This window comes from Gluconobacter wancherniae NBRC 103581 (assembly GCF_007988885.1).
Lineage (GTDB): Bacteria > Pseudomonadota > Alphaproteobacteria > Acetobacterales > Acetobacteraceae > Gluconobacter > Gluconobacter wancherniae.
On sequence record NZ_BJUZ01000002.1, the window covers coordinates 115,048 to 172,718 of the forward strand.

Annotated in this window: 54 protein-coding genes (2 of these 54 only partly in view); 31 read left to right on the forward strand and 23 right to left on the reverse strand. The window is 56.0% G+C overall.

The features are described 5' to 3' along the window. The 16 genes from GWA01_RS07595 to GWA01_RS07675 form a co-directional block, all read left to right on the forward strand. Nucleotides 1-1,226: the 3' portion of a DUF4043 domain-containing protein gene (locus tag GWA01_RS07595; protein ID WP_146795814.1), read on the forward strand. It extends 154 nt beyond the left edge of the window; the window shows 1,226 of its 1,380 coding nt (coding positions 155-1,380); its start codon lies off the left edge, out of view; the stop codon is at nucleotides 1,224-1,226. A 59-nt stretch (nucleotides 1,227-1,285) separates the two neighbouring features. After that, nucleotides 1,286-1,687 (forward strand): hypothetical protein, encoded by a 402-nt coding sequence (locus GWA01_RS07600; RefSeq protein ID WP_146795818.1) that lies wholly within the window; start codon nucleotides 1,286-1,288, stop codon nucleotides 1,685-1,687. Nucleotides 1,688-1,696: 9 nt separating this feature from the next. Further along, complete coding sequence (locus GWA01_RS07605) at nucleotides 1,697-2,296, forward strand: hypothetical protein (protein ID WP_186819509.1); 600 nt, start codon at nucleotides 1,697-1,699, stop codon at nucleotides 2,294-2,296. Between the two features lie 12 nt (nucleotides 2,297-2,308). Further along, nucleotides 2,309-3,283, forward strand: coding sequence for a hypothetical protein (locus GWA01_RS07610; RefSeq protein WP_146795825.1), 975 nt, complete (start codon nucleotides 2,309-2,311; stop codon nucleotides 3,281-3,283). A 101-nt stretch (nucleotides 3,284-3,384) separates the two neighbouring features. Continuing rightward, nucleotides 3,385-4,869 (forward strand): phage tail sheath protein, encoded by a 1,485-nt coding sequence (locus GWA01_RS07615; protein WP_146795827.1) that lies wholly within the window; start codon nucleotides 3,385-3,387, stop codon nucleotides 4,867-4,869. A gap of 2 nt (nucleotides 4,870-4,871) precedes the next feature. Beyond that, nucleotides 4,872-5,297 carry a hypothetical protein gene (locus GWA01_RS07620; protein ID WP_146795830.1) on the forward strand — a complete coding sequence of 142 codons (426 nt, stop codon included), beginning with the start codon at nucleotides 4,872-4,874 and terminating at the stop codon, nucleotides 5,295-5,297. After that, on the forward strand, nucleotides 5,294-5,611 hold the full coding sequence (locus GWA01_RS07625; RefSeq protein ID WP_146795833.1) for a hypothetical protein: 318 nt from the start codon (nucleotides 5,294-5,296) through the stop codon (nucleotides 5,609-5,611). Before GWA01_RS07620 ends, GWA01_RS07625 begins: the two co-directional genes overlap by 4 nt. A gap of 202 nt (nucleotides 5,612-5,813) precedes the next feature. Then, on the forward strand, nucleotides 5,814-6,710 hold the full coding sequence (locus tag GWA01_RS07630; RefSeq protein ID WP_146795837.1) for a hypothetical protein: 897 nt from the start codon (nucleotides 5,814-5,816) through the stop codon (nucleotides 6,708-6,710). A 14-nt stretch (nucleotides 6,711-6,724) separates the two neighbouring features. Then, nucleotides 6,725-7,615 (forward strand): hypothetical protein, encoded by an 891-nt coding sequence (locus GWA01_RS07635; RefSeq protein WP_146795841.1) that lies wholly within the window; start codon nucleotides 6,725-6,727, stop codon nucleotides 7,613-7,615. A 231-nt stretch (nucleotides 7,616-7,846) separates the two neighbouring features. After that, complete coding sequence (locus GWA01_RS07645) at nucleotides 7,847-8,923, forward strand: hypothetical protein (RefSeq protein WP_146795847.1); 1,077 nt, start codon at nucleotides 7,847-7,849, stop codon at nucleotides 8,921-8,923. Then, the gene (locus tag GWA01_RS07650) at nucleotides 8,920-9,540 is read left to right on the forward strand and encodes a baseplate assembly protein (protein ID WP_146795850.1); all 621 of its coding nucleotides are present in this window, start codon (nucleotides 8,920-8,922) and stop codon (nucleotides 9,538-9,540) included. Before GWA01_RS07645 ends, GWA01_RS07650 begins: the two co-directional genes overlap by 4 nt. Beyond that, entirely contained in the window at nucleotides 9,537-9,896 is a 360-nt protein-coding gene (locus tag GWA01_RS07655; protein ID WP_146795853.1) for a phage tail protein, read from the forward strand. The genes GWA01_RS07650 and GWA01_RS07655 overlap by 4 nt, the downstream gene beginning before the upstream one ends. 42 nt (nucleotides 9,897-9,938) lie before the next feature. Then, nucleotides 9,939-11,078 (forward strand): baseplate J/gp47 family protein, encoded by a 1,140-nt coding sequence (locus tag GWA01_RS07660; protein ID WP_146795856.1) that lies wholly within the window; start codon nucleotides 9,939-9,941, stop codon nucleotides 11,076-11,078. Between the two features lie 38 nt (nucleotides 11,079-11,116). After that, on the forward strand, nucleotides 11,117-12,355 hold the full coding sequence (locus GWA01_RS07665) for a hypothetical protein (protein ID WP_146795859.1): 1,239 nt from the start codon (nucleotides 11,117-11,119) through the stop codon (nucleotides 12,353-12,355). Nucleotides 12,356-12,358: 3 nt separating this feature from the next. Then, entirely contained in the window at nucleotides 12,359-13,045 is a 687-nt protein-coding gene (locus GWA01_RS07670) for a hypothetical protein (RefSeq protein ID WP_146795863.1), read from the forward strand. Then, nucleotides 13,045-14,427 (forward strand): hypothetical protein, encoded by a 1,383-nt coding sequence (locus tag GWA01_RS07675; RefSeq protein WP_146795866.1) that lies wholly within the window; start codon nucleotides 13,045-13,047, stop codon nucleotides 14,425-14,427. The genes GWA01_RS07670 and GWA01_RS07675 overlap by 1 nt, the downstream gene beginning before the upstream one ends. Before the next feature lie 52 nt (nucleotides 14,428-14,479). Here the strand turns inward: GWA01_RS07675 and GWA01_RS07680 are convergent, their stop codons facing one another. The 9 genes from GWA01_RS07680 to GWA01_RS07720 form a co-directional block, all read right to left on the reverse strand. Continuing rightward, entirely contained in the window at nucleotides 14,480-15,799 is a 1,320-nt protein-coding gene (locus GWA01_RS07680; RefSeq protein ID WP_146795869.1) for a c-type cytochrome, read from the reverse strand. Then, complete coding sequence (locus GWA01_RS07685) at nucleotides 15,796-17,574, reverse strand: GMC family oxidoreductase (RefSeq protein WP_146795872.1); 1,779 nt, start codon at nucleotides 17,572-17,574, stop codon at nucleotides 15,796-15,798. The genes GWA01_RS07680 and GWA01_RS07685 overlap by 4 nt, the downstream gene beginning before the upstream one ends. 13 nt (nucleotides 17,575-17,587) lie before the next feature. Continuing rightward, the gene (locus GWA01_RS07690) at nucleotides 17,588-18,217 is read right to left on the reverse strand and encodes a gluconate 2-dehydrogenase subunit 3 family protein (RefSeq protein ID WP_371858441.1); all 630 of its coding nucleotides are present in this window, start codon (nucleotides 18,215-18,217) and stop codon (nucleotides 17,588-17,590) included. Nucleotides 18,218-18,432: 215 nt separating this feature from the next. Next, nucleotides 18,433-19,281, reverse strand: coding sequence for a superantigen-like protein SSL4 (locus GWA01_RS07695; protein ID WP_146795878.1), 849 nt, complete (start codon nucleotides 19,279-19,281; stop codon nucleotides 18,433-18,435). A gap of 5 nt (nucleotides 19,282-19,286) precedes the next feature. After that, the gene (locus GWA01_RS07700) at nucleotides 19,287-20,297 is read right to left on the reverse strand and encodes a hypothetical protein (protein ID WP_146795881.1); all 1,011 of its coding nucleotides are present in this window, start codon (nucleotides 20,295-20,297) and stop codon (nucleotides 19,287-19,289) included. Then, on the reverse strand, nucleotides 20,294-21,175 hold the full coding sequence (gene hslO / locus GWA01_RS07705) for an Hsp33 family molecular chaperone HslO (protein ID WP_146797622.1): 882 nt from the start codon (nucleotides 21,173-21,175) through the stop codon (nucleotides 20,294-20,296). The genes GWA01_RS07700 and hslO overlap by 4 nt, the downstream gene beginning before the upstream one ends. Before the next feature lie 47 nt (nucleotides 21,176-21,222). Next, nucleotides 21,223-22,194, reverse strand: coding sequence for an ornithine carbamoyltransferase (argF, locus tag GWA01_RS07710; protein WP_371858442.1), 972 nt, complete (start codon nucleotides 22,192-22,194; stop codon nucleotides 21,223-21,225). A 2-nt stretch (nucleotides 22,195-22,196) separates the two neighbouring features. Beyond that, on the reverse strand, nucleotides 22,197-23,399 hold the full coding sequence (locus tag GWA01_RS07715; RefSeq protein WP_146795887.1) for an aspartate aminotransferase family protein: 1,203 nt from the start codon (nucleotides 23,397-23,399) through the stop codon (nucleotides 22,197-22,199). Between the two features lie 177 nt (nucleotides 23,400-23,576). After that, nucleotides 23,577-25,142 carry a D-aminopeptidase gene (locus GWA01_RS07720; RefSeq protein ID WP_146795890.1) on the reverse strand — a complete coding sequence of 522 codons (1,566 nt, stop codon included), beginning with the start codon at nucleotides 25,140-25,142 and terminating at the stop codon, nucleotides 23,577-23,579. A 62-nt stretch (nucleotides 25,143-25,204) separates the two neighbouring features. Here GWA01_RS07720 and GWA01_RS07725 point away from each other — a divergent pair, with 62 nt between their 5' ends. The 12 genes from GWA01_RS07725 to dld all read left to right on the forward strand — a co-directional run bounded on the left by GWA01_RS07725 (nucleotide 25,205) and on the right by dld (nucleotide 37,378). After that, nucleotides 25,205-25,810 carry a regulatory protein RecX gene (locus GWA01_RS07725; protein WP_146795893.1) on the forward strand — a complete coding sequence of 202 codons (606 nt, stop codon included), beginning with the start codon at nucleotides 25,205-25,207 and terminating at the stop codon, nucleotides 25,808-25,810. A gap of 34 nt (nucleotides 25,811-25,844) precedes the next feature. Beyond that, nucleotides 25,845-26,345 carry a CHAP domain-containing protein gene (locus GWA01_RS07730; RefSeq protein WP_229316061.1) on the forward strand — a complete coding sequence of 167 codons (501 nt, stop codon included), beginning with the start codon at nucleotides 25,845-25,847 and terminating at the stop codon, nucleotides 26,343-26,345. 69 nt (nucleotides 26,346-26,414) lie between these two features. Then, on the forward strand, nucleotides 26,415-26,675 hold the full coding sequence (gene tatA / locus GWA01_RS07735; RefSeq protein WP_146795899.1) for a twin-arginine translocase TatA/TatE family subunit: 261 nt from the start codon (nucleotides 26,415-26,417) through the stop codon (nucleotides 26,673-26,675). Next, nucleotides 26,675-27,301, forward strand: coding sequence for a methylthioribulose 1-phosphate dehydratase (locus GWA01_RS07740; RefSeq protein WP_146795904.1), 627 nt, complete (start codon nucleotides 26,675-26,677; stop codon nucleotides 27,299-27,301). The genes tatA and GWA01_RS07740 overlap by 1 nt, the downstream gene beginning before the upstream one ends. 1 nt (nucleotide 27,302) lies before the next feature. Then, the gene (locus GWA01_RS07745; protein WP_146795910.1) at nucleotides 27,303-27,857 is read left to right on the forward strand and encodes a 1,2-dihydroxy-3-keto-5-methylthiopentene dioxygenase; all 555 of its coding nucleotides are present in this window, start codon (nucleotides 27,303-27,305) and stop codon (nucleotides 27,855-27,857) included. A gap of 35 nt (nucleotides 27,858-27,892) precedes the next feature. Further along, nucleotides 27,893-28,573: an acireductone synthase gene (gene mtnC / locus GWA01_RS07750; RefSeq protein WP_146795916.1), complete on the forward strand. Its 681-nt coding sequence runs from the start codon at nucleotides 27,893-27,895 to the stop codon at nucleotides 28,571-28,573. After that, nucleotides 28,570-29,493, forward strand: a complete 924-nt coding sequence (locus tag GWA01_RS07755; protein WP_146795922.1) for a bifunctional riboflavin kinase/FAD synthetase — start codon at nucleotides 28,570-28,572, stop codon at nucleotides 29,491-29,493. The genes mtnC and GWA01_RS07755 overlap by 4 nt, the downstream gene beginning before the upstream one ends. An 88-nt stretch (nucleotides 29,494-29,581) precedes the next feature. Further along, a complete protein-coding gene (gene ileS, locus GWA01_RS07760) occupies nucleotides 29,582-32,419 on the forward strand; it encodes an isoleucine--tRNA ligase (RefSeq protein WP_146795927.1) in 2,838 nt (945 codons plus the stop codon). After that, nucleotides 32,416-32,931 (forward strand): signal peptidase II, encoded by a 516-nt coding sequence (gene lspA, locus GWA01_RS07765; protein WP_146795933.1) that lies wholly within the window; start codon nucleotides 32,416-32,418, stop codon nucleotides 32,929-32,931. The genes ileS and lspA overlap by 4 nt, the downstream gene beginning before the upstream one ends. Before the next feature lie 57 nt (nucleotides 32,932-32,988). Then, the gene (locus GWA01_RS07770) at nucleotides 32,989-33,567 is read left to right on the forward strand and encodes a DUF3035 domain-containing protein (RefSeq protein WP_146795938.1); all 579 of its coding nucleotides are present in this window, start codon (nucleotides 32,989-32,991) and stop codon (nucleotides 33,565-33,567) included. Nucleotides 33,568-33,665: 98 nt separating this feature from the next. Beyond that, nucleotides 33,666-35,519 (forward strand): DNA mismatch repair endonuclease MutL, encoded by a 1,854-nt coding sequence (mutL, locus tag GWA01_RS07775; protein WP_146795944.1) that lies wholly within the window; start codon nucleotides 33,666-33,668, stop codon nucleotides 35,517-35,519. A gap of 119 nt (nucleotides 35,520-35,638) precedes the next feature. Next, entirely contained in the window at nucleotides 35,639-37,378 is a 1,740-nt protein-coding gene (gene dld / locus GWA01_RS07780) for a D-lactate dehydrogenase (protein ID WP_146795949.1), read from the forward strand. Between the two features lie 28 nt (nucleotides 37,379-37,406). On the opposite strand, the gene GWA01_RS07785 is transcribed toward dld, so the two are convergent. The 4 genes from GWA01_RS07785 to GWA01_RS07800 form a co-directional block, all read right to left on the reverse strand. Next, nucleotides 37,407-39,530 carry a TonB-dependent siderophore receptor gene (locus tag GWA01_RS07785; RefSeq protein ID WP_228118520.1) on the reverse strand — a complete coding sequence of 708 codons (2,124 nt, stop codon included), beginning with the start codon at nucleotides 39,528-39,530 and terminating at the stop codon, nucleotides 37,407-37,409. Between the two features lie 328 nt (nucleotides 39,531-39,858). After that, nucleotides 39,859-40,758, reverse strand: coding sequence for an EamA family transporter (locus GWA01_RS07790; protein ID WP_228118576.1), 900 nt, complete (start codon nucleotides 40,756-40,758; stop codon nucleotides 39,859-39,861). Then, nucleotides 40,755-42,767, reverse strand: a complete 2,013-nt coding sequence (parE, locus tag GWA01_RS07795; protein ID WP_146795958.1) for a DNA topoisomerase IV subunit B — start codon at nucleotides 42,765-42,767, stop codon at nucleotides 40,755-40,757. Before parE ends, GWA01_RS07790 begins: the two co-directional genes overlap by 4 nt. 69 nt (nucleotides 42,768-42,836) lie before the next feature. Beyond that, entirely contained in the window at nucleotides 42,837-43,409 is a 573-nt protein-coding gene (locus GWA01_RS07800) for a hypothetical protein (protein WP_228118519.1), read from the reverse strand. 312 nt (nucleotides 43,410-43,721) lie between these two features. Between GWA01_RS07800 and GWA01_RS07805 the strand changes: the two genes are divergently transcribed. Next, nucleotides 43,722-44,270, forward strand: a complete 549-nt coding sequence (locus tag GWA01_RS07805; protein ID WP_229316059.1) for a hypothetical protein — start codon at nucleotides 43,722-43,724, stop codon at nucleotides 44,268-44,270. Between the two features lie 139 nt (nucleotides 44,271-44,409). Here the strand turns inward: GWA01_RS07805 and GWA01_RS07810 are convergent, their stop codons facing one another. The 10 genes from GWA01_RS07810 to gltX form a co-directional block, all read right to left on the reverse strand. Further along, the gene (locus tag GWA01_RS07810) at nucleotides 44,410-45,558 is read right to left on the reverse strand and encodes an OmpA family protein (protein ID WP_146795961.1); all 1,149 of its coding nucleotides are present in this window, start codon (nucleotides 45,556-45,558) and stop codon (nucleotides 44,410-44,412) included. Nucleotides 45,559-45,705: 147 nt separating this feature from the next. Continuing rightward, nucleotides 45,706-46,047: a DUF1491 family protein gene (locus tag GWA01_RS07815; protein WP_146795965.1), complete on the reverse strand. Its 342-nt coding sequence runs from the start codon at nucleotides 46,045-46,047 to the stop codon at nucleotides 45,706-45,708. Between the two features lie 18 nt (nucleotides 46,048-46,065). Further along, nucleotides 46,066-47,757 (reverse strand): S41 family peptidase, encoded by a 1,692-nt coding sequence (locus tag GWA01_RS07820; RefSeq protein ID WP_146795968.1) that lies wholly within the window; start codon nucleotides 47,755-47,757, stop codon nucleotides 46,066-46,068. Continuing rightward, on the reverse strand, nucleotides 47,754-47,906 hold the full coding sequence (locus GWA01_RS13030; protein WP_186819510.1) for a hypothetical protein: 153 nt from the start codon (nucleotides 47,904-47,906) through the stop codon (nucleotides 47,754-47,756). The genes GWA01_RS07820 and GWA01_RS13030 overlap by 4 nt, the downstream gene beginning before the upstream one ends. Before the next feature lie 18 nt (nucleotides 47,907-47,924). Beyond that, nucleotides 47,925-50,636 (reverse strand): type I DNA topoisomerase, encoded by a 2,712-nt coding sequence (gene topA, locus GWA01_RS07825; RefSeq protein WP_146795971.1) that lies wholly within the window; start codon nucleotides 50,634-50,636, stop codon nucleotides 47,925-47,927. Between the two features lie 23 nt (nucleotides 50,637-50,659). Then, the gene (gene dprA / locus GWA01_RS07830) at nucleotides 50,660-51,856 is read right to left on the reverse strand and encodes a DNA-processing protein DprA (protein WP_369693726.1); all 1,197 of its coding nucleotides are present in this window, start codon (nucleotides 51,854-51,856) and stop codon (nucleotides 50,660-50,662) included. 59 nt (nucleotides 51,857-51,915) lie between these two features. After that, nucleotides 51,916-52,548: a glycerol-3-phosphate 1-O-acyltransferase PlsY gene (gene plsY, locus GWA01_RS07835; RefSeq protein WP_146795973.1), complete on the reverse strand. Its 633-nt coding sequence runs from the start codon at nucleotides 52,546-52,548 to the stop codon at nucleotides 51,916-51,918. After that, nucleotides 52,545-53,819: a dihydroorotase gene (locus GWA01_RS07840; protein ID WP_146795976.1), complete on the reverse strand. Its 1,275-nt coding sequence runs from the start codon at nucleotides 53,817-53,819 to the stop codon at nucleotides 52,545-52,547. Before GWA01_RS07840 ends, plsY begins: the two co-directional genes overlap by 4 nt. Beyond that, nucleotides 53,816-54,757, reverse strand: a complete 942-nt coding sequence (locus tag GWA01_RS07845; protein ID WP_229316070.1) for an aspartate carbamoyltransferase catalytic subunit — start codon at nucleotides 54,755-54,757, stop codon at nucleotides 53,816-53,818. Before GWA01_RS07845 ends, GWA01_RS07840 begins: the two co-directional genes overlap by 4 nt. Continuing rightward, complete coding sequence (gltX, locus tag GWA01_RS07850) at nucleotides 54,750-56,153, reverse strand: glutamate--tRNA ligase (protein WP_146795982.1); 1,404 nt, start codon at nucleotides 56,151-56,153, stop codon at nucleotides 54,750-54,752. Before gltX ends, GWA01_RS07845 begins: the two co-directional genes overlap by 8 nt. Nucleotides 56,154-56,441: 288 nt before the next feature. On the opposite strand from gltX, the gene GWA01_RS07855 reads away from it, so the two are divergent. Beyond that, entirely contained in the window at nucleotides 56,442-57,032 is a 591-nt protein-coding gene (locus GWA01_RS07855; RefSeq protein ID WP_146795985.1) for a cupin, read from the forward strand. Beyond that, nucleotides 57,029-57,671: the 5' portion of an NADPH-dependent F420 reductase gene (locus GWA01_RS07860; protein WP_146795989.1), read on the forward strand. Its footprint extends 80 nt past the window's final position; 643 of the gene's 723 nt are visible here — the first part of the coding sequence; its start codon is at nucleotides 57,029-57,031; its stop codon lies off the right edge, out of view. The genes GWA01_RS07855 and GWA01_RS07860 overlap by 4 nt, the downstream gene beginning before the upstream one ends.

Sequence of the window (57,671 nt, forward strand, 5' to 3'; positions counted from 1 at the left end):
AAACTCGCAAGAGTCTCAAGGCGCCTGTAACGACGCCAATGAACCCTACGACGAACACGAATTTTGACAATGGCATGTCTCCGAGTGGTTGGTCTGTTGAGCAGTATACGCTTTCTATCAATCAGTATGGCGACACGATTGATCTGAATATGGTGACGTCTGGTGTTGGTATCGCGTCCCAGTTTCTGGCGAATGCCAACACGAATGGTATTCAGGCCATGCAGTCTCTGGACCGACTGGCGCGCAACACGCTTTTTGGGGGTGCCCAGAATGGTGTTGGCGGTTACCTGGGTGGCAATACGCGGATTACGGTTGCTCTGGGCGCTGCGGGCGACACTATCTCTGTAGATGATATCCGTGGTTTTCAGAAGGTTATTGTGAACGGTCAGGTGGCGCCGGTCAGTTCTCTTAATGGGATGACGGTCACTGTGGGCTCTGATGCTTACACGCTGGTGACTGTGTCAGTGGACGGAACAAATGTGTCCACTGCCCCAGGTGGTATTTCGGGCTCTTTGCAGTTCTCGTCCAGTGTTTCTGTGTCAGATGGTGCAGCTGGGAATGCTGTTGTTGCGGCGACGGCTCCGATGGTGATTCGTCCTAATGGCCGTCTGACGACTGCGGCTCTTCAGACCGCGAGTGTCAACGGTTTGGCGGATACTCTGGGGATTCAGCAGGTTCTGGCGGGTGTTGCGACGCTTCGCCGCAATAACGTGCCGATGATTAACGGTGCATATCATTGTTATCTGGATGATTTGCAGTTGCTTTCATTGTTCCGGGATCCGGATTTTAAGCATCTTTATCGTGGTGCATATGGATCGGAAGAGTATCGTTCCGGACAGGTCATTGAATTGCTTGGTGTGCGTTTCATCCCGACCACGGAGGCTCCTCAGCAGGTTTCTCTGGGGGCGGGCTCAATTCATCGCGCGCTGCTGCTGGGGCAGGGGGCTATTATTGAGGGTGATTGCGCGCTGACAGGTCATTCGGATATTCCTGATGCCGAGCGTGCGCTTATCGAAATGGTGGATGGCGTGGCCATGGTGACGCGCGAGCCACTGGATCGTTTGCGTCAGATTATCGCGCAGTCCTGGTATTGGATTGGTGGTTTTGCGCTTCCGACAGATGTTACGGCGGACACAAACGTTATTCCTACGGCGACCAACAGTTATCTGAAGCGTGGTGTCGTGATCGAAAGCCTTGGGACGGATGCTCTGGGGCTTACGTTCTGAAGTCTCTGCGGGCTTTTGTGGGGGAACCTGCAGAGGCCTGTTTTCGGGGAGGAAGAATTATGTCTGGAACATTGGGCTTGTCTGCTTTGCCTCTGACGGAAGGGGAAAAGATGGATGCACGTCGTTTCTGCGGCTACCCGGCTGTTGGTTCCCGTGAAAACGGGCAGGAATCATGGCGTTTCTTCCAGGTTGAAGGGTCTCTGGAGTGGCGGCTGAATGGTCTTTCCGGTGCGGAACTTCAGCAGATCAGGTTGTATCTTTCGCAGCTCTACCCATTGGAATCTGCTGTCATTGGGGCTTCGGACAATCTGGATACAGAGCGTGCTGCGGCCTGGTATCATAATGGCCGGGAAGTGCAGGACAGAATGATGCTGTTCACGCTCTGGCGCCGCCGTCTATGCGCGTTTCTGGGTGTGACCGGCGGGCTGGAGTTACAGGACGGCAGGGCTATTGTGATCTGAGGAGATATCATGAACCAGGCAGCTATCAACGCGTGCGTTTGGCGTGCTTATGCCAAGGCGGCGGCTGTTCTTGGTGTTTCGGGTGAGCAGTATCGGCCGGTGGATGCATTGGCACCTATGGCGCAGCAGCATGCCCAGCCGATATTGTCATTTGACGTCAGTTCGGGTTTTTCGTTTTCCAAGCCATTAACGTGGGGGACGGCAACGGAGTATGTTCTGACAGATCTTGGTTCTGATACTGCTGTTGGCGATATTCTGGTGTGTCAGGGGCGCACTTATTTTGTTGTTTCGGCTGAACCCATGCGTCCCCCGGCCTGTATTTTGTGCAATCACAGGGTGACGGTTAGCGGTGTGACTGGGACGCAGGGAGATGTTGTTGAGGGTTGTCCTGCATCGATCCTGATGAAGGCAAAAGGTGAGAGCTCGGGTAGTGGAGTGCCGGGGGCATCACGGCCAGGGCAGTTCATGCTGTATCTCCCCTTGCTCCCCGGAGTTGTTCTTTCACCTTACATGACTGTGACGACAGATTTGGGGACGACTTATACTTTGAATGCCGTAGAGCATTCTGGGTTTGGGGTGCGTTGTACGATGTCCATGCAGCAGGTCTGACGAGGAGAATACATGGCTGACGCGTCGAGTGTTGGGCAGGCGTTGGCGTATGTCTGTGCTGGAATTATTTATCCGAATGGGCTGAATGCGGCTTCATTGACGGGGCGGCAGACAGTAGTTCGGCGAGGGTGGCTGTTGCCGAGTGATTTGTTCACTGCGCAGAATATCAGAAATGGAATTGATTTCGTAACGGTTACGCTTTCGTCACATGACAGTCGTGTATGTACTGAGCCTCTCGGCCGACCATGGAGAACGGGTGAGCAGATTGGCGCGACTGTATCTGTTGGTGTGGAGGGCGATGGCGTTCGTGTTGTATTGCCGTCTGGTATTGCAGCGACGGGTGTTATTGGAATTTGGAATAGTGCAGTTGGGATTTCGTCATGTGTAGCTTATGCCGCACGTCAGGACGATAATGCGTCCAAAATTGCAGCAGGTCTGGCAGATGTTTTTCCAGGGGCGGTTGTCGACGGGTCTTTGATCCGTGTTCCAGGTATTCAGCTTAATGGACGTGTGGTTGGTTATGGCCAATCATACCGGATTACGCGACGTCAGGGGCAGCGTTACAGGGTGTCGATCTGGACGGCTGATGCGACCGTTCGAGAAGCTCTGGGTGGGCAACTGGATGCGGCGCTTGCGGAGTTGAGCTGGCTTGCGACGCCTGATGGGGGGCAGGCACAGATCATGTTTTGTGGGGTCGAAGACGTCGATACCATGCAGAATCAGGCGCTGTATCGGCGTGATTATCTTTATGAGTTGATTTTTGACGCGATCCAAACGCAGTGGTCGCCCGGAATGCTGTCGGGTGGCGGCGAAATTCAGGGAGCAGGCTGGGTGTCGGGTTTTGGGACGAGTGAAGCCAGTATCGCGCAGCAGTCAGCAACGGAAGCGCTGGAAGCAATGGCGGCAGCGGTGTCGGCTCGACAGGGTGCACAAGCTTACCCTGGACTGAGCGTTGATCGTTTTGGAACCGTTATTTCGACAGTTTGAGAATAGTTGAACGTTTCAGCAATTATAAAGAATTTTTTGAAGAAAGGCGGCTTGATCCAACAGGATCGGCTGCCTTTTTCATTTTGGAGAAATGTTGGGGAATGTCTCTGATTTATCAAGCGGGTACGCTGAATACGACGGCACTTACCGTTCCTAATCTTTATGTGCAGATCGCCCAGCCGCAGTCTCTGACGCTTGCCGGGAGCTCATCTTCCATCATGGGTATTGTCGGTACTGCTGGTTGGGGGCCGGTGGGAATGCCAATGCCGGTTGGTAGTGTCGGCGAATATATGTCGTATTTTGGTGCCAAGCAGGACAATGCAACAGATGCAGGTTTGGCAGTAAATATTGCTGCCATGCAGGGAGCATCGTCTTTTATCGTTGTTCGGGTGACTGATGGTACGGATGTAGCGGCATCTGCTGTTCTGGATGGAGTGACACTCACCGCGGCTCATACTGGAACTGCTGGAAACGCTCTTACTGTTACGGTTTCGCCTATTGGCTCGGGCTTTGCGCTGGCAGTTTCACACGCGGTGCTGGGCGTCAGCACATATACTGGCGCTGACTGGAGCACGATTGCCAAGACAGTATCCTCTGATGCTGCTGCATTGGTGAAAATTGTGCTTCCATCAGAAGTTCCGGCGATCGCTGCGGGTTCCGTGACTTTGAGTGCTGGAACGGATGGTTCTGTCCCAGGGACGCAGGCGTTTATTGGTCAGGATGGTGAAGCCCGGACAGGTATGTATGCTCTGCGTGGACAGGGATGTTCGGTTGCGACGCTTCATGGACTGACAGATAGTATTTCTTTTGCGTCACAAGCTGCTTTTGGATCTAGCGAAGGGATTTACATGATCCTTTCCGGCCCTGCAGGTGAGCAGCTTAGCGCTGCAGTGGCTACAAAGAGCGGTATCGGGCTTGATTCTACCGCCGCGAAACTGATGTTTGGTGACTGGCTGTGGTGGAGTGATGATACCAACGGCATCATGCTGGTAAGCCCGCAGGCGTTTGCTGCAGGTATTTTGGTGGCACTTTCCCCTGAACAGTCCAGCCTCAACAAGCAACTCTCTGGTGTGGTGGGAAGTCAGAAAGCCGGGCTTGGAAGTAGTACCGCGGCGTATTCGACAGCAGATCTATCTACGCTGTTTACTGCGGGCATCGATGTTATCTGCAATCCTGCGCCAGGGGGAGCTTACTGGGCGGTGCGTTGTGGTCATAACACGTCGTCTCGTTCGGTCGTGAATGGTGACAATTATACGCGACTGACCAATTATATTGCTGCCTCTCTTGCGGGGGGCATGGGGACGTATGTGGGCAGTGTTATCAACGACACCTTGTTTGGTGATATCCGTGCGACATTGCTTGGTTTTCTGTCTTCGTTGCTCTCTCAGGGAATTCTGGGAGTTGTAAACGGCGTCTTGCCGTATAGCGTTGTCTGTGATTCTAGCAATAATTCACAGGCTCGGATTGCCCTTGGATATGTTCAGGCTGATATTGCGGTCCAGTATCAGGGGATCAATGAAAAATTCATTGTGAATCTGCAAGGGGGTACTTCTGTCAGCGTGTCTACTGCTCTGGGGAGTGTGTGATTATGGCAAATCCGTATAGCATTGGGCGCGATTGCCGGATTACGGTTCTTTGGAACGGTAGTCGAATTGATCTGCGTGATGTGACGTCTTTCTCCGCCGCTCAGGAGACCCAGGCTTTAAGAGCCAGTCCGTTAAATGGTGTGCCTGTTGAATTTAATATGCCCAATGGCTGGCGCGGTACTTTTCAGATTGCACGCGCAAATGCTGCATTGGATAATTTGATTGCGTCTGTTGAGGCGGCGTACTGGAATGCAGGAACTGTTGGAAGTGGCACTATCTATCAATATGTGCGCGAGCCGGATGGTACGACGAGTACCTGGGAATATACTAATGTTTCCATGCAGTTGAAGACTGACCCTTGGCAGTCTGACCATATGATTCATCAGAATGTTGTTTTCTTCGCGTCTACAAGGACCAGAATCTCGTGAGCGCATTTCCTGATGAAATCATGACGTCCGATGGTCATAAGCTTGCTTTGAGGGAGATTGACCCCGCTGACATGCTGGATTTGATCGAAGCTGCGGGATCAGCTGTCAATGGCGCTTCAGCCAGCGCCTGGCTTGGGTATGCTGAGATGATCTGTTCTGTTTGTGCGATTGATAATGTTCCTGTGCAGATGCCCGTGACTAAAGAAGAGATCCGCGAACTTGGCCGACGGATTGGAAACAAGGGTATTCTAGCGCTCCAGCCGATTTTTGATGTTGATTCTGATGAAGGCGTGGTGGACACGGCAAAAAACTGAGCAGGCACTCTGTTTTTCAGGAGATATTATATCTTCTGGATCATGGGGTGCCATGGGAAGTTCTCAGGAAATGGTCGAAGGCTCGACGCATGGCAGCTTGCGTTATTACAGGCGAGCGAGACGGGCATGTTTTTGACTGGAATGCCAGACGATATCGGGATGCCCTGCCTTGATTCAAAATATAGCGAAGCACTCGTTTATTATGCTTGCGAGAAAAACGAGGCGGTCTTTTTTTCGTAAAAATACCAAAAACTCAGGTGTTTTTGTTCCGAGGAAAAAAAAACGTTCAAGCGCTTTAGGTCCGGTTTCTATTTTTGATGAACAGGAGCAAGTGGAAAGGGTTCGCGGACGTAAAATTTTGTTTTCCAGAAAGGTGAAAAAATTTATTCCTGCGAGGTATGTAGAGCCAAGTGATCGTAAGATGCGCTTAGTCCCTTTTTTTCAGAAGCAGACTACTATTCCGGTATCTAATTCGGGGGGGGGGCATAAGACACAGAGTGCTGAGGAAAATTCATCCAATTTTTCTAAACATCAAAATTTCCGAAATAAGACGCCCCTGCTTCGGAAAATAAAAAATGATACTTCATGGCGAAATTCGCACATTTCATCTTCGTTTGCTGTGAAGGAAAATCAAAAAGAGAATACGATAAGAAAATCCTTTATGCCCACTCATCAGAAAGGGCTTGGTTTTTCGTTTCCTAGTGTTGGCGCTTGTTTTTTTAAAAAGGCATCTTTTGTTCGAGTGGATAAGATGAGTCGAAAAAGCTTTTTATCCAGCCATAAAAAATATTCTGATAAAGGCATTGGGCTCGAAAAAAAGAAACAAGGCTTTAATGTTGTACCGCCTTTAAATTGTCACTCGGCTAATAATCAAGTGTATCAGGCTGATCATACGTCAAGTTTGCGAAAAGCGACGCAAGCCCAAGAAAGTGTGCATGAATCATTGGTTCGGGCATCGCCTCCGGCTTACATGCAAGGGAAATTGGGAGATGTTTTAGCGAGCACCAAAGAAAGTAGGTTACGGGCGCGACGAGTTTCAGGGGCCTTCGATGAGATCGCACACATGCAATATCCTGGCCGGAGCGTCGGGGCTGGTTGAAGGAGGCTTTGTTTGTGGCAACCGGGCTGCTTGACATTGAAAATGCCATAGGGGCGATTGGGCATAGTGCTTCTTCTTCTCCTGTTACTCTTGGAAGTCTGGTTCTGACGGGGATAGAGGTTCCTGATCGGCTGCAGGTTGGTGGGCGGCAAATGCTTGTTGTTCATAGACTTCCTGGAGGTGGAAAAATTATTGATGCCTTGGGCAATGATCCGGGGAGACTGGAACTTCGAGGACGTTTTTTTGGCCCGGATGCTCAGTCCCGTGCACAGGAAATAGAGCGGCTGCGTATCTCGGGTGAGCAGGTTTCATTTTCTGCTGCAGGACTTTCTCTTCAAGTTTGGATTGTACAGTTCGTGTACACTTATGAAGCGAAAGGTGCTCTTTGCAGTTATATTCTTACGCTTGAGCGTCCGGCAGAAGGTGAACAAAATGGGGAAAGCACGACCTCTCTTTCGGAGTTTTTGGGTGAAGACACGTCTTCTGCTTTGCAAGGATTGAGCGACACAGTTTCTGAGCTATCAACAGGAATTTTTACCGCTGCAGGGCAGGTTGGAACAATTATTGGGCAGGTTACGCCGCTTGCTACGATGATAGGAGCGGGCAGCGCATTTGCGGGGGTTTCAAATGCTCTTGAGGTGGTTAATGGTGTGGCGCAGAGTGGAAGTAATTTAGCAAATACTCCTTCTGCATTATCAGGAATTTCTAACAGTCTTGGAATTGCTAAGGCTGGTTTGAATTCTATTATTGATCAGTGTTCTTTGAATGTTGATAATATTAACATAACCAATTCTCAGAGCTTTCTCGCTGTTTCTGGGAACGCTGCATTATTGAGTGCCGCAGTAGATTCTGAAGGTCTGGTTGGGCGAACTCAGGCTGTGCTTGAGGGAGCGAAAAGCATTTAAAAAGCTATTTTTTAATGGGGGGGAGATGCAGGAGATATGGATAACTGCAGCCGATGTGTCTCTGTATCATGTCGCTGCACGCTATTTGGGGGATGCTTGTCAGTGGTGGCGAATAGCGGAATTGAATGATCTTGCTGACCCTGAACTAGGCTGGATCGGGATGCCGATTAAAATTTCTTTACCCTCAGCGCAGCCATCTGGCTCCATCGGAATTCCTGTGGAGGGCGAGTAATGTCTGTCAGACGGCCGGAAATTCGTGCTCTGGTGGCTGGGAATGTTATTTCTGGATTTTACGTTAAAAATTTTGAGGTGAATTCCAGCCGTTACGAAGCATGCGACGTTGCATCTGTTGTGTTTGCCATTGACACTACAAAAATCGATAATTCTGGCACTCTCTGGTTTGAGCAGGATACAACTGAGAATATCAGTTTTGTGCTTGAAATGCGTGATGCAGTCGTCGCAGCTTCCGAATGGGAGCGCTTTTTTGATGGTCAGGTTGATCATGTTCAGTATTTTCCTGACAAGGGGTTGCTGGAAATTGAATGCCGGGATGCATTGGCTTTTTTAATGGATCTTAGAGTTCAAGATTCATGGATCAATCATACGGGTGAGGAGTTATTGCGGGTTTTGATAGAGGCGGCGGGTTTGACTGCTCAGATTGATTTTCCCCCTGAATCTGCTTCGATTATGACAGGTCAGTTCTGGCAAATTGAACATAAAAGGCTTTCGCTTCTTTCCCACCATCGGTTTCAAACCGCCGCAGATGTGGCTTTTATGATCTCCAGGGATGCCGGGTGTGATCTTTATGCAGATGGAAAGACAATCGTCTGTAGCCCAGTGCTTTCATCCGATGGAAATCAGGCAATTGTTCATGATGTTCGAGGTACTGTGCTTTCTCGATCTTTTGGACGAGACTTGCAGGCGGATAGAGGTTTTGTCGTGCATGTTGCGTCTTGGGATAGTCGTCAACGCAGTGCGACTGAAATCTATTACGATGGAAATTCATTTTCTTCTACTGGACCACAAGACCAACGTTCGGTTCATGGGTTTCGTTTGCCAGGTAGACGCCTTGAAGACCTCAAAAGATTTGCAGTGGGAAAATACGCCCGTATCGCCGCGCATGTGCGGTCCGGGTATGTGAGATTACCGGGGCGATCGGAGTTAAGGCCACGAGATTTCTTGCGGCTTGGGGATGGTTACTGGGAAAATCCTCTTGCGATTGATCAAGTAATCTCTCGATTTTCGCTAGAGGAAGGTTTTTTGCAGGAATTGGTTCTGCGAAATAGGGGGGAGGTGCCTGTAGCATGAATGATGTTGGTTTTGATGTAGCGTCATTTACAAACAGAACTGCACATTCCCTATTTGGTATAGTGTCGGCTGTTGATCCTGTGAATCACGCTGTAAAAGTCCGCATTCAGCCAGATAATCTTGAAACGGGTTGGATTCCTGATGCGTGCGGTGTGCAGGCGGGGAGTTTACGTGTCTCACACCCTTCATCAGTCGGAACACATGTGGTTTTGCAGCCTGTGGAAGGTGATGGGGAGCATTTTGTCGTCACTGGAATCGTGTTTGACACAGTGGTGAAACCGCCTGTGTCTCCTATAACTGGAGTAGTTGCTCAGGCAGGTGAAATGCTGGTTATGGCCGGTTGTGGAGCTCCTCCATTAGACGGACGGTTGGCGGGTGCACCGACAGATGGTGGCGGTTGGTGGCATATTACGTCGCAGGGTTTTTTTGGCGGTGCGGGAAATGCGGGCTTTAGCATTGGAAATGATCTGATTCGTCTTTTTTCTGGCGATGTCTCTCTGGAGTTAGGGGCTGGTGGGCTTAAGGTATCTGGGGGGGACGTAAAAACGGATCTTCATTCTCTGAATGAACATTTTCATCTTGTTGGATCACAGAAAACGGAGGGTCCTACAGGATGAAAAGCATCTCGCATGTGATGGGGGAAGATTTTCCTCTTTTATCGGGAAGCTTAGTTTTGATTGATGGAGCCGAAAAAACGCGACAAAGGTTGCTGCGTCGTCTTCTGACGATATCTGGCGATTATATTTGGCAGAATGATTACGGTGCGGGTTTGCCAGCTATGGTTGGGCAAACAATATCCACTGGTGTCATCCAGGAAATAATTACAGCTCAGGTTCGCCAGGATATTGGAGTCGATGCTGCCCAGCCAGTAACTGTTGCGGTTGTACCTGAAAATTCTGGCGTTTGCACATGCACGATTTCGTATGTCGATGCGGAAAGTGGGATGCGGTCGAGTTTGAATTTCTCTTCTTGATAACAGGACCTGCGCTATCAAGCGCGTTGCCGGGGTAATACGATGTCTCTCTCTCTTCGGTCGTTCGCAACGACGGTTTCAACAGCCGTTGCGACGGCACAGGCTTCTTGTACCCAATTGGTTGATATGTCCGTCGGTTCTCCCGGTCGTGCGCTGATGGAAGCCGTAAGCGGCACTGGTCTGTGGTTGCAGTATCTTGTTTTGCAAACATTGTTGCGGACACGCCTTTCGACGTCCACAGGCGTGGATTGCGATAGTTTCGTCAATGATTTCGGGATGACGCGGCTTCAGGGAAGTCCGGCCAGTGGGTTTGTAACGATGAGTTCGCTCTCGCCAGATGGACAGTCTGCCGTTATTCCACCTGGTGCTGTGGTCCGTACAGTATCAGGTGTTTCATTCTCAGTAGTAGAGGATGCCAGCCTGTCATACTGGTCTGTGACTGATGATGGATATGTAAGGCTTTCGGGTACAAAATCTATTTCGGTACCAGTATCAGCGAATGTTAGCGGAAGTACAGGAAATGTTGCGTCAGGTGCGATTTGCCTGATGGGGACGAGTATTTCTGGTATTGATACGGTTACGAATGAAAATGTTTTCAGTAATGGTTCTGATCAGGAAAGCGATGCACAGTTGCGTGCGCGATTTCCGTTATGGTTAGCGGCTAAGGCTACCGCCAGTTCGGCGGCTATCGGGAGTGCAATTTCTGGTGTCCAGTCTAATCTTAGCCAGTCATTGAGAAATGGGCAGGCTGCAGATGGCTCTACAAGATCAGGGTATTTTACTGCCGTAATAAATGATGGAAGTGGTGCACCTTCGGCTTCGCTTTTGTCAGAAGTCTATAGTGCTATAGATAGTGTTCGTGCTCTTGGAGTGGGTTTTTGTGTCCAGGCCCCCTCCGTGCTTGTCATGAACGTTTCCATGACTGTGACTGTTCCTGCTGCTACGGACATAGATGCCGCGGCGCTCTCCATTCAGCGCGCTATTTCCAGTGATATAGAAGCTGCGACGGTTGGAGGTGGGTACGCCTATAGTCGGCTTTCATATCTGGCTTATGTCGGCGCAGGAGTGTCTGTAGTGTCTGTTCTGGATGTTCTTCTAAATGGAGGACAGGCGGATATTGAGGCTAATGGAAGCCGTGCCCTCGTACCTGGCACAATATCGATACAGGTTGTTTATAATTAAAATTATGCTCGTCGTGTCATGACGCGCAGGGAGAGGTCATGCCTGCTTTCAATACGTATCCGAAGGCAAGTAGTCTGACGGGTAATGAAATATTGGTGCTGGCAGACGCCAGCGGTCAAAGAACGATTAATGCTACGGCGGCGCAGGTGGCGGGTGTTCCCGTTACCTCGAGTCCCAGCGGCGAATTTTATCAGGATCAAGGCGCGCATATCAGCCGAATGGCAGATAGACTTCTGGTTGGAGTGGCTGCTGATAATCCTGCCCTGAGCGACCGCGAAGCCTCCTCGTCGGATGATTGGCTTTCCACGATTATGGGAAAGACGACGATTGGGCCATGGGCATTGCAAGGGGCACAATGCGCGTCTCTAGCCAGATATGGTAGCAGTGCTTTTGTTGCAGGATCGCGTACTTCAGATGCTCAGTCGGCTCAGACCGTTCTTGGCTTTCAACCAAGTTCGATTGGAATTGCCTCCTGGGGCATTGCCGATGAGACCGCTAACCCCACGACGACAACGGCATATGCTTATTACGGAGAGGCGTGGAGGCTATCTGGTGTCGATTACCAGCCTACGTTTGCCATGGAGCTTGAGGCTGTCAATATGGGCGGGGAGGCGGTTGGGTCGTCAACACCATACGCTCCAAATATTGGGGGAGGTGTTTACGGGATACAACTTGGTGTTGGTGGAGGGCAGACTTCAGGTAGTTCAGACGCTGCAGCTGGTATTGTTTTTGTTTCGAACCCGACTTGTTGGAAGACGGGAATAATTTTCTCGGCAAGTTCCCTTTCGGGTACTGATGGAAATGATACAGGCTATGGTTCAGCCGTTTCCATGAGCCGCAATCATGCGGTCGAATGGCACACTCCGGAGACAGTTTCAGGGGTTGCTGGTCTGAATGTGGGGGCTTTTATCCGGTCGACTGTGACAGAGCGTTCCAAGGGCGTTCGTCAGGATTTTAGCGATGATGCAATCATTTTCAGTAATATTGATGGTGGCCCACTTTTTTCGATTGCCAGTATTGAGTCGCCGACAAATACTTTGAGCATTCAGCCAGGGGCAGGCGCACAGGCCGCAGGAATTTATGCGCAGGCTGGCGAAAATGGCTCAGCCAATCTGGGGCTTTATCCCGGGACGGGGGGCGCCCTGCAGATTACTTCGCCGATCACAGCCTCCGGTGCGACGCTACCGGGAACCGCTGCAGGAGGGTTTTTGCACATCAGCATTAATGGAGATGACTATCGTATTCCGCTCATGACGCCAGCACAGACGGGAGGCTGATGTATGGCGCTTTTAAAGGGCATCGATAATGCTTCGTTGCAGGCCACTGATGGCAAGGTCCTTTTAGACACGGGGCTTGTGTCAGGTTCAGCGGAGGATTTTGCTTTCCGGCTTAGACGTCTGCTGCCAACAGGCTGGTTCCCTGCGCCTCCTGACGACGGAGCGACTGAAGCTGCGCCAGTACTGGCTGCGATATTGCTTGGCTTTGGCTCCATACTCTCTGGAGCGTGGACTTTGTTGGTGCAGTGTCAGTCCCAGATGCGTTTGGCCACGATGAGTGGTGCCTTTCTGGACATGGCTGCGCAGGATTATTTTGGCGCTTCCGGGCTCCCTCGCTCCGTAAATGAGAGTGACCTTCGATATCGCAGGCGCGTTGCGCAATCCCTGGTTGCTCAATGTAATACACGTGCCGCTGTAGAAGCTGCAGTGCAGAAAATCTCCGGCAGTCAGCCGATTATTATTGAACCTACGAATGCTGCGGATTGTCACGCGCTGGGGGCAGTCGCCGCGCCGTCCATGGGAGGGGGGTATGGGTACGGCACTTCGGGGCTGAGATATGGAAGCCTCCAAGGGGGGCAGTTTTTTGTGGAAACGGTGTCAGGAAGAAATTCCGATAATAACGCTATTTTCCAAGCGGTTGCACAGAGTGCGGCGATGGGTGTGGCAGCTTGGGTAAGGATTGAAGATTAATGGACCGGGCAATTGTTTATGCGGGCTCTATACCTCTGGATACTGATCTTCTTCGTGCGGGCCGATACGCAAAGGCTGGGTTGGGAAATCTTGCAGAAATTACTTTTGGATCACAATCTGCAGTCGCTTGCGGCCTAGTATGCGTTCCTTCGGCGAACAGTTTATCCGTTACTATTGGTCGAGGCTCTGTTCTGGCCCCGGGGGTGCTCGATGGTGCCTCAGTGGGGGGGCTGGGAGGTGGCCTTGTCGCAGACAACACTGCGGTAATGTGTCAGTATGTCAGTACTACAGATCAAAGCGTTGCAATTCCTTATGCAGGGAGCATTTTCACGCTTTATGCCGTTTGCCAGGAGCAGGACACGGATACTGTAGTCCTTCCTTTTTTTAACGCTTCCAATCCTGATCAGACGCTTGCAGGCGCTTCAAACGGTGGTGGATCACTCCCAACCAGACGAGCAGGACTTATTTCTTTCGTTATCGCCGCGGCAGCACCAGTAGTGCCTGATAATGGGTATATATTACCATTGTATCGTATATCTGTTCCCCTTGGTGCTACCACTGCTGTTTCTGTTGCAGTCACGGCGATGGAGGGTGTTTTCCCAACTCCTCTTCCCAAGCTTGCTCCTCTTCAGTCTCCTGCTCTGACCGGGCAGCCAACGACACCGACACCAGATGGATCAAACCTTCAGCAGATTTTGAATTTTGCATCATTGGCAAAATTCGCGAGCGGGCGTTTGGTAAATATTGCCGGGTTCTGGAGTGCGGGATCCTATAATTATACGCCATCTGCAGGAACGCAGTCCGTTATCGTGATTGTTCAGGGTGGAGGCGCATCTGGTTATGGTAGCCCAGCCACTGGGGCTGGTCAGGTGGGTTTGGGTTCGGGTGGAGGTTCGGGCGCTTTTGCCGCGGCTTGGATTCCCGGTGTCGGGGCTACGCAAAGCATTCCAATTACGGTCGGTGTGGGTGGAGCTGCGATTCCAGGTGATGGTGCTACGGGAGGAAACAGTTCGTTTGGAAGCTGGGTAAACTGTTCTGGTGGCGTTCCAGGAACGATATCAGGTGTTGTTACCCCGATATGGTCTCAGGGAAGTAAATCGACGGCGCTTCCAGTTGTAACGGGCGGAGCTGTACCCATTGTGTCGCGTGCCGGCGAATGCGGGGGAGTGTCTCTTGCATTCGGCGTACAATCTGGCACCGGAGGGCAGGGTGCCTCAAGCGCGTTTGGAGCGGGGGGGGCACAGATGCCGGGCGGTGTGTCGGGAGCTTCGGGCGGTCAAGGTGCCGGTGGTTCAGGAACTTTTAATATTGAAAACAATAGTACTGCACTTGCTGGTGGCGCAGGTGGGGCTGGCGTCGTTGTAGTCCTGGAACTCGCTTGAGAGGCTGATATGCCCCTGTGTTACATTTATGTTGTCACAGGGGCGATATAAATCAGTTCAATGGTACTGCTTCGTTACTTAGATTACGTTCGGGCATCGTCTTTTTCAGGGCTGCGACGTCCTCCTGCGAAATGGCTGGTGCGTTGTTGCCCCAGGCATGACGGATAAACGTCACAACGTCTGCTACTTGCTGATCTGTCAGGCGATTTCTGAAATCAGGCATTGTGATCGCAGAGGGGGCAGCCTCCATCCCTGGCAGCGTTGCGCCACTCTGAATAATATGGACCAGAGATGCGGGATCTTTTCCCATTAAAACAGGATTGCCAGCGAGTGGTGGAAAAACGGCTGCATAGCCTTTACCATCAGTGCGGTGACACGCGGCACAATTATCTATGTAGATTTTGGCACCACGCTCAGAGAAGTCAGCTTTATGCAGGCTGGACGCTGTCTGTGTGTTGTAAACCCAGTCGGCCTGTTTCGTGTCTGCAGGCTTCAATACCAGTAGATATTTTGCCATGGCATGAAGGTCGCCCTCGCTGAGATGCTGAGTGCCATGTTTGATGGCATCAGACATTCCACCAAAGCTCTCCCCCTGCCTGTTACGACCCGTTTTGAGAAATAATACGATATCATCTTCGTTCCAGCGCCCAAGACCAGTACGGTTTTCCTGTCGCAGCGATGGAGGAACCCACCCGTCGATTGCTGCTCCTCCAGACAGGAATGAGGAACCGTCTGCCGCAGTCAGGCCCTTTTCCTGCATGCTGATTCCGCGCGGTGAGTGACACGCTCCGCAATGACCCGGCCCTTCGACAAGATAAGCGCCACGGGTGAGTGTCGGATCAGAAAATTGATGAAGTGTCGTATTGCGTGCTGCGGAGGGAGCAGGGGCGAAAGCCCAACGCCATAATGTTAGTGGAAAGCGCATTGATAGCGGCCACGACACCTTGTTTTCCGGTGCTGCCAAAGGCTCGGCTTTTACGGCATCATGAAAATATGCGTAAAGCGCATGTATGTCGTGATCCGTCAGACGGGCATATGATGGAAAAGGCATCGCTGGATACAGTGTAGACCCGTCGGGGCGAATGCCCTGGCGTATAGCGCGTGCGAAATCGGTTTCCGAATATTTTCCAATCCCGTGATTGGGGTCAGGTGTGATGTTTGTTGAGTAAATCGTCCCGATCGGCAGGGTAAAGGCAATGCCACCGCTATATGCCGGGCGCCCCGGCGCAGTGTGGCAGGCGACGCAGTCTGAAGCGGCCGCAACGTAGCGCCCCTCTTTAATTAGGGCATCCCTGTCCGTCTGTGCGAAGGCTGGTGTGCTTCCAAGCGTCAGCGCGGCAAGAACCGGAACGTAAGAAAGCAGTCTTCTCATAGCTTCACCAGTGGGCCAGGGGATTTCAGGTAGGTGGTCCGGATGTGATGGGCCGCCCAATAAGCCAGTGCAGCAACTGCCCCTGTTGGATTGTAACCCATTCCCTGAGGAAAAGCATTCGATCCGATAACGAAAACATTCGAGACATCCCAGCTCTGTAGGTATCGGTTCAGAGCGCTTGTTTTGGGATCTTCTCCCATGACCGCTCCACCACCTAGATGTGTGGTCTGGTAATGTCTGGTATCGAAAGGCTGACCCTGATTAAGGTGAACCAAATGGGTCTTCGTCGCTCCCATGGCTTTAGCAATTGGGGCAATCTTGCTTACGACATACTGATTCATCCTGATATCGTTGTCTTTCCAGGTGAATGTCATACGTAAAAGTGGCTGTCCGTAAGCGTCTTTCCATGTTGGATCGAGGTCAAGATAGACATCCCGATACGCCATGTTGCTGCCATGTGCATCAATGCCCAGTGAATGTTTGTATGTTTCTACGAGATCGGTTTTGTAGGCTGAGCCCCATCGTGGAGCGCCTCCCCCTCCCGCGCCGCCCGCCGCGGCAATTGGTTTCATTCCTGCCTGATTGACCCAGACAGGAGAGCCACCAATAAATCCAAGCGGTCCATGATCGAAATTTGTGCAGTTGAAATCGTCAATTGCAACGCCTGCGCCACCCGCACCGATAAACTGGTTGGTATATTTTGATGGTGGCAACCAGACACGTGATGAACTGATGGTCTGGTATACGAAATTACGGCCAATGGTGCCCGTATTGCTGACCGGATCGTATGGCGTGCCAATTTTGGACAGTAGCATCAGATGCACGTTATGAAACTGGAAAGCACTCAGGATTACCAAGTCGGCAGATAGAGACACTTCTTTTTTCGTGAGTGTCTCCAGGTAGGTAACTCCTGTAGCCTTGGTTTTTGTGCTGTCCAGATCAACTCGCAAAACATGCGCATTAGCGATGAGCGTAAAGTTTGGATCCTGCCGTAGTGCGGGCAGAATATTCACATTTGGTGAAGCCTTGGAATAAAGGTAGCAGTCGTAGCCGCTGCAATATCCACAGAAATTGCATGGGCCCATCTGGCAGCCATACGTATTTGTGTAAGGACGCGATGCATTCGCTGCGGGCATTGCATAAGGATGATAACCGGCCTCGGAGCAGGCATTACGAAAAGTCTGCGCAGAAAATGTATCTTGCATTGGTGGTAGCGGAAAATCACTGGAACGATCCGCCGCAAAAACGTTCCCGTTTCCTGTAACTTTCCCATTGATTGTGTAAGCTACACCAGACGTTCCAAATACTTTTTCAGCCTTGTCGAAAAATGGTTCGAGCTCTGCGTAAGAGACACCATAATCCTGGAGATTCATGCCTTCAGGAATAAATTTCTCACCATATTTTTCGATAACTGCACTGCGGAGTCGCAGGTCATCGGGTGAAACCCGGAAATGACATCCAGACCAGTGGAGGCCCGCGCCTCCAACGCCTTCTCCTGGAAGAAAGGCGGCAAGTTGGCGATATGGCAAAGCGGTCTGGTCTATCGTGTTACGGATAGTCAGCGTGGACTGGGAAAGGTTCTGGAAGAGCCGTTTACGGATTGCGCCACGTAGCTCGTCGACTGAGTCCGGATACGCTCCTTCAATGGCCGTACTGCGCTCTGGTCCACGCTCCAGCATAATGACGGAAAGTCCGGCTTCGGTCAGTTCTTTGGCAAGAATGGAGCCTGCCCAGCCTGCTCCGATAACAATGGCGTCTGCGTGTTTCACACTCAATTCCCGTCTATTGTCAGGCTGTTTCGCCGGAGATCGAAACTGGCCCGATCGGATATGCTGCGCCGTCCTGATTGACCCAGTCCATGAAGTCTGCCCGTGCGCCTGGAAAACCAACCATCAGCCACCCACCCATTCCGCGGTTTCCGCCGTAAATGGGGTCTGCAAAAGCGCCTTCCAGAGTGTTTGTGCGAAGTTGCTCAAAGAAAACGCGCCCCGGGATTTCTCCGAGTTTTACCGAGCCACCCTCGAGTGCTGTCAGGATAGCGTCCTGTGCATCGGTCGGGAGGTCTGCGAAGAGTTTTCCATGCTGCTGTTTGGAATAAGCGTCCGCTGCTGTGATGCCTTTGCGATAAAGGTCACGTGGTACGAATGGAAGCTGATAGCCCAGATTTGCTGGGCCTTCCACGAAGGGGCCGGACATGTACCAGTTGTCCCCATGCCCGTAAGGCGTCTGCAACTGTCGATCTATGAATTCGGCGACCCCAAGTTTATGGGCTCCCGGCCCATTATGGTCATCTGGCAAGATGCGTTCGCATGCGGCATCTAGAAAGCGGTATTCATCAGCGGTCAGGAATGTTGGGCTATAGGTACGTGCCGCTTCGGCAGCCAACGCCTGAGACCAGAGTGCGTGGCCTCCCAGCATCCAGAAAGATGTGGTTCCGAGCAGGCCTTTTACGAAACTGCGGCGTAACGGATTGTGCAGGTCAGGATCTGGGGACGGCACGGAAAACTCCATTGTGGCCGGGGGCTTTTTTGAAATGGTTTGTTGTGAAAGGCGCGATATTTACATCCAATAGACGCAGCTGCTCTGTCTTGTCAGCAGAGCAGCGATCACAAGACCATGAGTTAAACAGGCTTTTAATTTGGCGTCGCTGATGGATTGATGTTCCCGGGGAGTTTCAGAACGCCTGGTTGAGGTGAGCGTGGGGAGGGGGCAGTTGTCTCGCCTGTACTGGCGGCAGGAGCAGTAACGTTCCCTGTATTGTCTGTCGTGTCACCCGTAGGAAAAATTGCGTCAGGCGCTGAACTGCTAGCTTTTGGCGCTATAACGGTTGAAGGGGCCGTTACAGGCTCAGTAGGGGAAGATGCAGGCGCGGCAATAGTTGCGGGTGTAGTGCCTGGGGCATCAAGAGACTGCTCTTTGACCGCCCCAGTAAGAGGTGTTCCAGCAGCATCTGTCAGCCATGGCATCATGGTTTTGCGAATCTGGAAAGCCAGTTCGACGTTCATGTCCTGCATCATCTGGTTCGTCATGTCGTATAGTGCGGCGCGCGATGTCGGATCATGATCCCCTCCATCGAGACGCCGCGTGACCTGAGCATGTGCAGTTCCAGTGTGTTGCCCAGAAGAATCCGTGATGTTGAGGCTGACATCCATCACACCTGAAAGTGCATTGTCGCCTGAGCGATCAATGGACGCGCGGGTAATGACAAAATCGCCCTGTCCTGAACTCCCGGTTGCGATCAGGCGCTGGGTCGCCATGAGCTTCAGTGCCTGATCAGGGGGAGTAGGAGCTTTGGCACTCAGGGAATCCGGCAGTGGTTCTGCGTGATCCTGAATGTTGATGCTCGCAACGTTCAGATGAAGCTGTGACAGGTAGCTGTAATCTGCAGGTGGAAAGCTCTTGGGGGCATCATCACCCGAACAGGCGCTCAGTCCGAGCGAAAAAACCAAAGCTGCCGCGCATGACAAACGGTGCGATCCCATCACTGTTATCCTCTGTCTTTCTTCCATCTGAGCATCAGTTTCAGACGATCTTTCAAGCTCTGGCGTGGCGCTGCTTGCGGCGGCGCTATCGGAATATCTGGCAGAAAGGATGGGCGTGCGGAAGATGATTGTTTCGAAGGGACATGTGAAGTTTCGCCCGCGTCTTCATCTCGTACGCCTGGAGAAGGGGGTGCCGCGCGGAGTGAGGATGCCTGTCCGACACCAAAATCCTGAGGCAGGAAGGGTCGTGCCTTGTCGATGGCATCTTTATGATCAGGATTAAGGGCGTACCATGCCATGATCTGGCCAGGAATCAGTGCTCCGAGCGCCTCATCGCTGATGAGGAGGGGGCCTGCAGGATAGTAGAATGATGGTCTCACATCTGCACGGACATCGTTGCAGACGAGGTAAAAGACGACGTCTTCGGCAGCGTCATGGAAACGGTATGCGGTCATACCTTCGAGCGGCATCACAAGCTGCGCACGCAGTGGAAGCTCTGAAAACGGAGACGCAATAATCAGCGGTCCGTCCCCGCGTTTCGTTGCCATGAGCGAGCGGATGCGGCCCTCTCCGATAAGTCGTCCATCGGGGCATGTCAGTTTTTCGCCACTGTCTGCATGGCCGGTAGGGATCAGAATCGCATGTGGCGCATGACGGCTAATCCATGACCCAACGGCCTCCAGTATGGCAGTTCGTGGCAATACATCGGGAAAGAAGGCTTCGGGCAGTAAGGGGGCCGTTTTGAGAACCCCCTCCGCCAAGGGCCACAACACAGGATCAAGTGCTGTCAGGAATTGGTTCTGTATTTCCGGAGGAAGTGCCATCACATGGCTGCCTCGGTGCTCGCCGGTTGTATGATCAACCCACCAGCATGCCTCGCGCCCATCTAGTAGGCGAAGCAGAACGACATCCAGCCCGCCTGCGAAAAAATGACGGGAAATGGCCTCCCATCCGGTGTAAAGCTGCTCGACGGGAAAGCCGTCGATCTTTATTCCATCCAGCAGCGCTACAGTCATGTAGTTCGTTCTCCCAGCTCGTCACGTGTAAAGCTGAACCCGGTATTGCAGAATTCGCAATTCATGGTGACGGCTCCGTTTTCGACCATATGGTCCAGATCGTCTTCGCTGAAACGTTCCAGAACACTAGCTAGCCGGGCGCGACTGCAACGACACCCATAAGCAAGTGCCCGTGGTGTCCCGGAAAAGACGTCCAGCGTTCCAAAGAGCCGTGCGATCAGATCCTCGCTCGTCAGATCCTCATCGAACATTTCTCCCTCGCCAAGGGTTTCGGCAAATGTACAGGCCGTCTCCCAAGCGTCATCTTCCTGTTCCAGGACGTCAATCCCGCCCTCTGCAGCAATCCGCTCCAGAATGAGCGCACCTGCGCGCCAGCCGTTGTCGGTATGCGCGCAGAACAGCTTGATCCAGCAATCATGCTGTTCGCTGGTCCTGAAGTAATGCATCGCCATATCAGACAGGTTGTCGCCTGCCAGATCCACAACACCCTGGTGCCGCTCCATGTCCGGGCCCTGATCTACAGTGAACGCCAGATAGCCTTCACCAAGAATTGCCTTCGCGCCCTCAGGCAGCGCATCGCGATCCGCATCTTCCCGGAGACGCGCAAAAAAGCGGAGATCCCCGCGATCTGTGCTGTCAGCCAGAAGCGTTGAAACCGGCCCGTCGCCCTTGATTTGAAGCGAGAAGGAGCCCTGGAATTTCAGGGCTGATGCCATCCCTGCGACAAGCGCCAGAGATTGCCCTGCAATCTCGGAAACTGGCTTCGGGTTGTCATGGCGAGACAGCAGCGCGTCAGCCAGAGCGCCAAGTCTTATCAGGCGGCCACGTACAGGCGAGCGCGCAAGATGAAACGGCACTATGCCACCCGCGACGACCATATCCGGAACGTCAGGTCGGCGCGTATCGAGGAATGGAGGTGTATCGATCACCCGTTCTCTCTCCCAAGAGCCCATAACAGCAGGCCCTTTTGTGTATGCAGGCGGTTTTCCGCCTCATCAAAGACAACAGACGCCGGGCTTTCGAAAACGCCGGACGTCACTTCCTCCCCGATATGGGCAGGCAGGCAATGAAGAAACAGGGCATCGGGCGCAGCTTTCGACATAAGGGCTGCATCCACCTGATAAGGCCGGAAGCACTGCAGGCGCTCCTCTGCATCCTTATCAGCCATGCTGACCCACGTATCCGTCAGAACCGCGTCTGCCCCGCTGACCGCCTCCGCCGGATTACGCAGAACATCGATTTTTGCTCCACGATCCCGCGCCCACGTGACAGCTTCGGCAGAAGGCTCAAACCCTTCTGGTGTCGCCAGACGGACATTGAAACCAAGCAATGCCGCCATCTCAATAAGCGATGTGGCGACGTTGTTGCCATCGCCAATCCAGGCAAGTGTCTTGCCCCTGATTGGGCCGCGATGTTCCTCGAATGTCAGCACATCTGCCAGAATCTGGATCGGATGAGATACTGGTGTCAGCCCGTTGATGACCGGGATCGTGCTCCATTTTGCCAGCTCGCGCAGGGCTGAATCGTCGCTCGTGCGCAGTACGATAACATCCAGAAAGCGTGACAGAACGCGGGCCGTATCAGCCACGCTTTCCCCGCGGCCGAGCTGCATGTCCGAAGGAGAGAGCACGGACACCAGCCCGCCCAGCTGTCCCATTCCCACTTCAAAGGAAACACGGGTCCGCGTGGATGGCTGTGCCAGCATCAGGCCAAGGGTGTGCCCCTCGAGCGGGCGCTCCGGATGAAGCGGACGACGACGCCCGTTCTGCAGGGCCTTTACCTTGGAGGACACCTCAAGGATCTGCCGGATCGTCTCGGCAGAGCAGTCCCGGATATCGAGGAAATGCCTCGGCGTCGCTGTTCCGGTTCCGGTGGTCGGCCGGGTTTCAAGTGCCACGCTCACGAGACTTTCTCCTGTGTTGTCAGTTTTGCTTCACAAATTGCATCTGCCGCGCGCACAAGCCGGTCGCAGGCCTCACGGCACTCATCTTCCGTAACGATCAGGGGCGGAACCAAGCGCAGCACATTGTCTCCCGCGCTCACGCTCAGCAGACCCTGTTCAGTCGCGGCCGCCATGACTTCTCCCACGGGTACCTTGCAGTGCAGGCCCCGCATCAGGCCGATGCCCCGAACGCTGTCGAAAACATCCGGTGCACTTTTGGTTACGGCATCCAGCAACGCACCGAAGGCTTCTCCGACAGCCCGAACATGCTCCAGAAAGCCCGGCTTCAGGATTTCCTCCAGCACCGCCATTCCCGCAGCACAGGCCAGAGGATTGCCACCATAGGTCGTGCCATGCGTGCCGGGTGTCAGAAACTGGGCCAGCTCTTCGGTCGCCAGCACCGCCCCCAGAGGGAAGCCGCCGCCAATCCCCTTGGCGACAGAAATCACATCCGGTTTTACGCCATACCATTCATGCGCAAAGAGCTTTCCCGTCCGGCCAACACCCGTCTGGACTTCATCAAACCCAAGGAACAGGCCATGTTCATCACAGGCCGCGCGAAGTCCCTGCATGAATTCCTGCGTCGCGGGCTTGATCCCGCTTTCACCCTGTACGGGCTCCACAATGATACCCGCTGTTTCTGGAGTGATCGCAGCGCGCAGCGTGTTGGTGTTGTTGAACGGGGCGTGGTCGAAGCCCTCTACAACCGGGCCAAAACCCTCCTGATAGGCCGGGTTTCCGGTTGCGGAAATCATGGCCAGCGTTCTGCCATGAAAGGCACCGTCAAAGCAGAGAATACGTGTTCGCTCCGGATGTCCCAGCTTGAACTGGGCACGACGGATCAGCTTGACCATGCCTTCGTTGGCTTCTGCCCCCGAATTGCAGAACAGCACAGAATCCGCGAACGTGTTGTTCACCAGCAGAGAGGCCAGAGCCTCCGCCTGCGGAACACGATACAGGTTCGAAACATGCATGACTTTGGCTGCCTGTGTGGCAATTGCATGCACCAGCCCTGGATGGGCGTGCCCTAGCGAGGACACGGCAATTCCTGCGCCAAAATCAAGATATCGTCGCCCGTCTGCCGCCGTCAGCCAGACGCCTTCGCCCTGCTCAAAAGCAAGGTCGGCACGTTTGTAGTTGGGCATCAGAGCGGGGATCATGCTGATATCGATCCTGAAAGTAAGAAGGTGAAGAAAAAATCCGATTTGCTGCGGAAACGAAAAGCCCTGCTCCGGTTGCCCGGAGCAGGGCGTAAATTTCCGCAGAAACCATACTGGGGAAGATAAACCCTATCCGTCAAACCCCTGTTTTGTAGTCCTGCACTGAAAACGGACTTATCAGACCCGCTGATAGATCAGATCACGAGCCAGCCAGCATCCCACACGTATGGCGGTAACCTCTCCAGCATGACGTTCAAACGCAAGCGTCCAGTCTCCCGGAGCAGTATGATCAAGCGCGCGGGGGCAGGGCAGAACCCAGACATCCTTTGCCAGTCGCTGCAGTGGTTCCATGCGGCCATCACCCAGAATGCCCGAGAATCCTCCGTAAACGACGCCGCCTGTGAGTTCGACGCTTACTTCAGCCTCATCCAGCTCTTCGCAACGATAAACGCCGGCGAGGCTCGCGATGTCCTCCCCCGGCGTCTCGTCACAGCGTTCCAGAATGCCCGTCCGGTTTTCACCGGGGCGCTCCATACGAACTTCATCGCCTTGTGCCGCAAGTGTCAGGCCAGGGTTGGAAGCACGGTCGCTACCCATGTTGTCAAGATATTCCGGCACCATCAGATAGCGCAGACGGATACCGCTCTCCATCGGTTGTATCCGCGCCGAAAGCCCGGTCTCGCGCTCCAGCCATGTGCCATAAAGCGCCACGGCATTTTCACTGAAGGGTGGTTCCGGAAGTGTGGCATCCAGCACCGCGCCCAGAAGCTGCGCTGCGGCAGTTTGGGCTGGTGACATATGATTGAACATCACTACGATCGAAATGCGCTCGGAAGCCACATGCAGCCTGTGTGAACGCCAGCCGCGTAGCGCGCCACCATGCATGGTCACGTCCCGACCAAACATCGTCGTGCGCTGCAAACCAAAACCATAAGGAGCGGGCGTGCCGTTATCGAAAGTTACCGGCGCAGTCAGACGATTATAAAGCCCGCCGGTATCGTGGCGCGTCCTGTCAATGAAGCGCTCCCACGCAATCATGTCGTCCAGTGACGCACCCAGACCCGCATCGCCCGTCCACCAGATGTTGTTCTTAGCTGGGCGGAAGCCGCTCTCCACAGTTCCTTCATACCCAACCGTACCATCGGGCATCGTGCGCGTTTCCGCAGCCAGAATAGCACGCTCCATGCCCACGGGATCGAAAATGGAAGACTGCAGCAACTCACCAAAGCTGCGGCCTTTGCGCTCCTGCACGATATCGGAAATCAGCCGGAAATTCTGGTTCACATAGGAATAGGATGTTCCCGGCTGGAATTGGAGCGTGCGCGTGCCAGCAATGACCCGGGCCGCTTCCCTGTCTCCGAAATATCCCTCTACTGGCGCACCATGGAGCATCGCAACGGCCCAGTAATCCCTGAGGCCAGATTGGTTATGTGCCAGATGCAGTATGCCCGGAGCAGGTTCATCAAGCTGCGGTAGAAGCGCATCGACGTCACCGTCCAGAACGGTCGGATCTGCAAAATTTTCCAGCATCATCGCGCAGGTGAACTGCTTGGTGATGGAGCACATCCGAAACAGGCTGGCAGGCGTGAAAGGAATACGACGCTCTGCGTTGGCATATCCCCATGTGTGCCTCACAAGCACTTCCCCATCCCTGAGGACTGCAATGGCGCCACCTGGTCCCGGGTACTGCGCGGGAATAGAGGAAATGACGGCATCGAGACGGGCGGAAAGCGAATCAGTCATGTTCACATGATTGCGTGTTCGAGCCTTGCCGTAAACGCCTCGAAGCTTTCATAATCCATCATATGGAGGACATTCCAAAAGCTCCGGACGCCCGGACCCTGCGTGAAACCGCACTCGCACACCTCGCCCGCTTCGCCACAACCGAACTGGGCCTGAGGCAGGTCCTTGAACGCCGTGTACGGCGATGGGGAACACGAGCCATGCACGCTGGTATGGCTGCGGAAGAAGTCGAAGCCATATCGCAGGGGCTGAAACCCGCAATTGAAGACACGGTCCATGCGATGTCGGGTCTTGGTGCAGTCGATGATGCCGGATTCGCACGTTCCCGCGCCCTTAGCCTTACCCGCACAGGCCGCTCCCGCCGCGCAGTAGCCGCCCATCTCGCAACCAAGGGTGTGGATCAGGACACGACCCGTGCCGCTCTCGACGAATCCCTTGGTGAACGCTCGGACGAGAACGCCAGCCGTGCGGAGCTGGCAGCGGCCCTTGTTCTGGCCCGCAAGCGCCGCCTCGGACCATTCCGGCGCGACGACAGGCCTGATGAAGATCCCATGAAAGCGCTCGCAGTCTTCGCCCGGAACGGCTTTTCTCGTGATGTGGCTCAGTCTGCGCTCGACATGGACCTTGAGGAAGCGGAAGATCGCATCTTCGAGTTCAGGAGCCTGTGATCAAAGTGCGTCTCACGTGATTTCCGGAAGTTCGGTGCCTTTTTTTTCATCCGCGCTTTCCGGGCATGGCAGATTGCTCGCTCGGGGATGTTCTCTTGCCTTGCTGCTGTCGCTGACGGCTTGCGGAGGGGGGCGCGGTTTCAACGGACCGCTCCAGTGTGCACCTTATGCGCGTGAACGCACGGGCCTCGACCTTCATGGCGATGCAGCTACATGGTGGCGTCAGTCCGCAGGGCGTTATGCACGCTCCAGCACTCCACGACCGGGGGAAGTCCTCGTTTTCCGGGCAACATCCCGTATGCCGAGCGGCCATGTTTCCGTTGTTCGCAGACAGATTTCATCGCACACCATTCTTGTGGATCATGCGAACTGGGAGCCGGGGCGGATTGATGTCGGCGTGCCGGTCACGGATATTTCACCGGCTCATGACTGGACCCGGGTTCGCGTGTGGTGGGCACCGATTCATGCCATGGGGCGAAGGATCTACCCCACATATGGTTTCATTTCAGGCTATAATGCAGGACGCGCATCCTGATCGGGTGCTTGCACAAACGGCCAAGCCTTGCCACATGAAGTCGGCCTTGGCTTTTCGGAGTATCACATTATGGGCAGCATGAGCCCCATTCACTGGCTGATCCTGGCGGTCGTTCTGCTCGTCGTGTTTGGCGGCGGTGGAAAGATCAGCGGTATGATGGGAGACTTCGCGAAGGGGATAAAATCCTTCAAGAAGAACATGGCCGATGACGAAACCATGACACCGCCTTCAGAGGCAGGTCAGGTCCCGCCGGGTCACATCTCCCCGCCGAACCAGCCGTCCGGCTACAGCCAGACGACAAACAGCGACACGCACCGCTCTCAGGTCTGATGTCTGGTACGATTGCCGACCCGGCATGGGTCGAGGCCTGCCAACAGATCATGCAGGCCGGTCGCCGCATGGATGCGCGTGGCTGGGTTCCCGCAACAGCCGGGAACCTGTCGTGTCGCCTTGCCGACGGACGTATCGCCATCACCCGTTCAGGGGGGCACAAAGGCTTCCTGAGTGAAAATGGCGTGATCGAAATCGATCCGCAGGGTACCCCGCTCAATCCCGGCGACAGGGCGAGTGCGGAAACCCTTCTACACACGCAGCTTTACGCACATGATGCATCTATCGGTGCAGTGCTCCACGGCCATTCGGTAGCGGCAACCGTTCTTTCCATGGACGAAGTGTCGGATGCCATCACGCTCGCCGATTACGAAATCCTCAAGGTGTTCGAGGGGCAGAAAACCCACGAGACCAGTCTGGAGCTGCCGCTGTTCCACAACGATCAGGACATTGCTCGTCTGGCAACGGTCGTGGCTCCAGTGCTCGCGGACATGAAACTCGGCTACCTGATCCGAGGCCACGGCGTGTATGTCTGGGGGCCTGACATGCCCACGGCCCTTGCGCGCCTTGAAGGTCTCGAGTTCCTGCTTGCATGCCATCTCGCCCGTCAGCAGAAGGCACACTGACATGAGCCGTCTTACCGTTTTCCGAGATGACGCCCCTGGTGTCATCGTTTCGGACACTACCGATCCACGTGAAATTGCAGAAACCCTGCGCCCCCACAACATCCGCTTTGAGCGTTGGTCAGCCCCCGAGACGCCTCCAAAGGACGCCTCCACGGACGTCATACTTGAAGCCTATCGCCCCTATCTCGATACCCTGATGGGTGAGACCGGTGCGGGAAGTGCGGATGTCGTGCGTATCAATGCGCAGACCCCCAATCTTCCCGCCCTGCGCCAGAAGTTTCTGGCCGAACACGTGCATAGCGAAGATGAAGTACGCTTCTTTGTGCATGGCCGTGGTGCTTTCGTCATGCATATCGACGGGTATGTTTATTCGGCCCTTTGCGTGCAGGGTGACCTGATCTCCGTGCCCACTGGCATTCCGCACTGGTTTGACGCAGGCACCGAGCCTGATGTCGTTGCCCTTCGCGTCTTCACCGACACGACAGGTTGGGTTGCGGAATATACAGGAGACGCAATTGCCGAGCGCTTCCCGGCTGACGTCCCCACAGTCAGCTGACCGATCCAGCACTCTGAAAGACTGAAAAGACCGATATGATCCGTCTCGTTCTGCTTGATATCGAGGGCACGACCCTGCCGATTTCCTTCGTGCGGGACGTCATGTTTCCCTACGCGGCCAAGGCTCTGCCGGAACTCCTGACCCGACAGGACAATCCAAAAGTCGTCGAGGCCATAGCGGATATCGCGGCGACGCATCCTGGAGAGAGTCCGCTTTCGGTCTGTGAGAGCTGGATGGCAAAGGATGAGAAAGCAGCCCCGTTGAAAAGTCTTCAGGGCATTGCCTGGAAAAGCGGCTTCGACGACGGCGCCCTCAAAGCGGATCTTTATCCGGATGTGCCGCCTGCGCTCAGGTCATGGCACGATGCCGGGCTGAAGCTTGCGGTGTATTCGTCCGGCTCCGTACAGGCGCAAAAGCTGCTCTACGGTCACACGGCGCAGGGAGATCTAACGCCTCTGTTTAATGGCTTTTTCGATCTTTCCACAGGTGGCAAAAAGGATTCTCAATCCTACGCGCGGATCGCAGAATCCATGGACCTTCCACCAGCCGAAATTCTTTTCCTGTCCGATATCGGCGCCGAACTCGACGCAGCCAGCCAGGCCGGGTTGCAGGTGTGTCAGCTTGTGCGCCCGCAGGATGAGACGATTGCACATGATGGTGCCCCTCAGGCCGCCACGTTAGAAGACGTCTCCAGCCTGTTCAGCCTGCCATCATGACACTGCATACAGACTGGCGTCACATTCCCGCCAATGCCCGTGGTACTGTCGCGGCACTTGGCAATTTTGACGGCGTGCATCTCGGTCATGCGCATCTGCTCCAGACCCTGAAAACCGCACAGCCGGACCAGCCTCTTTCGGTCGTGACGTTCGATCCTCATCCCAGAGAGCTGTTCCGCCCGCAGGATCCGCCATTCCGCCTCATGCTTCCAGACGTTCGGGCAGAAGCGCTCGCGGAACATGGTGTGGAGCATGTATTTCAGATCCCGTTTGACACCGAATTCTCCCATCTCAGCGCGGAAGAGTTTGTCCGGGACGTGCTGATCGGTGCGCTGGGCGTGTCGCATGTTGCCTGTGGTGCGGATTTTGCATTCGGCCATAGGAGAGGCGGGGATATCGCCTGCCTCGAATCCATACTCAAATCTCACGGCATAGGCCTGACGATTGTCCCGCAGCTGTCAGATGTCGGCGGTCCACTTGCCTCCAGCCGTATCCGTCGCCTGCTGCAGGAGGGTTACCCCGAACGCGCTGCAGCCGAGCTTGGGCGTCCATGGGCAATTACGGGCAAAGTTGTGAAGGGCGACCAGCGCGGTCGTCTGCTCGGCTTCCCCACAGCCAACATTCCCCTGACACAGCATATCGAGCCCGCTCGTGGGGTTTACGCCGTCCGCGTTACGCTTCCAGACGGCCGCGTAATCCCGGGAGTGGCCAATATCGGCCGTCGTCCCACGATCAACGATGGACGGGAAAGCCGCCTCGAAGCTCATCTCTTCGATTTTGATGAAGACCTCTACGGTCAGACACTGAGTGTCGCTCTGGTCGCGCTGCTACGTGAAGAAAAACGCTTCTCCGGGCTGGACGAACTCAAGGGCCAGATTGCTCAGGATGCGGCTCAGGCGCGGGCTGTTCTGGCAGCCTGAACTGCTCCAGACTTGACCGCAGCGGGTCGCGCTCTCCATATGGTCGCCATTTCGCGAATGACCATAAAAGCAGCCGGGCCGTCCAATCATGTCTGATACCCCCTTCAAAGAGCAGCAGGACCGCTACCGCGACACGGTATTCCTCCCGCGCACCAGCTTCCCGATGCGCGGTGGTCTACCGAAGCGCGAGCCCGATACGCTCGCCCGCTGGGCAGCCATGGACCTGGACGGCAAGATCCGTGAATCTGGCAAAGGACGCCCGGTCTTCACGCTCCACGATGGCCCTCCATACGCCAATGGCCACGTCCACACAGGCCATGCCCTTAACAAGGTAATGAAGGACGTCATCAACCGCGCACACCGCATGTCCGGTTTCCAGGTCCGCTATCTGCCGGGTTGGGATTGCCACGGACTGCCCATCGAATGGCGGATCGAGGAACAGTATCGCAAGGCTGGCAAGGACAAGGATGCCGTGCCCCTGCTGCAGTTCCGGGCCGAGTGCCGCCAGTATGCCGGCGAGTGGGTTGAGAAGCAGGCGGCTGATTTCCGCCGGCTCGGCGTTCAGGCCGAGTGGGCGAACCGCTACGTCACCATGGATTTCTCGTCTGAAGCCCAGATCGTCGATGAAATCGGCAAGTTCCTGCTGAACGGTAGCCTCTACCGCGGTTTGCGCCCGATCATGTGGAGCCCCGTCGAAAAAACGGCTCTTGCAGAAGCGGAAATCGAATACCACGACGTCGATTCTACCACGATCCACGTCGCATTCCCGGTCATCACAGACCCGACCCCCGCCCGTGCCCTGGAAGGTGTGTCTGCCGTTATCTGGACCACGACACCGTGGACCATCCCGGCAAACCGCGCGCTTGCCTGTGGTCCGGACATCACTTACGTCGTTCTGCGCGTTGATGAAGTCACCCAGAGCAGCCTTGTGCCGCTGGGCGCCAGACTTCTGATTGCTGAAGAGCGTATTGCACCATTCTGTGCAGAGGCCAGAATTTCGGCGTATCACACGCTCTACACCCTGCCCGGTAGCGCGCTGGAAGGTGTGATCTGTGCCCACCCGCTGCGTGGACGTGGATACGAGTTTGACGTCCCCATGCTGCAAGGCGAGTTCGTCACCACGGATGCCGGTACCGGGCTCGTCCATATGGCGCCATCCCATGGTCAGGACGATTTCGTTCTCTGCCGCGCCAATGACATCGAAGTCCCCGAACTGGTGGAAGACGATGGCCGCTATGCACCGTGGGTTCCACATCTGGCCGGTGTGCATGTCTTCAAGGCTGCAGATCCTGTCTGCGACCTGCTGACAGAAGCCCGCCAGAGCGCGGAGCACGATGGCGCACCCGCTACGGGCCTGATGGTCCGTGGGTCCATCAGACATTCCTACCCGCATTCTTGGCGCTCCCGTGCGCCAGTCATTTTCCGTGCAACGCCACAATGGTTCATCGCCATGAATGGCAAGAACCACCTGCGTGAAAAATCCCTCAAGGCGCTCGACAACGTTACGTTCGTGCCTGCAGCGGCTCGCCGTCGCCTGACCTCGATGATCGAGCAGCGTCCAGACTGGTGCATTTCGCGCCAGCGTGCCTGGGGCGTGCCGATCGCAGTGTTCGTCGAGAAGCGTTCAGGCGATGTGCTCCGTGATCCAGCTGTCATGAAGCGCGTTGTCGAGACCGTACGCGAACATGGTGCAGACGCATGGTACTCCACAGATCCAGCCGTTTTCCTTGGCCCGGATCGTGATCCTGCCGATTATGATCAGGTGTTCGACATTGTGGACGTCTGGTTCGAAAGTGGCTCGACGCATCGCTTTGTGCTCGATCAGGAAGGCATGAACTTCCCTGCCGATCTCTATCTCGAAGGCTCTGACCAGCATCGTGGCTGGTTCCAGTCCTCCCTTCTGGAAAGTGTCGGCACGATGGGCGTGGCGCCCTACAAGGCACTCGTGACGAACGGCTTCGTTCTGGACGAGCAGGGCCGCAAGATGTCCAAGTCCCTTGGGAACGTCATTGCGCCTTCAGACGTCACCGAAAAGCTCGGTGCAGATATCCTGCGTCTGTGGGTACTGAATTCAGATACGAACGAAGATCTGCGTATCGGCAACGAAATCCTGAAGCAGCAGGGCGAACTCTACCGCCGTTTGCGCAACACACTACGCTGGCTGCTGGGTGCGCTCGACGGTTACACCGCTGCAGAAGCCGTGCCCTACGCCAGCATGCCCCCACTGGAGCAGTACATCCTGCACCGCCTGTCGGAACTGCATGGCCTTGTAGCCCGCGCCGTTGAAACGCATCAGTGGGTCGGCGTGTATCCGGCATTGCACGGATTCTGCACAACGGATCTCTCGGCGTTCTATTTCGACATCCGCAAGGACGCGATCTATTGCGACGACACCTCCGACCTGACGCGCCGCTCCGCCCGGACTGTTCTGGATGTCCTGCACCGTGCGCTCTGCACATGGCTCGCTCCTGTTCTGGTCTTCACGGCTGAAGAAGCATGGCAGGATCGTTTTGGAATCGAAGGCAGTGTCCATCTGGAGCAGTTCTTCGAGCCCGATGGTGAATGGCATAATGCCGAGCTTGGTGCGAAATGGGATGATATCCGTGCCTATCGTCGCCTGGTAACAACAGAACTCGAAACCGCGCGCCGCGACGGCACTATCGGCTCCTCGCTTGAGGCCAGCGTCACGCTGCCAATGTCGCAGGAAGAAGCCGAGCAGTTCGGCCTTGTGGACTGGGCGGAACTGCTCATCACGTCCCACGCAGAAATTGAGCTGTTGCCCGGTGAAACCCCTCACGGTGGGCCGCAGGTCGAGCGCGCACCCGGTGAAAAATGCGCACGTTGCTGGAAGGTTCTCCCGGAAGTGGGCGAGAACGCCGAACACACGCATCTGTGCCGACGCTGCGTCAGTGTGGTGTCCGCATGATTTCACTCTGGCAAGAGGGAATGAGCCGCACCAGTCGTATCGTCCTTGGTGTGGCGCTTCTGGTGCTCGTGCTGGTGCTTGATCAGGCCAGCAAAGACTGGATCCTGTATTACTATCACCTGCCGGACCGGGGATCGGTCCAGATCCTGCCATTCCTGAACTTTACGATGGTCTGGAACCATGCCGTTACGTTCGGGATGTTTGGTGGCCTCGGCGCCAAAGGCCCCTGGGTCTTTTGTGCCATCTCCATGGGGGCGGTTGGTCTGCTGCTATGGACGCTCACCCGCACACGGCGGACGCTTGTCGCAGCGGCCTGTGGCGCCATTGCCGGTGGCGCCATCGGCAATGTCATTGATCGCCTGCGCTATGGCGCGGTGGTGGACTTTCTTCATGCCCATGCATTCGGCTGGTCATGGTATGTTTTCAATGTTGCCGATTCCGGTATCGTCTGTGGTGTGGTGGTCTGGCTGATTGACTCCTTTCTCGCCGACCGCCAGACCCGTCAGACCTGATTCATGCCTTTCCGGAACTTGCCGGGAAGTGCCGTGGATTGTAGGACTGTTTCCATCATGATCGCGTCCCAGGGGCCCTCCATGCGTTGTGTTCGTTCTTCCGCTACCCGCCTCAGCCTGCACATGGGTGCGCTTGCCTCCGTTGGCCTGATGCTGTCTGGCTGTTCAGGCAATGACGTGGCCCGTGCATTCGGCATGGAGCGCGCCATGCCCGACGAATATACCGTCACGACGCGTGCTCCGCTGTCCATGCCGCCTTCAGAGCAGCTCGGTCTTCCGGGGGCGAGCGACGCCCATCGTCCAGACGAGAGCCCGCGTATGCAGGCGCTGGAAACCCTTTCGCCAGACACTGCCCTTCATCCGGTGGAGGGTACGGCCAGCTCGGGACAGAGCGCGCTCGTAGAACAGGCCGACACAGCATCCAAGGCGCCAAACAATGCCGAACTTGGCAGTGAAGGCGCGGGCTTCGTAGACAATCTGATGTTCTGGAACGGTGGCCGGGCAGGCTCCGTGGTGGACGGTACTGCCGAAAATCGACGCATCCGCGAAAATTCTGCACTAGGCCGCAATACAGCATCCGGTGCCACGCCGACGGCCAAGGGCAAGTCATCCGGTGGTTTCCTCGGTATTTTCTGATCTGATTTTGGCTCTCCCCGCCAGCAGGCGGATCGCACAGACAGACCGGGCGAGGGGACCATGTCGTCTCCCGCCCGTTGCGATCATGAGGCAGCCTGTTGTCTGAATTTTCCATCCGCCCAACAATCCGCAGACTATCAGGTCACGTCATAGATCTGATCGCCGCCGGTGAAGTGATCGAGCGTCCCGCAGCAGCTCTCAAGGAGCTTGTCGAGAACGCTATCGATGCAGGTGCAACACGGATCTCCGTTGCACTGCGTGGCGGCGGCACGGACCGGATCGATGTGACAGACAACGGGTGCGGCATGACGCCCGCCGAACTTGAACTCGCAGTCGAACGTCACTGCACATCCAAACTTCAGGATGAGCGACTGGTTCAGATCCGCACGCTTGGTTTTCGAGGAGAAGCGCTGCCATCCATCGGTGCCAGTGCCCGTCTCGCCATTACATCGCGCACGTCGGACGCCGATACTGCCTGGATGTTACGTGTGGAAGGTGGCGCCATCACGCCTCCACAACCCGCTTCTGGCCCGATTGGCACGCGCATTGTCGTCACCGATCTCTTTTTCGCCACACCCGCCCGGCGAAAATTTCTTAAAAGCGCACGGGTAGAAGGTGGCCATGCAGAATCGGTGATGCGCAGGCTGGCCCTGTGCGCGCCACATTGTGCCATGCGCGTGACGCTGGATGACAAAACCCTTTTTGACCTTCCCGCTCAAAGCCCGATTGCCCGTGCAGCCTCTATTCTGGATGTCACACCAGACACCCTGATCCCGCTCGACGAGCAGCGCGGTGCTGTGCGTCTCTCCGGTTTCGCATGTGGGCCGGCCCGCACACGGGCCACAGGCTCCGGTCAGTTTATTCTGGTTAATAATCGTCCCGTCACTGATCCCGTATTACGAACGGCTATTCGTGTCGCATATCGCCCTGTGATTGAGCGGGGGCGCTTTCCGGTTATGGCCCTGCATCTTAACGTCCCGCTTGAACGGTTGGATGTGAATGTGCACCCCGCCAAAACGGAACTACGTTTTGCTGACGAAAACGATATCAAATCTCTGGTTATCGGTGGCCTTGGCCGCGCTCTGGGGCATGGCTCCAGCGGCGGTGGAGGCATCTATGCCAGCTTTGCTGCGCGCACCTCACGTCCTTCCATAGCGTATCCCTCACGCTCGGACACTGCGCTCTCAACAGCACCTATCCCGGAGGTACGACCGGAAAAGCCCGCCCAATTCGTCCTACCAGAGGCTGTGCCTTCCTCTGCGGACGGTGTTCGACCGGGTTTTGCTGAAACGGACACCGTCTTTGCGCCTGCCGCGCGTGCCCCGCTTGAGCCAGAAGCTCTTGATCCCGCTTTTCCGCTGGGAGCCTCGGTTGCACAGGTATTTGACACATATATTCTGGCCGTGGCGCCAGATGGTGATTTGATCCTTGTGGATCAGCACGCGGCTCACGAACGCCTGATGCACGAACGTCTGCGGGATCAGTTCGCAACCGGGACGCTTCGTGCACAGGCGCTGCTCCTTCCAGAAGTTGTCGACCTGCCTGCACGAGAGGCCGAGGCTCTTCTGCTGCGCTCGGATGAACTTTCGAAACTTGGCATCGACCTTGAGTCATTCGGTGCGGGAAGCGTGCTGCTGCGTTCTGTTCCGGCATTGCTTGGAACAAAGGATGTTCAGTCACTTCTGAAAGACGTCGCAGACGAATTGGTCAACGATCCAGCGCTCACGGCAGATGAGACAGATAGCCTTTCCAATCGCTTTGATGCTGTGATCGCACGGATGGCGTGTCATGGAAGTATCCGGGCGGGGCGTCGGCTCAAGCCCGAGGAAATGGACGCGCTTCTGCGCGATATGGAGCGCACTCCACGCGCCAATACATGCTCTCATGGGCGCCCGACTTGGCTGCGTCTGACAAGAAACGAAATCGAACGCCTTTTTGGGCGTGTCAAATAGTTTCCAACCACCAGGGCATATCCGCCCTGCTCATGCTGCACGACGTGATGGGTGTATCTCCGCGCCTGTGTGCTAGAAATTGTGCAAACATTGCACCGCACCAGAGAGAAGAGCCGTCCATGACAGCATCCACAAACACAACGTCACGGACGGCTGGCAGTACGGACAACGCTTTCATTCACAGGCTGCAGCAGGCCGTAGGCCGCAAATACGTCCTGACCAAGGCCAGCGCCACCTACAGGTTCCGCCGAGGATATCGCTTTGGAATGGGAGACGTTCTGGCGGTCGTAAGGCCAGGCAGTCTGATCGAACTGTGGCGCGTGGCACAGGCCTGCGTGGATGCGGGCAAGATCGTCATTATGCAGGCCGCCAATACCGGCCTGACCGGCGGGTCTACGCCAGACGGCAATGATTATGACCGTGAAATCGTGCTCATCAGCACGCAGCGCATGGCAACGGTGCATCTGATCGGAGAAGGCAAGCAAGTCGTCTGTCTTCCGGGCGCCACGCTCCATGAACTCGAAGAGCGACTGGGCAAGATCGGGCGTGAACCGCATTCGGTCATCGGCTCGTCCTGTATCGGAGCCTCAGTCCTTGGAGGAGTCAGCAACAATTCAGGTGGTGCCCTTGTCCAGCGCGGCCCTGCCTTCACCGAAATGGCCTTGTTCGGTCAGGTAGGGCCAGACGGTCAGCTAAGACTGGTTAATCACCTCGGTATCCATTTCACAGGAACTCCCGAGGAAATCCTCGCAGATGTTGAAGCAGGCCGTATTCCAGAGGCCGCAATCGACTGGCACGCTGGTCGCGGTCACGATGACGGCTATGCAACCCACGTCCGTGATGTGGACGCCGCCACGCCCGCCCGCTTCAACGCTGATCCTCATCGCTGGCATGAAGCGGCTGGCTGCGCGGGAAAGCTTGTGGTTTTCGCCGTGCGTCTGGACACTTTCCCCGCCAACAAAAATCCGTCCGTTTTCTACATTGGGACGAACGATACATATGAACTCGAAGACCTACGCCGCCATATCCTGACGCGCTTTGATGAACTGCCAATCGCTGGTGAATACATTCATCGCGATGCATTCAATATCGCAGAGACATACGGCAAAGACACCTTCGCAATTATCCGCATGATGGGCACACGCTTCCTTCCGATGTTCTTCGGCTGGAAATCACGCATCGACATTACAATGCAGCGTCTGCCGCTCCTGCCATCCAATCTGAGTGACGTCCTTCTTCAGTTCATCAGTCGCTTTCTGCCAAAGCAGCTTCCGAACCGGATGTGCGATTATCGTGACCGCTTCGAACACCATCTCATGATGAAAGTCTCAGCCGAAATGGCCGCGCCTGTGCGTGAATGGCTCGAAGTATTTTTTGCGAAATCTGGTGGAGACTGGTTCGAGTGCACACCAGACGAAGGGAAGCGCGCCTTTCTTCACCGCTTTGCGGCGGCAGGGGCTGCGATCCGGTATCGTGCGGTGCATCCGCAGGAAGCCCAGGATATCGTCGCGCTTGATGTTGCCCTGCGCCGCAATGATCGGGAGTGGTTTGAAACGCTACCGCCCGAAATTGAAGAGAAGATTATCGTCAAACTCTATTACGGACACTTCTTCTGCCACGTAATGCATCAGGATTACGTGGTTCGCAAAGGCCATGACGCCATGGCGGTCGAACATAGCATGCTCCCCGGTCTGGACGCCCGAGGTGCACGCTACCCGGCCGAACATAATGTCGGTCACCTCTACGACGCCCCTGAGGAGATGCTGGCGCATTACCGCAGCCTGGACCCTTGCAACTGCTTCAATCCCGGCATCGGCAAGGCAACCAAAAAACGCAACTGGGTCGCCGAAAGCGTCTGATGACCACCCGTTTTGCTGCGCTGCCGGTTTAAAGGCTTACATCCACCCCGACATGCACCGTGCGTCCCTGTCCCCACGAAACGCGCAACGGCGTTCCGGCACTGGATGTGAAATAGGCCTTGTTGGCGATATTGACGGCATTGACCTGCAACGAAGTCTGATGCCCAAGCAGATGCCCGGTCCTCCATGATGCAAAGGCATCCACCGTCGCATAGCCGGGCATGTAAAACGTATTGTTCAGATCACCGGGGCGACGGCTTACATACCGTGCTCCTGCGCCGATCCGCATGTCTGTGTGCAGGTATGGCAGCGTTGTCTGATAGGTGAGATAGCCGCCGCCCGTGTGCTTGGCGACGTTGGCGACGATCTTGCCTTTGTCCTCCGGCGTGTCTCGTAGGATGCGGGCGTAGGTGTAGGCGTAATTTCCCAGAATGTTCCAGTGTCTGGAAATCCTTCCGGTCACGCTCCACTCCAGTCCCTTTGAGCCGACCAGCCCAGCCAGTCTCTGTATGGTGTTGCCGTTTTCATCCAGTCCTGCTGTCTGCTGGACGTTCTTCTTGTGAATATTGTAGATCGCAATATCACTGGTCAGGAAACGGTTCTGGAAGCGTGCACCCGCCTCGAATTGCCGCCCCTGTGTTGGCTTATAACCTCCCGCCAGTACAGATCCGGTCGAGATCTGGTTAGGTGTGAAGGACTGGGAATAATCCCCATAGAGCGAGACATGCTGTCCGATCTGATAAACCAGCGCCACGAAGGGCAGGGGCTTCGTATAAGAAGAATCTGTTGTCTGAACGTAGGGTCTCTGCCCGCCATAATTGATATGGAACCACTGATACCGCAGACCAGGTGCCAAAATCAGCCCATGGCCGAGATGGATATTGTCCTTCAGATAACCTGACGCACTGTTGATGGTCTGTCGCCAGTCACTGTTACTATTGTTGACCGGCCCCACAGGTTGAAGGCCACCATAAAGCGGTGCGGAAGGATAAAATCCGCCCATGCGCGGCCCGTCGATGAACGCCCCCTGATTCTGCCGCCTGTTTTCGTAATCCGCTCCAATGACCAGATCATGCTTCATTCCCCACAAGGTATGATCTGAAATGTAATCAATCGAAGAGTAGCTGTTGGCGCGTATTGTGCCGGTATTGCTTCTGTAACGTCGTGTGAGAATGCCACTTACTGCGTTATAGGCAGAAGGATCAGCCTGACGGTCGTGGTAATTGTCATGGTTCCATCCCCCGGAAAACCGCACGCGATCATGATCAGCCAGCCGATATTGTGCCGTCGCGGCCAGAAGATGCCGCTGTCCGAAGGATGCAGCCCATACTTCATCAAGGCGATGTTCCGGGCCAGAGACGGGGTGGCCATTTGAGAACACTGCGCCGCGGTCCAGGGTGTTGTCGTATTTTCCCCACTCATAGGAAACATTGCTCTCGAAGCGGCCCTTTGCGTATCGCAATGACGGCGCGAGAAGTGTTTCCTTGTTGGAGCCGAAATTGCGCCAGTAATTCTCGTTCTTGTAGTGCCCGATCAGGCGGAAGGAGACCCCGCTCTTCGAAACCGGGCCACCCACATCAAAATGCCCATAGCCCCCTCCCAGAGAAGACCAGGTCGTCCCGATTTCCCCACCCCATGTCTGACGTGGGCGCTTCGTAATGACATTGATAACGCCACCAGGCTCCTGCATTCCATAAAACAGGGAAGCCGGGCCTTTCAGAACCTCAACCCTGTCAGTAGTTGCAAGCTGGAAATTGCGGCCGATAGGCATTCGGATGCCGTCGCGCAGGATCGATCCGTCATCCACGGCGCCAAAGCCGCGTTTCATCAGATCATCCTGCGTGCCACCAAAATTGTTGCCGATCGAAATGCCAGGCACATATTTGGCCACATCTTCCATCGTCTGCGGAGACATATCCTCAATGACCTGATGGGTGACCACATTGGCGGTCTGTGTCTGCTGCAGATATGTCGTGGGTGTTTTATCCCCGACTGAACTCCTGTCAGACGCGTAGGAGCGTGGGTCTGCGTGAACCCTGATACGCTCCATTGTTTTTCTGGGCGTCTGGGTCTTGGGGACTGTTACGCTATGAGGTTCCTGAGCATCTTCGGAACGTTTTGTTTGCGCATGCACAGCATTCGAACCCAGCATGGAGATTCCCGCCAAAAGTAACAGCCTACCGTGAAGATGCATTATGTGTATCCGAAAATGAGAATTATTCTCATTTATAGGCGCAGCACAGTTCCTGTCAGCCTTGTCGCCATGACAAATAATTTCCTGAAATTTTCAATGATTTTCCAAAACGCGGCGATGGCCTCGGGCGTGCGGGCACGACCTTAAGGAATACACAGCAATTTCAGAGAGTTTTCGAAATGTAACTGGTATACGCTCAATGTTACGGATGCCAGAAAAATTATGCTTTGAATTTCAGAGTTTCACCCTGAAACGCGCATAAATTTTCCTTCGAATACGCCCCGAATCAGTGCGCAATGGCTTTCTGGCGCGTCAGAACATTCCCAGCCGACGCAATGACAATGCAAAGCACACCAATCCATCGCGCAACCGAAAGTGCTTCATGCAGCAGAATAAGGCCCGAAATGGCGCCGAGCATAGGTTCCATGCTCAGAAGGATACCCAGATCACGCGGGCTCAGCCGTCGCATGGCAAGCATGTCCAGAATATACGGCACTGCGGACGAGAGAACCGCCACGCTGATCGCCATCCCGCCCTGCCAGGGATGCATGATGGCCGTAGGGATGACGGGGATGAGCCAGGGAAGCAGCAGGACGCCAGCCGTTGTCATGCCAAGTGTGGTGGCGTGGCCGGCGTCAAACATGCGCCCGATCCTGGTGCCCGTAAGGATATAGACAATCCAGCCACATCCGCTCAGCAAAGCCGCCGCTACACCGAACAGGTCGAACGAGTGCATCGTACCGGCAGCCATGGTCTCGGGGCGAAGCAGAAGATAGAGCCCCAGAACCACGAAGAGCGCCCAACAGAGATCAAGCCACCTGCGAGATCCTGCCAGTGCCAGCGTAAGCGGGCCTGTGAACTCAAGCGCAACGACGATACCCAAAGGCAGCCGCGTGAGTGCTACGTAGAAGCAGAAATTCATGACTGCCATGGACGCACCATAGGGCAGCAGAAGCTTCAGGGATTGAACGGTAATTCCAGATCGCGTTGGCCGCCAGATGGCCAACAGGATGAGTGCCGCGAGCCCCACGCGCAGGCCCACCATGCCCGTCGGACCAAAGAGGGGAAACAGCCCCTTTGCCACCGTAGCGCCGATCTGGAAGGACGATATCCCTCCTATCAGAAACCCCACAGCCTTGAGATGGCTATTGCGTTCTGCGGTCTGTCCAGATGCAGGCACGCTCAGACGTCAAGATCTTCGACGGAACGGGCATGTTCCTGAATGAAACGGAAACGCAGTTCCGGCTTGCGACCCATCAGGCTCTCAACGCGCTCATTGGTCGTATGTCGGTCTTCCGGAAGCGCCACAACCCGTAGAAGCGTGCGACGGGCCGGGTCCATGGTTGTCTGCTTAAGATCCGTTACCGGCATTTCTCCAAGGCCTTTGAAGCGCGACACTTCAACCTTCGCATTCGCCTTGAACTCTGTCTTGATGCGTCGCTCCCGATCCTGATCATTCATCGCATAGACTGTTTTGGCACCATGCGTGAGGCGATATAGAGGAGGCTGTGCAAGGTGCAGATGGCCATGACGGATCAGGTCTGGCATCTCGCGATAGAAGAACGTCATCAGCAGCGAAGCAATATGGGCACCGTCCACGTCAGCATCCGTCATGATGATGACGCGCCCGTAACGCAGCTTCGAAACGTCGAACGTGGACCCCACTCCGCAGCCCAGAGCCTCCGTCAGGTCACGGAGCTCCTGATTGGCACGCATTTTGTCCACGGTGGCCGAGGCCACGTTCAGGATCTTGCCTCGCAGTGGGAGAACAGCCTGTGTCTCGCGGTCGCGCGCCTGACGTGCCGATCCGCCTGCCGATTCACCCTCAACCAGAAAAATTTCTGTCTCAGAAGCATTTTCACGGGTGCAGTCCGTCAGCTTGCCCGGAAGTCGCAGCTTACGCGTGGCGCTCTTGCGCGCGGTATCCTTGGATTCGCGCCGACGCAGCCGTTCTTCGGCACGCTCTACAATGAATGTCAGAAGATTGTCAGCCTGCTGCGGATTGCCCCCCAGCCAGTGATCAATCCGGTCGCGTAGCGCGCCTTCAACAAGTCGGGTGGCTTCCTGCGTTGTCAGACGATCTTTCGTCTGACCCTGGAATTGAGGCTCACGGATAAAGACCGATAGTTTGGCGGCAATCGCGCCCATCACATCTTCAGCGGTGATCGCGGCCGCGCGCTTGACCTTGCGCTGGTCTCCCCACGCGCGGAAACCCTTTACAAGAGCAGCCCTGAAACCTGCTTCATGTGTGCCACCCTGCGGCGTCGGGATCGTGTTGCAGTAAGACGAAAGGGTTGCGTTGCCACTTTCGAGAAACGCCACTGCCCATTCGACCTTGCCGCCTGTACGACCATCTGCCGCAAGCGGAAGCTCGGCTTCACCTGCCCAGAGCGGCGAAAGCAGATCAGGTTTTTCACCGAGTTCCGCGGTGAGCGCGTCTTCGAGTCCGTTAGGAAACTGGATCAGCGCTTCAGTTGGCGTCTCGTCGCCCGCCTTGATCAGGGACGCTTCGCATTTCCATTGAATGGCCACGCCACGAAACAGGGCTGCTTTTGAGCAGCAAAGACGATAGAGTCGGGCAGCAGAAAAATGCTGGGACCCAAAAATTTCTGGGTCTGGCGTGAACCGCACCGTCGTGCCACGTCGATTCGGTGCATTGCCGATTTCTGCCAGTGGTCCGAGCGGGATGCCCCGCGCGAAGTCCTGGCGATACAGAAGCCGGTCACGAGCAACTTCAACTTCGAGCTTTTCAGACAGCGCATTGACGACAGAGCTGCCAACGCCATGCAAGCCGCCCGATGTATCATAAGCCTTGCCCGAGAATTTTCCGCCCGCATGAAGCGTCGTGAAAATAACTTCGAGCGCTGATTTGTCTGGAAATTTCGGATGAGGGTCCGTCGGGATGCCTCGGCCATTGTCACGCACCATCAGGGTGCGTGAGCCTTCGAGGCGCATTTCTATGCTGGTTGCATGGCCCGCCACGGCTTCATCCATGGCGTTGTCCAGAATTTCTGAAGCGAGGTGATGGTAAGCGTTATCGTCCGTACCGCCGATATACATCCCCGGACGGCGCCGGACGGGCTCCAGCCCCTCCAGAACTTCAATATCCTGTGCACCATACTCCGGAGTCGCGCCCTTGCGACCTCCTGGTACTTTTTTACCGCCTGACTTATCCGAATCGAACAGATCGCTCATGAAGGCGTTGTCGCTGCCCAGTCACGGAACGTCAAGCAAACGCTCTGCGGCGGGGCAGCCTTTTCGATATCAGGAACGGTGCGTAGCGCGACGAGGGGCCGTCTTTGTACGACGCGCCGCCGTGCCATGACGGGAATGACGATCCACGGTCTCAGGGGCAGCACAGCTCTCATAAGAGGCAGGCTGAGCAACGTCTTTGGCTTCTGCGTAGTGAGACAGGTCAGAAACCGTTTCCAGCGCCTCAACCTCATCAAACATGGCCGTACGCTGCGTGCAGAACACCGTTCCGGATTTCAGGCCGCCGAGAGACTGAATATCGGCGAGCTGGGTGATGTAGTCATCATGCTCGGCCTGTGCACGACGGCCGTATGTCGTGTGGAAATAGTTGTTCAGGCGTGTTTCGGCATCATTCAGAGCTGGGTGGAACTTCGCGACAAACGCATTGTACCGGTCCTGGGTCTGGCAGGAGAGTGCCGTGACCATCAGTTCAGACTTCAGGCCCTCGACATTGAACGCCTCGTGAGCCGGAGAGTTACCGCACTCTGCCGCCTGGACGGAGAGAGGAGTAACGGCCAGAAGGCTGGCGCATGCAAAGCCGGCCCCGAGCAGGCTGGCCAAAGGGCGACGGAACATGAAAGGCATCGACAGACTCCAGGTGACCGGACCAACCGGCCAGAACAGGCAGATAAGGTAGCGCAGCCGAATGTTCGGCCCAAGATGATTCTCAATGTGAAAATCGTGCAGCAAGCCCCTAACCTGCAACATAATTTCGTGGCGGAAAATGGGCGGAAATAACCTCTGCAGAATTTTATCGCCTCAGGTGCACATAAATTGCTCCAAACGGCTGATGTGGCTCTTCCCCGTCTTCCGTCCCGCCTTGACCTGTTCTACATCGAGACCTTGATTCGCCGCAGATTGCGGTATTTTCCTGTTTTGACATGCCAGGAGTTGACCGTGCGTCTGCAAGGTTCTGCCATTACTCTGGGAGCGGTGTTCGCTGCGTCCCTGCTTCTGTCCGGTTGCGCTCAGACCCCGATCGTACAGCGCTCCGTTGCGCCCAACCCGTTTGGATACCAGAAGGTCTCCGCACTGTGCCACGTAACGCCAGTGACCACGGCCAAGGACGGCACCATGAGTGTCTCGATGACGGTTCGCAGTGATGATGGTCTGTGTGCGATCTCTATCCAGCAGCCAACGGGCGGCAACTACGCCTCTTTCGGTGTGAATCCGGGCCCGGTCCACGGCAAGGCGTTCCTGTATAACTATGACGGCCACACCTACGTGGATTACACGCCGGCAACCGCTTATGCTGGCACAGACACCTTCACTGCAGACCTGATCCCGGGCGGCGGCAAGCCTCGCACCCATCTTGTCGTGAACGCCGTCGTAGATGCCACGGGGGTGGTTGTACACACGCCACAGCCCGCAGTGACGGCACCAAAGGCGAAAGAATCTACCAAAAAGACGACTACGCGCCACACGACACGGCGCACCAAGCACTGAGGTCAGTTTTAATATTGGCTTAGAAAAGCGGGGCTTGCCCCGCTTTTTTTCTGTCTGCCTCAAGGGCGAGCACAAAAAAAACGGCCCCTGCAAAAATGCAGGGGCCGTTTTTTGTATTTCCCGGAAGGTCCTGAGAAACTTACTGGATATCGATCTCGACGCGGCGGTTCTGTGGCTCGCGTGTATTGGGGCCGGTCGCTACCAGCGGGCTGCTCTCGCCAAAGCCCTTGGTTGCGATGAGGCCAGCCGCCACACCATCGCGGATCAGCTCTGCCTTCACCGTCGCGGCACGCTTTTGGGAGAGTGCCAGATTATAGGCAGCCCCCCGCGCTCCAGGATGTGCAGAGGACGTATCGGTATATCCACTCACCTGAATGCGCGTGAACTGGATCGCCGTTGAATTCCGGGCGGCAGTCTCAACCACAGCGCGCGCACGCTCGCTCAGTGCAGCCGAATCCCAGTCGAAGAAAACCAGATAGGTGCGCGTAGGGGCAGGAGCCGGGGCTGCGATCGGAGCAGCTGCTGGTGCGGGCGGTGGAGGCGCAGGGTTGAACTCATAGCGCAGGCCGAGCAGCAGGGAGTGATTGAAGTCGCTCCGTGTGTCGCGGTTTCCGGCAGTGAAGCCATAAGCCTTGGAGACGTCGCCGCCACCGATTGTTCCGGTTGCGCGCGCCGAATGTCCGTTCGGGCCGAGCAGGGAATAGAAGCGGTACTCAGCCGTTGCAGACAGTCCCACGACCCACGGCACGGGGAAAGACAGGCCAAAGATGCCCTGATAGGCAAAATTACCGGCCGTCCCGCCAATCTTCTGGTTAAACGCGCCGTTTGGAGCCCGTACCGATGCGTTCATGGCCTGCCAGCCATAGCCGACGCCAGCACCAAAATATGGGAAAACCCAGGACTTTCCGATGTCCATGTCAAACAGGGCATTTGCCATGGCACCATAGCCCTGCTGACGGCCGCCAGCAGAGGTTGGCATCCCGCTGTTGCGGAACTGCTGAAGACGGTTGTTGCGGTAGTTGCCTTCAACCTCAACGCGGAAACCATTCCCCAGACCCCAGCCAACGCTGCCGATACCGGTCACGCCCGTATCGTAATGGTCTTTCCCACTCGGAAAAAGCGGAGAAATCCGGACGGTCTGGTCCTGGTTGAAGCTGGCTCCGCCTTCGCCGGACACATACAGTCCCCGGACCGGCTGGGCCTGCGCAATGCCGAATGACAGCACTGATACGCCTGCCGTCAGCCCCGCCCGGGCAATCCAGGTCCCGAAAACGGATCGCTGCGTCATGTGTTTACTCTCCAACCCAAACCCTGAGTGATGTGTGTTTCTTGCTGAAAGTGCGGATGAAGGCAACGCATGTCATCGCTAGATGACTAATGGCCGGTCCCGCAGGGACACGACTTCCGTCCTTACTGTGGCCTCATCCACACACTTTCAACAATCCTCCTCGAGATCCAGACGCCGCGATCCCAGTGTCCGTTCAACCGGCTGCCCCACATCCTGAACCTCCAGTTCCACAACCCACAGATCAGGGTCATAGCGTTTCTGCCGGTCAAGATAATCGGTGAGTTCCATGGGGCCACTAACGACCGCCCGTGTCCAGCCGCCGCCGTCTTCCCGCAAAACAGCAGTACCACCATTACGGTCGATCAGCACGACAATGACCGATCCCGCATCCTCATCACCCTTTTTGAGCACCATGGCAGAAGTCCCGTCAGACGCGATGCGCCGAAGGACAGCTCTGACCCAGAGGCCCGTTTTCAATCTTGCGCCCATGATTGTTCCTGTATGCTGCTAGTGAAGAGGGGCGCTGTTTTCATCTGGGACTGCCTCCAGTGCTGCCTTATAGGCGGCCGGTGATGCGAGCAGTCTATGAGCCGTTTCCATGTCCGCATCACCACCAACGGCTGCGGGGCATTCCTTGCGAATAGAGAGAATTTGAGCAACCGAAACCGGATATCGGGCACTACGGGCTTGTCTTACGGCGTCCGTCTGAAGGGCGGAGCCGGATTTCAGGGCCGCCATCTGGGCGTCGAGATAGTCCTTGCCCCTTGAGGTACATACCTGAGGCATGATGCCCAGTCCTTGGATAGGCCACCCCAGAGGAGCCTGATTGCGGCTCCATGTCACGAAGAGCTCTCCCCCGTTCGGCATCTGCCCAATCACCTGAACAAGCCCTTTTCCCAGTGTCTCACTGCCAACCACCACCGCACGACGATGATCTGCCAAGGCTGCTGCAAGGATTTCGGCGGCGCTGGCCGTTCGACCATCCACCAAAATTACGATCGGGGCACCTTTGGTGATGTCTCCACCCTGAACCGCCCAGATATGATTGGCCTGTGCATTGCGGCCATGCGTCGTGACTGCAACCCCATGATCCAGCATCAGCGCCGCTGTTGTGACGGCCTGCTGCAGTACCCCCCCGCGATCTCCGCGCAGGTCTATAATCACGCCTGCAGGACGTTTGCCCGAGATCGCAGAATGTCCAGTGCTCGTCAAATCGTCAGATGTATCCCCCTGAACCGCCTGATCGAGATATTGACTGATTTCCTCGGCAGTTTCCGTGGAGAACGATGCAACACGTAGCACTGTGACCTGCCCTTCTGTGGAGGCAAAGACCGTTTCCGGCGGCACGAGCGCACGCTGCATCTTGAGGATGGCTGGTTGGCGTCCACGATCCGCAAGCTCAAGAGACACAGGGCTGTGCTCATCACCGTCCAGCCAGCTCTGCACCGTCGTGACCCCTTGGCCGCGTGTATGCTTTCCATTGACCGCTACAAGCCGCTGCCCGCTATTCACGCCCGCTTCCCATGCCGGTCCGTTGGCATTAACAGCCGCAACGATGATCGAGTGGCCTTCCTGAGCAAGCGTCAGCCCAACCGACCCGGTGTCGCCTGTACGGCGTGTACGGTCAGCAGAAGCGGGCGCTGGACCAAGATAGCGGGAATAAGGGTCCAGATGATTGAACAGCTCATCGAAAAAGCTTTGCAGCAGCGCTCCGCCACCCGCCTGTCGGATCACGGCGGAACTGTCCCATGCCGTCATCATCGCTGAAGTAACGAGTGCCGCCCAGGCTGTGCGATCATTTTCAGCCGGTACAGGGCGCTGGAGCAATACTGTCTGGCCCTGCAACACCAGCATTTCAGGAGTATGATGATCGCCTTCCTGACGGGCAGGGGTCTCGGTGACCGATAACCCAGGATCGATCGCCGTCAGGCCGTCCAGCCCCCACAGGCAAAATTCTCTGACGGAATGAGCTTCGAGTGTCCGTGGCGCCATGAAATTCAGTGCGACACCCAGCACTTCTCTGGTCATTGAAGGGTCAAAGCCAGTGTTTTGTGCCATGACCGTTGGGGGGGCGGAAACCGCCTGCAGGTCGTCCGCCATTGCCACGCCATCCATGCCGGACAGCGTAAGAATGATCAGAAAAGCCACAAGCAGGGAACGATGCGCTGGCTCGCGGAAGTGCGGCAAAAAGGAAGTCATGAAACAGGCATCATGGCGGGAGAGAGAATCCTCACGGACAACCGGCAGAACGTGATGCCGATCCAGATCGCCATACGACCTCGCCAGAAACTGCGATACCGGTAAAGACGCATGAGTGGCAATGTTGTCGCATAACGTTGCGGCAACATCGCACTTTCTCCCTGAATTCAGCCTTCGTCAGGGTTTTCGGAGGCCGTAGTTTTTTTCTTTGATGCCGCAGTTTTGCTTTTGCTGGCAGGAGTCTTGGTCGTTTTCTTCGCTGCCGCGCGAGGGGCAGCTTTTTTCTTTGGAGCGTCTTCGCCCTCAATCGTTGCAGCAGCTTTCTTGGTACGTGTTGTTTTTGCTGCCGTTTTTTTGGTAGCGCCCTTTTTGGCCGCTCCCTTGAGCGGTTTACCCTTCTCCGCGACCAGAGCAATGGCGCCATCGAGCGTGATGTCGTCCATTCCTACGTCTTTGGGCAGGTTTGCGATCATCGATCCATGCTGGACATACGGCCCAAAGCGACCCTTCCGGACCATAACAGGCTCCCCGTCCTTGGGGTGCGCGCCAAGATTGCGGATGGATGCGAGTTTTTTGGCCAGACTGTCCACAGCCCGGTTCAGCCCGACAGTCAGGACATCATCATCTTTGTCGAGAGTGCCGTAGATCGCGCCCATTTTCACATACGGCCCAAAGCGCCCAAGACCAGCTTCGATGGTCTCTCCGGTCTCTGGGTGAAGCCCCACGACACGCGGCAACGAAAGCAGACCCAGAGCTTCAGTAAGGGTTAGCTTGTCGCCCTCCAACCCTTTTGGGATGGTTGTGCGTTTAGGCTTGGCTTTCTTGTCTTCGGGGTTCGGCTCACCTTTCTGGATGTAAAGACCATACGGCCCACGACGGACTGTGATGTCTTCTCCGGTCTCAGGGTCTTGCCCAAGGACCTTCAGGCCGTCCTTGAGTGTCTCTCCCCCCTCGTCGTCTGCAACGAGGCGACGTGTGAACTGACATGTCGGATAATTTGAACAGCCGATGAATGCACCAAATTTTCCAAGGCGCAGGCCAAGGCGCCCGGTTCCGCAGGCTGTGCAGGTTCGGGGATCAACTTCGTCCTCACGGGGAGGGAAGAAGTGCTCGCTCAGGTCTTCATCGAGGGCATCTATGACGTCAGAAATCTTGAGATCTTTGGTCTGTGCAACAGCTGCCGAGAAATCGTGCCAGAACGCGGCCATGACGTCGTGCCAGTCCGCACGGCCATCAGAGATATCATCAAGCTGCTCTTCGAGAGACGCCGTAAAGCCGGTATCGACATAGCGCTCGAAGAAGGACGTCAGGAACGCCGTGACAAGTCTGCCACGATCTTCCGGCATGAAGCGCCGCGTCTCGAGGCGGACGTAGTTACGGTCCCGCAAAACCCCCAGAATGGAAGCGTATGTGGAAGGACGGCCAATGCCGATTTCTTCCATCTTCTTGACGAGAGATGCTTCCGAGTAGCGTGGTGGCGGCTGTGTGAAATGCTGGTCTGCGGCAACGTCGCCGGTGCGAACCTTGTCGCCTTCTTTCATCGGAGGCAGCAATTTGCCATCTTCGTCGTCGGCACGTGAATCATCACGCCCTTCGATATAGAGCTTCAGGAAGCCATCAAACGCGATAGTTGAACCCGTCGCGCGCATCTGGGTCTGGCCGCTGGCATCTGCAAGGACAATGGCCACCTGGTCCAGCTCTGCTGATTGCATCTGTGATGCGACAGAGCGTTTCCAGATCAGGTCATAGAGGCGCTGCTGATCGTGGGTGAGGGTCCGTGCAACCTTTTCGGGAATAAGTGAAGCGTCCGTCGGGCGGACAGCTTCATGTGCTTCCTGCGCGTTTTTTGCCTTGGTTGAATAGGTCCGTGGGTAGTCAGGGACATATTCGCCACCAAAAACCTGTCCGATATGACCTCTGATGGCAGTCACGGCCTCCTTGGCCATCGTCACACCATCTGTACGCATATAGGTGATGAGACCGATTGTCTCACCTCCGATATCCACACCTTCATAAAGCTGCTGGGCAGTCCGCATAGTGGTCTGGGCGCTCATGCCCAGCTTACGGGACGCTTCCTGCTGAAGTGTGGACGTTGTGAAGGGCGGCGGTGGGTTGCGCTTGACACGTTTGCGCTCAACCGAGCGGACTGTGAAGCTGCCAGCCATCACCGTATCACGGGCGCTGAAAGCCAGCGCCTCGTTGTTGAGGTCGAACTGGTCCAGCTTCTGGCCGGCGAGGTGAGTCAGGCGTGCCTGAAAGCCTGCATTGCCGGGTGTCGTGAAGGCGCTGGTAATGGTCCAGTATTCACGAGGCTTAAAGACTTCAATTTCGGCTTCGCGTTCACAGATGAGGCGCAACGCAACGGATTGCACACGTCCTGCACTCCTGCTCCCGGGCAGCTTGCGCCACAGGACCGGGGAGAGGGTAAAGCCCACGAGATAGTCAAGTGCGCGACGGGCCAGATAAGCCTCGATCAGCGGCATATCCAGGTCGCGCGGAGCTTCCATGGCAGCCTTGATGGCGCTTTTGGTAATCTCGTTGAACGTGATGCGCTGGACATCAATGCCGCGCAGCAGCTTCTTTTCTTCCAGAACGCTTCGGACATGCCAGGAAATTGCTTCACCCTCACGATCCGGATCGGTCGCGAGGTACAGACGTTTTGCGCTCTTGAGCGCCTTTGTGATGGCGGCAATCTGTTTTGCGCCGCGTTCGTCCGTCTGCCAGTCCATGGCAAAGTTTTCGTCCGGGCGTACGCTGCCATCCTTTGGGGGCAGATCGCGCACATGGCCGAATGAGGCGAGGACCGTGTAGCCATCCCCCAGATATTTGTTGATCGTCTTGGCCTTTGCCGGGCTTTCGACCACCACAACGTCTGTCATTGCCACTCCGGTCCTTGGGTCTCTTATCTGTTCGGCAGTAACGCCACGCGTCCGCCGGGCACAAACTCCACGATCCCACCGAGTTCAAGTTCGGTAAGGGCCGTCAGTATTGCCGATACGGAGAACTGACAGTGCCGCACCACATCGTCAACTGCTACTGGCGTTACAGAAAGGAGAGGACGCACCTTTCTGAGGACAGACTGCAGGTCATCCGGCACATCCTCCTGTGAATTTCCCCATCTGACACCCGGCTCCGAAAAGCCGGAAAACTCACGTTTTTGAGGAGAGCCCTTTTCCCATGGGGCCGGGTTTCTAGGCGGAAGGTGGAGGCCCAGCTGGTTCAGAACATCCTGCGCGTTTTCTGTCACGACTGCGCCATGTCTGAGCAGATCGTTTCCGCCACGCGAGCGCGGATCGAGCGGCGAACCCGGTACCGAAAAGAGGATGCGATCATACTGAGCAGCGAGTCTGGCGGTAATCAGTGTCCCTGATTTCAGAGCAGCTTCCACAATCACGCATCCCTGCGTCATGCCCGCAATGAGCCGGTTCCGGCGCGGAAAATGGCGGGCCTGCGGCACGGTGCCCAGTGGTGCCTCCGTAACGATACAGCCCTTTTCAGCGATTTCGGCCTGAAGCTTTGCGTTTTCAGGAGGATAGAAATAGTCCAGCCCACCCGCGATGGCGGCGACCGTAAGCCCCCATGGCAGTGCGCCTTCATGTGCTGCCGAATCGATTCCTCTTGCCAGGCCGGACACAACGCATAGCCCCGCTGATGCGAGTTCCGTAGAGAGGCTTCCTGACATCCTGATGCCAGCGGATGATGCATTTCGGGCACCGACAACGCCGATCGAGCGAACGGAAAGTTTTTTCGCATCACCCTGAATGAACAGTACAGGAGGCGCGTCGGGCACATGCGTGAGGAGAACCGGATAATCGGGGTCAGAGCGTAAAATTGCCCTCCCACCCATCTTTCTCAGTCGCTCTAGTTCGTCTTCGATGTCACTACGGGAAGGGATGTGAACGCCATCGCTTCGTCCCGCTGCGGCCATTCGCTCCGGAAGAGCGTCAAGCGCCACGCTCGCCTGGCCGTATAGGCACATCAGGCGACCGAAATTGATCGGCCCAACGCCGTTTGTTCTTGCCAGGCGCAGCATATCGAGGCGCTCTGTTTCGGGCAGTAGATATGGAAGGTTCTGGACCAGATCAGGTAGAGGCATCATGGGATGACACTACCTGCTGGATGGATAACAAAAAGTAAAAATAAACTTCTATTGGGGTGTTATTGTGGTTTGTTCATATTTACGCGGGGCTCATTTCCAGAAATGAGGCGCACAATATTACCGTAATGTCGTACCCAGATAAGCAACGCGACCAGTAAGGCTGCAACAGGTAGGGGAGACTGGATTGGTTGTTCCGACAGCGGAGGCATCAGAGCCGGGGCAGCCAGAAATGCTGTAAGTGCTCCTGCGGATGATATCCGGCTCAGTTTGGCGACAGCCAGCCAAATGACGCAGCATGCCAGTCCGACCGGCCAGCACAGGACCCAGATCGTGCCCAGACCTGTTGCAACCCCTTTGCCACCCTTGAAGCGCAGCCAGACCGGAAAGCAGTGCCCGATCACGACAGAGACAGCAGCAACAGCCATTGCCGTCTGGGTAGCATCTACGCAGAAGCGACGTGCCAGAAGGACGGCCAGTGCCCCCTTGAGGGCATCAAAGAGCAGCGTTGCGGCGGCCAGACCTTTGCGGCCCGTTCGCAATACGTTGGTTGCCCCAATATTTCCTGAGCCGATACGTCGGATGTCGCCTCCACCGGCGAGCGCGGTAAAAATCAGGCCGAAGGGTATGCTGCCCAGAAAATAGGCAATAAGGGCGACGACAGGAAGACTAGGAGGAGACAGAGACCAGTTCATGGCAGCGCTCCAGCCGTATACACCTCGACGCCACGACGAAATGTCCGCAGGACGCGCCCTGTCAGTTTTCGGCCATCGAACGGGGTGTTTTGGGCACGGCCGGGAAGGGATCCCGCCACCACGGTCCAGACTTCATCCGGATCAAACAGGCAGAGATCCGCCTCGCGTCCAACTTCCAGACGCCCGGCCGGAATGTTCAGCAGGTCCGCAGGGGCGCATGTCAGGAGCCGAAGCGCATCGATTAGTTCCAGACCAGCGCCAAGCGTCACACCAAGCAGGGTGGCCAGTCCGGTGCCTCCAGCTCGAGCTAACGCGAATGGCAGGCGTTTGTCGTCTGCATCGGCGGGAGCATGGTCTGATGCCACGACATCGATCGTACCGTCGGCCAGTCCTGCACAGACAGCAGCGCGATCAGCCTCGCTACGCAGAGGTGGGGAGAATTTTGCATATGTCCGGAAGTCGCCGATGTCCTCTTCCGTCATTGCAAAATATGGAGGCGCTGTATCACACGTGACCTGCACACCTTTGGCTTTCGCCTCCCGTATCAGGGACAGGGCTTCCGCCGTTGAAATGTGCGCAAAGTGCAGGCGGGCGCCCGTTAGTTCGGCGAGGCGCAGATCACGTGCAACCATGATGGCTTCTGCGGCAGACGGAACCTGCGGAAGTCCAAGGCGCACGGCAAGGGCACTTGCGGTGGCGCAGGCACCTTTTGCAAGAGACGGCTCTTCCGGATGTTGCACGACAAGCGCATTTAGAAAGCGCGAATAAGAGAGCAGATTGCGCATCTGCTTGGCATCTTCGATGGCGCGTGTTCCGTCCGTGAACGCAACGGCTCCTGCTTCCTGCAGCAGGCCGAGTTCTGCCATCTCCTTCCCCTCGCAGCCACGGGTCAGCGCGCCATAAGGGTGAATGGACACCATGCCGGTTTCTTTGCCGCGTACGCTCAGAAGATGAACAAGGGCAGGATTGTCGATGGCGGGAGAGGTGTTGGGCAACACAGCCATGGTGGTGATGCCGCCCGCAACGGCAGCTCGTGCCCCTGATGTTATGCTTTCGCGGTATTCCGATCCCGGTTCCCCGAGGGCCACGCGCATATCGACAAGGCCCGGGCACAGTACGGCACCTTGGCCGTCGATGACGTGCGCGCCTTCTGGCGTCACGTCGCCGTCAAGTGCTGCAATGAGGCCGTTTTCCACGGTCAATCGACCAATCCCGTCCCGACCCGAGGCTGGATCGATCAGACGGACATTTTCAAAAACGATACTGGTCATGAGTGCATCCGTAACCGGGAAAGACGATCCAGAACGGCCATGCGCACAGCGACACCCATCTCGACCTGCTCGGAAATCACGCTCTGGTCAGAATCCGCGACGTCGGATGCGATTTCGACGCCACGGTTCATCGGGCCAGGATGCATGACCAGCGCGTGCGGGCTGGCCAGAGAGAGGCGTCTGCGATCAAGCCCAAAGAAGCGGAAATACTCGCGCGCGCTCGGTACAAGACCTGCGCCCATCCGCTCTCGCTGAAGGCGCAGTGACATCACGACGTCTGCTCCGACAAGCGCGCGGTCCATGTCCGAATACAGCTCGACATTACCGAGTTCTGCGATGGTGGAAGGGACAAGCGTTGGCGGTCCGACAAGGCGTACGGTGCTGCCCATCGCCGTCAGGAGATGGATGTTGGAACGTGCAACCCTGCTATGACCGACATCGCCGCAGATCGCCACGGTCAGCCCGTTTAGCCGCCCGAAATGCCTGCGGATTGTCAGGGCATCCAGTAGTGCCTGTGTCGGGTGCTCGTGTGTGCCATCTCCAGCATTGACGACGCAGGCTTCCACTTTCTGAGACAGCAGGGCAGGTGCGCCGGACTGTGCATGACGGATGACCAGCAGGTCGCATCGCATGGCATTCAGCGTTGCGGCCGTATCCAGCAGGGTTTCCCCCTTGTTTACGGAACTGGTGGCTACGGACATGTTGATGACGTCGGCGCCTAGGCGTTTGCCAGCCAGTTCGAAGCTGGTCCGTGTGCGCGTGCTGTCCTCATAGAACAGGTTTATGACCGTACGGCCACGCAGAGCATCGCGTGGCGCCGTACGGGACCGGCTCAAAAGGGCATAGCTCTCGGCCAGATCGAGGAACGGAACGATCTGTTCCGCTGTCAGTCCCTCGATACCAAGCAGATGCCGGGAGGAGGGACCGCGCTCAGGCACCGAGCACGCTCGCAATGCGCGCAAGAACCTCATCCTGACCCAGCGCAGAGAGCGTCAGATCAATACCGGGCGATGTGGTTGAGCCTGTCATGGCCGCACGGAGTGGCTGCGCAACGGAGCCGAGCTTCATTTCGTGCTTTTCAGCATAGGCACGGAGCACGCCGTCGATCGCTTCGGGGGTGAAAATGTCCAGCGCTGCCAGATCCTTGCCAATACCTGCAAGAACATTGCGCCCTTCGTCGCCGAGAAGCTTTTCGGCTTTTGGCGTAAAGGTCAGTGGAAGTGTGAAACCGGCAAAGGCTGCGTTTTCGGTTAGCTCGACAAGTGTCTTTGCGCGCTCTTTCAGACCCGACATCATGGCCTGAATCCGGGCGCGGGTTTTGTCGTTGCAAACAACGCCCTCGCGGCCTTCAAGCCGCTCCATCACGTCTGTCGTCAAGCGTGTATCATCGGCCTGTCGCATCCATACGCCATTGAGATGCGCGAGCTTCACGTAGTCCATGCGGGATGGGGAGCGGCCGACACCATCCAGGTCGAACAGCTTGATCTGCTCTTCGCGGGAGAGAACTTCGGCGTCGCCATGTCCCCAGCCCAGACGCAGGAGGTAATTGCACAGGGCTTCCGGTAGGTAGCCTTCCTCGCGGAATTCCACGACAGATTGTGCACCATGCCGCTTCGATAGCTTGGCGCCATCGGGCCCGTGGATAAGCGGAAGATGTGCGAAATGCGGCAGATCCCAGCCCATCGCGCGATAGATCATGGCCTGACGGAACGTGTTCGTCAGATGATCGTCACCGCGCATGACGTGGGTGATCGCCATGTCGTGGTCATCCACCACCACGGCGTGAAGGTAGGTCGGCGTTCCGTCCGAGCGCAGGATGATGAGGTCATCCATCTCGATATTGGCAACGCGGACGTCCCCCTGAACCAGATCATGGATGATCGTCTCACCTTCACGCGGAGCCTTGAGCCGCACGACGAATGGCGCACCTTCCGGCGCTTCGGACGGATCACGGTCGCGCCATGTGCCGTCGTAACGTGGAGGGCGCTTTTCGGCCATTGCCTTTTCGCGCATCGCGGTCAGTTCTTCCGGCGTGCAGTAGCAGCGGTACGCCATGCCTTTTTCGAGCAGTTCAAGCGCGACTTCCGTATGGCGGTCCTGCCGCGCAGACTGGAAAACGGGCTCCGCATCAGGCGTGATGCCCATCCAGCTGAGGCCATCGAAAATAACGTCCACAGCCCGTTGGGTGGAGCGTTCCTTGTCGGTGTCTTCGATCCTCAGGAGAAACTCGCCACCATGGTGACGGGCAAAGAGGAAATTGAAGAGGGCAGCGCGGGCGTTGCCGACATGCAGCAGACCCGTGGGGGAGGGAGCAAAGCGCGTGCGGATGGTCATGCGGCCCTCATATCATGCTCCAGCTGTACGGCACAGTCTCGAACTGGCGGGCTGTATTTTTCTGATATCCGACATTCCGGTGGCGATAACTTTGATTCCATGAAGCATTCCGAATCATCGTCATCGCGAATGTATTCCAGTGTTTGGCCGAAGCTTATACTGGCTCTTCACAAACCCGTCAGGACGCCATTACCGCCCAGCCTCAAAGAAGCGTGATTTCACCTGCTCTGAACTGCATGCTTATCATTGCTGTTCTTCATCTTGCATCCAGGGATCGGGAAAAGGACCGTGGACAGACGCGCTTTCAACACCCTGCTGGCTGGTTTGGGTCTCGCTTTCGGAAACGGGCGTGTTCGCTCGGCTTCGGCTGCAACGCCTGCAAATGTGGAGGTTTTTTCTCTGCGTCAGAACGGGTGGGTGCCCAACAGCCCCCATTTGCCAGTCATCGTGTACCGAAATGCTCTGGAAGCCGGGGAAGGAAAGGAGAGCGTCTATGAGGCGCTGTTCGAGCGTAATGGCTGGCCTCCCCAGTGGCGCAACGGGGTATATCCGTTTCATCACTATCACAGCCTCGGCCACGAGGTTCTGGGTTTTTCGAACGGTTCTGCCAAGCTGATGCTTGGAGGCCCTGGAGCGCATGAGGTGCAGGTGCATGGTGGTGACATTGCCCTGCTACCGGCTGGTACAGGTCACTGTAATCTCGGGTCAGACGCCGATTTTACGGTGATCGGCGCATACCCGCCGGAACAGGAATTCGACATTCTGCGTACGGCCCCCACGCCGGAGCAGATGGCCCGCATCAACAGCCTGGCGTTTCCGACAACCGATCCTGTGCAGGGTGCAGGCGGAACCGTTTCAAAGGAGTGGCACAGGACATGAATGGCTTTCGTCTCAGGCGACGACCTTTTCTCGCCGTACTGGCAGGTCTTGCCGCCACAACCGGTGCATCGCCGGTCAGTGCCCAGTCTCGCCCGACTATCGGCATCATCGGTGCAGGCAATGTCGGGACGACATTGGGTGGATTGTGGGTGCAGGCCGGATATCACGTCATGGTCTCGTCACGCACACTCTCTGATGCCCAGGCGGTCGCCACGTCTCTTGGGCCGTTGGCCTCTGCGGGAACTCCGGCGCAGGCTGCGGCTTTTGGCAGCATTGTCGTGCTTGCGGTGCCCTATCGGGCAATCCCGCAACTTGGCCGTGAGCTAGGGCACGCGCTGGCTGGAAAGATCATCATTGATCCTTCCAATCCATATCCGTTTCGTGATGGAAGTATTGCCAATGCCGCAAGAATAGATGGAGCGGGCGCTACAACGCAGCGCTATTTCCCCTCCTCCCGTGTTGTGCGTGCGTTCAACTCCATCGACATGACGGCTCTTCGCGCCTCTGCCCATCGTTCCGGCGCTCTGCTCGCCGTGCCTCTGGCAGGTAATGACAAGGACGCAGTTGCGGAAACGGCGGCCCTGATTAGTGCTGCGGGATTTGATCCTGTGGTGACGGGTGGCCTTGATACGGCGCGTC

What these genes read in the sequence shown, in the direction of transcription:
- GWA01_RS07600 (WP_146795818.1), top strand. Translation starts at nt 1,286, where the DNA reads ATGTCTGGAACATTGGGCTTGTCTGCTTTGCCTCTGACGGAAGGGGAA.
- GWA01_RS07605 (WP_186819509.1), top strand. Translation starts at nt 1,697, where the DNA reads ATGAACCAGGCAGCTATCAACGCGTGCGTTTGGCGTGCTTATGCCAAG.
- GWA01_RS07610 (WP_146795825.1), top strand. Translation starts at nt 2,309, where the DNA reads ATGGCTGACGCGTCGAGTGTTGGGCAGGCGTTGGCGTATGTCTGTGCT.
- GWA01_RS07615 (WP_146795827.1), top strand. Translation starts at nt 3,385, where the DNA reads ATGTCTCTGATTTATCAAGCGGGTACGCTGAATACGACGGCACTTACC.
- GWA01_RS07620 (WP_146795830.1), top strand. Translation starts at nt 4,872, where the DNA reads ATGGCAAATCCGTATAGCATTGGGCGCGATTGCCGGATTACGGTTCTT.
- GWA01_RS07630 (WP_146795837.1), top strand. Translation starts at nt 5,814, where the DNA reads ATGCTTGCGAGAAAAACGAGGCGGTCTTTTTTTCGTAAAAATACCAAA.
- GWA01_RS07645 (WP_146795847.1), top strand. Translation starts at nt 7,847, where the DNA reads ATGTCTGTCAGACGGCCGGAAATTCGTGCTCTGGTGGCTGGGAATGTT.
- GWA01_RS07650 (WP_146795850.1), top strand. Translation starts at nt 8,920, where the DNA reads ATGAATGATGTTGGTTTTGATGTAGCGTCATTTACAAACAGAACTGCA.
- GWA01_RS07655 (WP_146795853.1), top strand. Translation starts at nt 9,537, where the DNA reads ATGAAAAGCATCTCGCATGTGATGGGGGAAGATTTTCCTCTTTTATCG.
- GWA01_RS07660 (WP_146795856.1), top strand. Translation starts at nt 9,939, where the DNA reads ATGTCTCTCTCTCTTCGGTCGTTCGCAACGACGGTTTCAACAGCCGTT.
- GWA01_RS07665 (WP_146795859.1), top strand. Translation starts at nt 11,117, where the DNA reads ATGCCTGCTTTCAATACGTATCCGAAGGCAAGTAGTCTGACGGGTAAT.
- GWA01_RS07670 (WP_146795863.1), top strand. Translation starts at nt 12,359, where the DNA reads ATGGCGCTTTTAAAGGGCATCGATAATGCTTCGTTGCAGGCCACTGAT.
- GWA01_RS07675 (WP_146795866.1), top strand. Translation starts at nt 13,045, where the DNA reads ATGGACCGGGCAATTGTTTATGCGGGCTCTATACCTCTGGATACTGAT.
- GWA01_RS07680 (WP_146795869.1), bottom strand. Translation starts at nt 15,799, where the DNA reads ATGAGAAGACTGCTTTCTTACGTTCCGGTTCTTGCCGCGCTGACGCTT.
- GWA01_RS07690 (WP_371858441.1), bottom strand. Translation starts at nt 18,217, where the DNA reads ATGCTGGGAGGCCACGCACTCTGGTCTCAGGCGTTGGCTGCCGAAGCG.
- GWA01_RS07695 (WP_146795878.1), bottom strand. Translation starts at nt 19,281, where the DNA reads ATGGGATCGCACCGTTTGTCATGCGCGGCAGCTTTGGTTTTTTCGCTC.
- GWA01_RS07700 (WP_146795881.1), bottom strand. Translation starts at nt 20,297, where the DNA reads ATGACTGTAGCGCTGCTGGATGGAATAAAGATCGACGGCTTTCCCGTC.
- hslO (WP_146797622.1), bottom strand. Translation starts at nt 21,175, where the DNA reads ATGGTCGTCGCGGGTGGCATAGTGCCGTTTCATCTTGCGCGCTCGCCT.
- GWA01_RS07715 (WP_146795887.1), bottom strand. Translation starts at nt 23,399, where the DNA reads ATGATCCCCGCTCTGATGCCCAACTACAAACGTGCCGACCTTGCTTTT.
- GWA01_RS07720 (WP_146795890.1), bottom strand. Translation starts at nt 25,142, where the DNA reads ATGACTGATTCGCTTTCCGCCCGTCTCGATGCCGTCATTTCCTCTATT.
- GWA01_RS07725 (WP_146795893.1), top strand. Translation starts at nt 25,205, where the DNA reads ATGGAGGACATTCCAAAAGCTCCGGACGCCCGGACCCTGCGTGAAACC.
- tatA (WP_146795899.1), top strand. Translation starts at nt 26,415, where the DNA reads ATGGGCAGCATGAGCCCCATTCACTGGCTGATCCTGGCGGTCGTTCTG.
- GWA01_RS07740 (WP_146795904.1), top strand. Translation starts at nt 26,675, where the DNA reads ATGTCTGGTACGATTGCCGACCCGGCATGGGTCGAGGCCTGCCAACAG.
- GWA01_RS07745 (WP_146795910.1), top strand. Translation starts at nt 27,303, where the DNA reads ATGAGCCGTCTTACCGTTTTCCGAGATGACGCCCCTGGTGTCATCGTT.
- mtnC (WP_146795916.1), top strand. Translation starts at nt 27,893, where the DNA reads ATGATCCGTCTCGTTCTGCTTGATATCGAGGGCACGACCCTGCCGATT.
- GWA01_RS07755 (WP_146795922.1), top strand. Translation starts at nt 28,570, where the DNA reads ATGACACTGCATACAGACTGGCGTCACATTCCCGCCAATGCCCGTGGT.
- ileS (WP_146795927.1), top strand. Translation starts at nt 29,582, where the DNA reads ATGTCTGATACCCCCTTCAAAGAGCAGCAGGACCGCTACCGCGACACG.
- lspA (WP_146795933.1), top strand. Translation starts at nt 32,416, where the DNA reads ATGATTTCACTCTGGCAAGAGGGAATGAGCCGCACCAGTCGTATCGTC.
- GWA01_RS07770 (WP_146795938.1), top strand. Translation starts at nt 32,989, where the DNA reads ATGATCGCGTCCCAGGGGCCCTCCATGCGTTGTGTTCGTTCTTCCGCT.
- dld (WP_146795949.1), top strand. Translation starts at nt 35,639, where the DNA reads ATGACAGCATCCACAAACACAACGTCACGGACGGCTGGCAGTACGGAC.
- GWA01_RS07785 (WP_228118520.1), bottom strand. Translation starts at nt 39,530, where the DNA reads ATGCTGGGTTCGAATGCTGTGCATGCGCAAACAAAACGTTCCGAAGAT.
- parE (WP_146795958.1), bottom strand. Translation starts at nt 42,767, where the DNA reads ATGAGCGATCTGTTCGATTCGGATAAGTCAGGCGGTAAAAAAGTACCA.
- GWA01_RS07800 (WP_228118519.1), bottom strand. Translation starts at nt 43,409, where the DNA reads ATGCCTTTCATGTTCCGTCGCCCTTTGGCCAGCCTGCTCGGGGCCGGC.
- GWA01_RS07810 (WP_146795961.1), bottom strand. Translation starts at nt 45,558, where the DNA reads ATGACGCAGCGATCCGTTTTCGGGACCTGGATTGCCCGGGCGGGGCTG.
- GWA01_RS07815 (WP_146795965.1), bottom strand. Translation starts at nt 46,047, where the DNA reads ATGGGCGCAAGATTGAAAACGGGCCTCTGGGTCAGAGCTGTCCTTCGG.
- GWA01_RS07820 (WP_146795968.1), bottom strand. Translation starts at nt 47,757, where the DNA reads ATGACTTCCTTTTTGCCGCACTTCCGCGAGCCAGCGCATCGTTCCCTG.
- GWA01_RS13030 (WP_186819510.1), bottom strand. Translation starts at nt 47,906, where the DNA reads ATGTTGCCGCAACGTTATGCGACAACATTGCCACTCATGCGTCTTTAC.
- topA (WP_146795971.1), bottom strand. Translation starts at nt 50,636, where the DNA reads ATGACAGACGTTGTGGTGGTCGAAAGCCCGGCAAAGGCCAAGACGATC.
- dprA (WP_369693726.1), bottom strand. Translation starts at nt 51,856, where the DNA reads ATGATGCCTCTACCTGATCTGGTCCAGAACCTTCCATATCTACTGCCC.
- plsY (WP_146795973.1), bottom strand. Translation starts at nt 52,548, where the DNA reads ATGAACTGGTCTCTGTCTCCTCCTAGTCTTCCTGTCGTCGCCCTTATT.
- GWA01_RS07840 (WP_146795976.1), bottom strand. Translation starts at nt 53,819, where the DNA reads ATGACCAGTATCGTTTTTGAAAATGTCCGTCTGATCGATCCAGCCTCG.
- gltX (WP_146795982.1), bottom strand. Translation starts at nt 56,153, where the DNA reads ATGACCATCCGCACGCGCTTTGCTCCCTCCCCCACGGGTCTGCTGCAT.